At 43.5% G+C, this 57671-nt stretch carries 58 protein-coding genes and 1 pseudogene (2 of these 59 cut by a window edge); 15 read left to right on the plus strand and 44 right to left on the minus strand.

The genetic code is table 11. The features are described from left to right. Nucleotides 1-370: the start of an alkaline phosphatase gene (locus TCA2_RS04025; RefSeq protein ID WP_238546282.1), read on the minus strand. 944 nt of this gene lie to the left of the window's left edge; 370 of the gene's 1314 nt are visible here — the first part of the coding sequence; it begins with the start codon at nucleotides 368-370; its stop codon lies beyond the left edge, outside the window. A gap of 272 nt (nucleotides 371-642) precedes the next feature. On the opposite strand from TCA2_RS04025, the gene TCA2_RS04030 reads away from it, so the two are divergent. Then, nucleotides 643-1158: a hypothetical protein gene (locus tag TCA2_RS04030; RefSeq protein WP_052511726.1), complete on the plus strand. Its 516-nt coding sequence runs from the start codon at nucleotides 643-645 to the stop codon at nucleotides 1156-1158. Between the two features lie 151 nt (nucleotides 1159-1309). On the opposite strand, the gene nhaC is transcribed toward TCA2_RS04030, so the two are convergent. Further along, complete coding sequence (gene nhaC, locus TCA2_RS04035) at nucleotides 1310-2707, minus strand: Na+/H+ antiporter NhaC (RefSeq protein ID WP_047910701.1); 1398 nt, start codon at nucleotides 2705-2707, stop codon at nucleotides 1310-1312. A 385-nt stretch (nucleotides 2708-3092) separates the two neighbouring features. Between nhaC and TCA2_RS04040 the strand changes: the two genes are divergently transcribed. Next, on the plus strand, nucleotides 3093-3974 hold the full coding sequence (locus TCA2_RS04040) for a PhzF family phenazine biosynthesis protein (RefSeq protein ID WP_047910303.1): 882 nt from the start codon (nucleotides 3093-3095) through the stop codon (nucleotides 3972-3974). Here the strand turns inward: TCA2_RS04040 and TCA2_RS04045 are convergent. From TCA2_RS04045 to TCA2_RS04060, 4 genes are all read right to left on the minus strand, one after another. Next, complete coding sequence (locus TCA2_RS04045) at nucleotides 3949-5127, minus strand: aminotransferase class I/II-fold pyridoxal phosphate-dependent enzyme (protein ID WP_081872268.1); 1179 nt, start codon at nucleotides 5125-5127, stop codon at nucleotides 3949-3951. The genes TCA2_RS04040 and TCA2_RS04045 overlap by 26 nt on opposite strands. Then, nucleotides 5127-6062, minus strand: coding sequence for a D-alanine--D-alanine ligase (locus TCA2_RS04050; RefSeq protein ID WP_047910305.1), 936 nt, complete (start codon nucleotides 6060-6062; stop codon nucleotides 5127-5129). The genes TCA2_RS04045 and TCA2_RS04050 overlap by 1 nt, the downstream gene beginning before the upstream one ends. A 32-nt stretch (nucleotides 6063-6094) precedes the next feature. Beyond that, the gene (locus tag TCA2_RS04055; RefSeq protein ID WP_047910306.1) at nucleotides 6095-7558 is read right to left on the minus strand and encodes a PLP-dependent aminotransferase family protein; all 1464 of its coding nucleotides are present in this window, start codon (nucleotides 7556-7558) and stop codon (nucleotides 6095-6097) included. A gap of 178 nt (nucleotides 7559-7736) precedes the next feature. Continuing rightward, nucleotides 7737-8219 (minus strand): hypothetical protein, encoded by a 483-nt coding sequence (locus TCA2_RS04060; RefSeq protein WP_047910307.1) that lies wholly within the window; start codon nucleotides 8217-8219, stop codon nucleotides 7737-7739. Between the two features lie 155 nt (nucleotides 8220-8374). Here TCA2_RS04060 and TCA2_RS04065 point away from each other — a divergent pair, with 155 nt between their 5' ends. Beyond that, entirely contained in the window at nucleotides 8375-10036 is a 1662-nt protein-coding gene (locus TCA2_RS04065; protein WP_047910308.1) for a PucR family transcriptional regulator, read from the plus strand. 114 nt (nucleotides 10037-10150) lie between these two features. On the opposite strand, the gene TCA2_RS04070 is transcribed toward TCA2_RS04065, so the two are convergent. The 5 genes from TCA2_RS04070 to TCA2_RS04090 all read right to left on the minus strand — a co-directional run bounded on the left by TCA2_RS04070 (nucleotide 10151) and on the right by TCA2_RS04090 (nucleotide 16519). Continuing rightward, nucleotides 10151-11446, minus strand: a complete 1296-nt coding sequence (locus TCA2_RS04070) for an amidohydrolase family protein (protein WP_152557638.1) — start codon at nucleotides 11444-11446, stop codon at nucleotides 10151-10153. Next, a complete protein-coding gene (locus tag TCA2_RS04075; RefSeq protein ID WP_047910309.1) occupies nucleotides 11443-12639 on the minus strand; it encodes an amidohydrolase family protein in 1197 nt (398 codons plus the stop codon). The genes TCA2_RS04070 and TCA2_RS04075 overlap by 4 nt, the downstream gene beginning before the upstream one ends. Further along, nucleotides 12636-13871, minus strand: a complete 1236-nt coding sequence (locus TCA2_RS04080) for an amidohydrolase (RefSeq protein WP_047910310.1) — start codon at nucleotides 13869-13871, stop codon at nucleotides 12636-12638. The genes TCA2_RS04075 and TCA2_RS04080 overlap by 4 nt, the downstream gene beginning before the upstream one ends. 32 nt (nucleotides 13872-13903) lie before the next feature. After that, the gene (locus tag TCA2_RS04085; protein WP_047910311.1) at nucleotides 13904-14890 is read right to left on the minus strand and encodes an ABC transporter substrate-binding protein; all 987 of its coding nucleotides are present in this window, start codon (nucleotides 14888-14890) and stop codon (nucleotides 13904-13906) included. Nucleotides 14891-15166: 276 nt separating this feature from the next. Beyond that, a complete protein-coding gene (locus tag TCA2_RS04090; RefSeq protein ID WP_047910312.1) occupies nucleotides 15167-16519 on the minus strand; it encodes an amino acid permease in 1353 nt (450 codons plus the stop codon). Nucleotides 16520-16822: 303 nt separating this feature from the next. Here TCA2_RS04090 and tlp point away from each other — a divergent pair, with 303 nt between their 5' ends. The 5 genes from tlp to TCA2_RS04115 all read left to right on the plus strand — a co-directional run bounded on the left by tlp (nucleotide 16823) and on the right by TCA2_RS04115 (nucleotide 19010). Then, nucleotides 16823-17050 (plus strand): small acid-soluble spore protein Tlp, encoded by a 228-nt coding sequence (gene tlp, locus TCA2_RS04095; protein WP_047910313.1) that lies wholly within the window; start codon nucleotides 16823-16825, stop codon nucleotides 17048-17050. A gap of 39 nt (nucleotides 17051-17089) precedes the next feature. Beyond that, the gene (locus TCA2_RS04100) at nucleotides 17090-17278 is read left to right on the plus strand and encodes a hypothetical protein (RefSeq protein WP_047910314.1); all 189 of its coding nucleotides are present in this window, start codon (nucleotides 17090-17092) and stop codon (nucleotides 17276-17278) included. A gap of 227 nt (nucleotides 17279-17505) precedes the next feature. Next, nucleotides 17506-18144: a nitroreductase family protein gene (locus tag TCA2_RS04105; RefSeq protein ID WP_047910315.1), complete on the plus strand. Its 639-nt coding sequence runs from the start codon at nucleotides 17506-17508 to the stop codon at nucleotides 18142-18144. 110 nt (nucleotides 18145-18254) lie between these two features. Beyond that, nucleotides 18255-18683: a MarR family winged helix-turn-helix transcriptional regulator gene (locus TCA2_RS04110; RefSeq protein WP_047910316.1), complete on the plus strand. Its 429-nt coding sequence runs from the start codon at nucleotides 18255-18257 to the stop codon at nucleotides 18681-18683. Nucleotides 18684-18713: 30 nt separating this feature from the next. Further along, nucleotides 18714-19010, plus strand: coding sequence for a putative quinol monooxygenase (locus TCA2_RS04115; protein ID WP_047910317.1), 297 nt, complete (start codon nucleotides 18714-18716; stop codon nucleotides 19008-19010). An 88-nt stretch (nucleotides 19011-19098) separates the two neighbouring features. Here TCA2_RS04115 and TCA2_RS04120 read toward each other — a convergent pair whose 3' ends face one another. Further along, a complete protein-coding gene (locus TCA2_RS04120) occupies nucleotides 19099-19779 on the minus strand; it encodes a CPBP family intramembrane glutamic endopeptidase (protein ID WP_047910318.1) in 681 nt (226 codons plus the stop codon). A 162-nt stretch (nucleotides 19780-19941) separates the two neighbouring features. Between TCA2_RS04120 and TCA2_RS04125 the strand changes: the two genes are divergently transcribed. After that, on the plus strand, nucleotides 19942-20466 hold the full coding sequence (locus TCA2_RS04125; protein WP_047910319.1) for a hypothetical protein: 525 nt from the start codon (nucleotides 19942-19944) through the stop codon (nucleotides 20464-20466). A 52-nt stretch (nucleotides 20467-20518) separates the two neighbouring features. On the opposite strand, the gene TCA2_RS04130 is transcribed toward TCA2_RS04125, so the two are convergent. Beyond that, complete coding sequence (locus TCA2_RS04130) at nucleotides 20519-21721, minus strand: hypothetical protein (RefSeq protein ID WP_047910320.1); 1203 nt, start codon at nucleotides 21719-21721, stop codon at nucleotides 20519-20521. A gap of 215 nt (nucleotides 21722-21936) precedes the next feature. Here TCA2_RS04130 and TCA2_RS04135 point away from each other — a divergent pair, with 215 nt between their 5' ends. Further along, nucleotides 21937-22695 (plus strand): response regulator transcription factor, encoded by a 759-nt coding sequence (locus TCA2_RS04135; RefSeq protein WP_047910321.1) that lies wholly within the window; start codon nucleotides 21937-21939, stop codon nucleotides 22693-22695. Here the strand turns inward: TCA2_RS04135 and TCA2_RS04140 are convergent. The 8 genes from TCA2_RS04140 to zwf form a co-directional block, all read right to left on the minus strand. Beyond that, a complete protein-coding gene (locus TCA2_RS04140) occupies nucleotides 22668-27824 on the minus strand; it encodes an AAA family ATPase (protein WP_193745983.1) in 5157 nt (1718 codons plus the stop codon). The two genes, TCA2_RS04135 and TCA2_RS04140, sit on opposite strands and share 28 nt — an antisense overlap. Nucleotides 27825-27934: 110 nt before the next feature. Beyond that, a complete protein-coding gene (locus TCA2_RS04145; protein ID WP_047910323.1) occupies nucleotides 27935-29086 on the minus strand; it encodes a hypothetical protein in 1152 nt (383 codons plus the stop codon). A 1-nt stretch (nucleotide 29087) separates the two neighbouring features. After that, nucleotides 29088-29891, minus strand: coding sequence for a lipase family protein (locus TCA2_RS26035; RefSeq protein ID WP_052511730.1), 804 nt, complete (start codon nucleotides 29889-29891; stop codon nucleotides 29088-29090). Next, nucleotides 29884-30216 carry a hypothetical protein gene (locus tag TCA2_RS04155; RefSeq protein ID WP_047910324.1) on the minus strand — a complete coding sequence of 111 codons (333 nt, stop codon included), beginning with the start codon at nucleotides 30214-30216 and terminating at the stop codon, nucleotides 29884-29886. Before TCA2_RS04155 ends, TCA2_RS26035 begins: the two co-directional genes overlap by 8 nt. Before the next feature lie 183 nt (nucleotides 30217-30399). Beyond that, complete coding sequence (locus tag TCA2_RS04160; RefSeq protein ID WP_047910325.1) at nucleotides 30400-32040, minus strand: FAD-dependent oxidoreductase; 1641 nt, start codon at nucleotides 32038-32040, stop codon at nucleotides 30400-30402. 387 nt (nucleotides 32041-32427) lie between these two features. Further along, on the minus strand, nucleotides 32428-33864 hold the full coding sequence (gene gndA, locus TCA2_RS04165; RefSeq protein WP_047910326.1) for an NADP-dependent phosphogluconate dehydrogenase: 1437 nt from the start codon (nucleotides 33862-33864) through the stop codon (nucleotides 32428-32430). 41 nt (nucleotides 33865-33905) lie between these two features. Beyond that, nucleotides 33906-34571, minus strand: coding sequence for a fructose-6-phosphate aldolase (fsa, locus tag TCA2_RS04170; RefSeq protein WP_047910327.1), 666 nt, complete (start codon nucleotides 34569-34571; stop codon nucleotides 33906-33908). Nucleotides 34572-34713: 142 nt separating this feature from the next. After that, entirely contained in the window at nucleotides 34714-36270 is a 1557-nt protein-coding gene (zwf, locus tag TCA2_RS04175; protein WP_047910704.1) for a glucose-6-phosphate dehydrogenase, read from the minus strand. Between the two features lie 152 nt (nucleotides 36271-36422). On the opposite strand from zwf, the gene TCA2_RS04180 reads away from it, so the two are divergent. The 3 genes from TCA2_RS04180 (at nucleotide 36423) to cyoE (ending at nucleotide 38989) form a co-directional block, all read left to right on the plus strand. Further along, entirely contained in the window at nucleotides 36423-37301 is an 879-nt protein-coding gene (locus tag TCA2_RS04180) for a LysR family transcriptional regulator (protein WP_047910328.1), read from the plus strand. Between the two features lie 54 nt (nucleotides 37302-37355). After that, on the plus strand, nucleotides 37356-37814 hold the full coding sequence (locus TCA2_RS04185; RefSeq protein WP_193746001.1) for a DUF4385 domain-containing protein: 459 nt from the start codon (nucleotides 37356-37358) through the stop codon (nucleotides 37812-37814). 245 nt (nucleotides 37815-38059) lie between these two features. After that, complete coding sequence (gene cyoE / locus TCA2_RS04190; RefSeq protein WP_047910330.1) at nucleotides 38060-38989, plus strand: heme o synthase; 930 nt, start codon at nucleotides 38060-38062, stop codon at nucleotides 38987-38989. A gap of 91 nt (nucleotides 38990-39080) precedes the next feature. On the opposite strand, the gene TCA2_RS04195 is transcribed toward cyoE, so the two are convergent. Both TCA2_RS04195 and TCA2_RS04200 read right to left on the minus strand, forming a co-directional pair. Then, nucleotides 39081-39614: an AAA family ATPase gene (locus TCA2_RS04195; RefSeq protein ID WP_193745985.1), complete on the minus strand. Its 534-nt coding sequence runs from the start codon at nucleotides 39612-39614 to the stop codon at nucleotides 39081-39083. 290 nt (nucleotides 39615-39904) lie between these two features. Beyond that, the gene (locus TCA2_RS04200) at nucleotides 39905-41185 is read right to left on the minus strand and encodes a hypothetical protein (protein WP_238546283.1); all 1281 of its coding nucleotides are present in this window, start codon (nucleotides 41183-41185) and stop codon (nucleotides 39905-39907) included. 216 nt (nucleotides 41186-41401) lie between these two features. Here TCA2_RS04200 and TCA2_RS26485 point away from each other — a divergent pair, with 216 nt between their 5' ends. Next, nucleotides 41402-41521, plus strand: a complete 120-nt coding sequence (locus TCA2_RS26485; RefSeq protein ID WP_152557642.1) for a YjcZ family sporulation protein — start codon at nucleotides 41402-41404, stop codon at nucleotides 41519-41521. A gap of 177 nt (nucleotides 41522-41698) precedes the next feature. On the opposite strand, the gene TCA2_RS04205 is transcribed toward TCA2_RS26485, so the two are convergent. Further along, nucleotides 41699-43000: a DUF4179 domain-containing protein gene (locus tag TCA2_RS04205; protein WP_047910331.1), complete on the minus strand. Its 1302-nt coding sequence runs from the start codon at nucleotides 42998-43000 to the stop codon at nucleotides 41699-41701. Then, nucleotides 42912-43529, minus strand: coding sequence for an RNA polymerase sigma factor (locus TCA2_RS04210; protein WP_047910332.1), 618 nt, complete (start codon nucleotides 43527-43529; stop codon nucleotides 42912-42914). Before TCA2_RS04210 ends, TCA2_RS04205 begins: the two co-directional genes overlap by 89 nt. 421 nt (nucleotides 43530-43950) lie before the next feature. On the opposite strand from TCA2_RS04210, the gene TCA2_RS04215 reads away from it, so the two are divergent. Continuing rightward, a complete protein-coding gene (locus TCA2_RS04215; RefSeq protein ID WP_047910333.1) occupies nucleotides 43951-44403 on the plus strand; it encodes a hypothetical protein in 453 nt (150 codons plus the stop codon). A 133-nt stretch (nucleotides 44404-44536) separates the two neighbouring features. Here the strand turns inward: TCA2_RS04215 and TCA2_RS04220 are convergent, their stop codons facing one another. The 19 genes and pseudogenes from TCA2_RS04220 to TCA2_RS04290 all read right to left on the minus strand — a co-directional run. Then, entirely contained in the window at nucleotides 44537-45094 is a 558-nt protein-coding gene (locus TCA2_RS04220; protein ID WP_047910334.1) for a hypothetical protein, read from the minus strand. A gap of 194 nt (nucleotides 45095-45288) precedes the next feature. Further along, the gene (locus TCA2_RS04225; protein ID WP_047910335.1) at nucleotides 45289-45813 is read right to left on the minus strand and encodes a GNAT family N-acetyltransferase; all 525 of its coding nucleotides are present in this window, start codon (nucleotides 45811-45813) and stop codon (nucleotides 45289-45291) included. 129 nt (nucleotides 45814-45942) lie between these two features. Further along, the gene (locus tag TCA2_RS04230; RefSeq protein ID WP_047910336.1) at nucleotides 45943-47145 is read right to left on the minus strand and encodes a GTP-binding protein; all 1203 of its coding nucleotides are present in this window, start codon (nucleotides 47143-47145) and stop codon (nucleotides 45943-45945) included. A gap of 127 nt (nucleotides 47146-47272) precedes the next feature. Then, nucleotides 47273-47542: a 30S ribosomal protein S14 gene (rpsN, locus tag TCA2_RS04235; protein ID WP_047910337.1), complete on the minus strand. Its 270-nt coding sequence runs from the start codon at nucleotides 47540-47542 to the stop codon at nucleotides 47273-47275. A gap of 64 nt (nucleotides 47543-47606) precedes the next feature. Next, entirely contained in the window at nucleotides 47607-47756 is a 150-nt protein-coding gene (rpmG, locus tag TCA2_RS26490) for a 50S ribosomal protein L33 (protein ID WP_076313791.1), read from the minus strand. Between the two features lie 29 nt (nucleotides 47757-47785). Beyond that, nucleotides 47786-48034, minus strand: coding sequence for a type B 50S ribosomal protein L31 (locus tag TCA2_RS04240; RefSeq protein ID WP_047910338.1), 249 nt, complete (start codon nucleotides 48032-48034; stop codon nucleotides 47786-47788). A gap of 134 nt (nucleotides 48035-48168) precedes the next feature. Next, nucleotides 48169-48984, minus strand: coding sequence for an AAA family ATPase (locus TCA2_RS04245; protein WP_047910339.1), 816 nt, complete (start codon nucleotides 48982-48984; stop codon nucleotides 48169-48171). 197 nt (nucleotides 48985-49181) lie between these two features. Further along, nucleotides 49182-49652, minus strand: a complete 471-nt coding sequence (locus TCA2_RS04250) for a DinB family protein (protein WP_047910340.1) — start codon at nucleotides 49650-49652, stop codon at nucleotides 49182-49184. Nucleotides 49653-49763: 111 nt separating this feature from the next. After that, nucleotides 49764-50186, minus strand: a complete 423-nt coding sequence (locus TCA2_RS04255) for an NUDIX hydrolase (protein ID WP_047910341.1) — start codon at nucleotides 50184-50186, stop codon at nucleotides 49764-49766. 114 nt (nucleotides 50187-50300) lie between these two features. Then, nucleotides 50301-50810, minus strand: a complete 510-nt coding sequence (locus TCA2_RS04260) for a DinB family protein (RefSeq protein WP_047910342.1) — start codon at nucleotides 50808-50810, stop codon at nucleotides 50301-50303. Between the two features lie 532 nt (nucleotides 50811-51342). Next, on the minus strand, nucleotides 51343-51438 hold the full coding sequence (locus tag TCA2_RS26860) for a putative holin-like toxin (RefSeq protein WP_152557644.1): 96 nt from the start codon (nucleotides 51436-51438) through the stop codon (nucleotides 51343-51345). 76 nt (nucleotides 51439-51514) lie between these two features. Next, nucleotides 51515-51917 (minus strand): annotated as a pseudogene (locus tag TCA2_RS04265) (VOC family protein). 214 nt (nucleotides 51918-52131) lie between these two features. Further along, on the minus strand, nucleotides 52132-52692 hold the full coding sequence (locus TCA2_RS04270) for a GNAT family N-acetyltransferase (RefSeq protein WP_047910343.1): 561 nt from the start codon (nucleotides 52690-52692) through the stop codon (nucleotides 52132-52134). A gap of 426 nt (nucleotides 52693-53118) precedes the next feature. Next, nucleotides 53119-53214 carry a putative holin-like toxin gene (locus TCA2_RS27435; RefSeq protein ID WP_019419116.1) on the minus strand — a complete coding sequence of 32 codons (96 nt, stop codon included), beginning with the start codon at nucleotides 53212-53214 and terminating at the stop codon, nucleotides 53119-53121. A gap of 299 nt (nucleotides 53215-53513) precedes the next feature. Further along, nucleotides 53514-53927 (minus strand): hypothetical protein, encoded by a 414-nt coding sequence (locus TCA2_RS04275; protein WP_047910344.1) that lies wholly within the window; start codon nucleotides 53925-53927, stop codon nucleotides 53514-53516. A 105-nt stretch (nucleotides 53928-54032) separates the two neighbouring features. Further along, nucleotides 54033-56051, minus strand: a complete 2019-nt coding sequence (locus tag TCA2_RS04280; protein ID WP_047910345.1) for a bifunctional diguanylate cyclase/phosphodiesterase — start codon at nucleotides 56049-56051, stop codon at nucleotides 54033-54035. Nucleotides 56052-56204: 153 nt separating this feature from the next. Continuing rightward, nucleotides 56205-57050, minus strand: a complete 846-nt coding sequence (yidC, locus tag TCA2_RS04285) for a membrane protein insertase YidC (RefSeq protein WP_047910346.1) — start codon at nucleotides 57048-57050, stop codon at nucleotides 56205-56207. Further along, nucleotides 56948-57352: a hypothetical protein gene (locus tag TCA2_RS27090; RefSeq protein WP_193745987.1), complete on the minus strand. Its 405-nt coding sequence runs from the start codon at nucleotides 57350-57352 to the stop codon at nucleotides 56948-56950. The genes yidC and TCA2_RS27090 overlap by 103 nt, the downstream gene beginning before the upstream one ends. Before the next feature lie 170 nt (nucleotides 57353-57522). Next, a protein-coding gene (locus tag TCA2_RS04290) for a hypothetical protein (protein ID WP_047910347.1) crosses the window boundary here: on the minus strand, nucleotides 57523-57671 show its 3' portion. The gene runs 37 nt beyond the window's last position; 149 of the gene's 186 nt are visible here — the last part of the coding sequence; its start codon lies off the right edge, out of view — the gene reads right to left on this strand; the stop codon is at nucleotides 57523-57525.

The following is a 57671-nucleotide window of genomic DNA, read 5'->3' on the forward strand; positions in this document are numbered from 1 at the left end:
CAAGAATGGTCTTGAGTTCTTTGCCGTCTGGGGAGGTGCTGATCATGCCGTTGTTTGTTTTGACACCCGTTGCAAAAGCGGTGCCTGCTGCAGCCGAATCTGTAATCTCTGAGTTTGCAGAGTATGTACGATGCATGCCGACTAGTATCGAATCCAGTGCTGTTTCTTCTCCTTTGTACCAACGATAATTCGTTGCATAAGAAGCAGAGAAGCCATCCGGAACCATAAAGATAACATTATCGACTTTTCTATTATTATTTTGATTCCCCTTTGCATCTAGGATGGGCAAGTTACTTCCAGCAGTTATTGTTCCAAGAGCAATTGCTGATACGGCCGAAATCGTAATTACCTTTTTTCTCAATTTGTTCACTATGATTCCTCCTTTGAATTCAAATCTATTAGAATATAAGGCTCTTATATTAACTCTATATTTTCTTATCGTTTAATCTATGTAATAAATTATAAACTGCCCTCATTTCTGCATGAATCAATTTACATAAGACGATTAGAGTATCAAATAAGACTAAAGTATTAATTTTGTTTTTATGGAATTATTTTGCTATTTTCTACTTACTTCGACACACGATACATGCTACATTAACTCTGGTTTCAAATATAAATTACGATATGGAGGATGATGATGTGAAGTATTGGAACAAATCGAAGGCGAAGTGGATGGTTGCTGCGGTTGCAGCTCTAACATTAACAGTGGCTATTCCCATTTCGTCGGTTATGGCTGAGGATTCTACAGCTGAAGTCAGACAAGTAGATAAATCTGCTGTTGGTGCACCTAACGTGACTATTATTCGGGCCAATGGTGAAGTTATTTCTCCTATGGCAGCAGGTGAATGGGATTATCTCGGTCAGCGATCTACCGTATCCTCTCAAAATCCCACAAACTATGTCCACTCTGGAGGTGGTGATTTCAAATTTCAAGTTGCCAGCGGACCAAGTGGTGGCGCTTGGTATCAGTTACGTGAATATGATCCGGGCAGTAATGCGGATGAGCTCGTAACCGGTTACGAGTACTTATTGTACCCTGGAGACACACTTATCTATAGGGGAATCGGAAGCTATGTGGATGGGGACAACAAAAAGGCAGAATTTTATGTATACGAAAGCTTCAGCGGCTCCGGCTCCGTAAAGTATTGGGATTAAATCAAGCCTTACATCGCTTAAACTTGCTGTAGTTCGCTAATATATATGCAGCCGCTAAGAGACACTAGTTACTAGTTGTTCTAGATTTCCTTCGCAACAGGTACTAGTGCTCTGTATTCGGCTGCTTAATTATTTACTATAACTAGATGATTCATTTCTGCGTGTTCTTTATTGTTTTTGGCAATGAGATGCCAGTGAATCCATAGAACACCGTGATGAGAGGACATAACAAGCAGAACATCGCAAATGGTGCATATTCCACAACGGAAACTCCCAGCACAGAGGCAATAAACACACCACACACACTCCATGGAACAAGGGGATTCACTACCGTTCCCGCATCCTCAAGCACACGTGACAGATGCTTTGGTTCAAGCCCTGCTTTTTTATAATAATCTTTAAACGCATTTCCTGTTAATAAGACCGACAAATACTGCTCTCCAATAATAAAATTGACGGCTACGGCCATTCCTGCGGTAGAGCAAATGAGGATCGAAACACGATTTAAGAATCTCTGTACGATAGACAATAACGCAGGTATAATTCCAAGTCTGAACAGCAAGCCTCCCATACTTAACGCGAGCAGTATAACAGACACACTGAACATCATACTCTCTATTCCGCCTCTAGTCAGCATGGAATCCACATCCTCCACACCACTGGCAGATTGGTAACCAGAATAGAGCAGTTCCAGCATTCCTTTCATTTCCATGCCATTACCCGTCCAGATGGAGATGATTAACGCCGACAACGTACCTCCCAGCAAGGCAGCGGTAACAGGCACCTTCATAAAAGCAAGCAACGCAAGGATGACAAATGGAAGAAGTGCATATCCATTAACAAGATTCAACTGGATCAAGGTCTCTTTTACCAGCTCAATCTGTTCTATACTTGTACTCGTTTGTTCAGGAGACAGCACTAGGAATACGATGAATGATATAATAAATGCCGGAATTGTCGTCCAGGCCATATTTTTAATATGATCAAATAGATCCGCACCCGCTACCGTAGCAGCAAGGTTTGTTGTATCTGATAGAGGTGACATCTTATCCCCAAAAAATGCTCCTGAAACAATGGCTCCTGCCGTGATTACCGGTGACATATCCAGTGCCGTACTCGCACCTATGAACCCAACACCCAAGGTTGCTGCCGTCGTTAGTGAGCTGCCAAGACTAACTCCGATAATAGCGGTAACTAGGAAGACGATCGCATAGAAGAATCTACCCGACACCAGCTCGACCGATAAATAGATGAAGGTTGGAATCGTCCCGCTAGCCATCCAGCTGCTGATCAGCATGCCGATGAAGAAGAAGATCATGACAGCACCAATTCCGGATTTAGCCCCTTCTGCCATAGCTCCTTCCAATTCTTTAAACCCGACCCTCTTTATAGCACCGTAAATTAACAGAAATACAATACCGGATATCACTGCAATATGAGGAACTGCTTTAACTCCAATTATCAGGTACCCAAGCAGTCCCATTAACAGAGCCGTTATCACTACAGCTTCTATGGAATGGATCTTTAATACCTTATTTTCTTGATTCATATTTGCCTCCATATCAAAATCGTAATGCACGTCAACATAAAAAAGCCCCTTCGCTTTAGTGACGAAAGGACTCATTAGCACCGCTCTTATAGCGGAGGAATCATTCAGAACTCCAACTCTCTGTAAGCTTTGTTACCGTCTAGGTGCGAAATATATCCATCTGTTGACAAAATACAATTATCAACTTTTTCACTAAAATGCTAAAATGCTTTTAAGCGTTAAATCGTGTGTGCAGACATCACTTTACACTACTTCGTTCCTTCTGTCAAAAATCCATTGACATGCTGGACAGCGAGCATGTGGAAGTAAAGGTACTCTAAGCTGAATGTCGATGATAGAATCACAAACGATTAAAACGGACGACTTACATAATACTGGAGGTTATATGGGAAATATAAAAGTTTTTCATTACGATGCATTTAGTCATATTCCTGGTATGGGAAACCCAGCCGGGGTTGTACTAGACAGTATGGATCTGACTGAGGAGCAAATGAGACAGGTAGCTGAACAGGTAGGATTTAATGAAACCGCGTTTCCGTTGAAGTCGGACTTCGCTGATCTAAGAATTCGTTATTTTACACCTGGACATGAGATCAATCTATGCGGTCATGCCACCATGGCAACCGTTTATGCCCTGTATTCATCAGGCATGCTTGGGGATAAGATGAATTTTACGATTGAAACAAAAGCCGGCGTCCTGCCGATTAGACTGAACCTGGAACAGCAGCAGTTATTTATTACGATGAAGCAGGCGGCTCCCGAATTTCACACCTTTCAAGGCTCCATTCAAGAACTTTCGAATTCGATCGGAATTGAAGTCAGCGATATCGATACAGATATCCCCATCGTCTATGGCAGCACGGGAACATGGACCTTATTAGTCCCGGTGAGAACCCTTGATGCGTTCAGGCGGATGAAGCCTGAGAACAATCTTTTTCCAAGCCTACTCAAGGAAATGCCTCGTGCTTCAATTCATCCGTTCTGCTTACAAACCTATGATGAAGCTGCACATATCCATGCCAGGCATTTCTCATCCCCCTATTCGGGTACGATTGAGGACCCGGTTACGGGCACAGCTTCAGGTGTGTTAGGAGCATACTATGCAAAATATATAAAGAATGAATCGGCTACAGCGTTTGAACTGCTCGTAGAACAAGGTCAGGAATTAGGGAAGGATGGCCGAGTAAGAGTTAATGTGACCCGCGATGGCACGATTGAGATCACAGGCAGTGCGGTTTATGTCAATGAATTCCATGTGTTAATCTGAGCCAGCGGCTGATTCTCTCCAGCGCTTCCTCCAGCTGAATGAATGAGGATGCATAGGAGCATCGGACAAAACCTTCGCCACCACTGCCAAACACTTGACCAGGCACCACGGCTACCTTGCCCTCTTGGAGCAGCCTCCCTGCAAACTCCTGAGAACTCATGCCTGTTACCGTAATGTCTGGAAATGCATAGAAGGCACCCTTCGGTTGCCGGCATGACAGTCCCATTTCACTTAAGCTTTGGATGAACATTTTTCGCCGCTCATTATATGCACTCTTCATTTCTTCTTTTTCTTCATGTCCGTTTCTCAAACATTCCAATGCGGCAATTTGCCCCATAATAGGTGCACATAAGGTCGTATATTGATGAATCTTGACCATTTCCTGCAACAGCTCCATTGGTCCGCATAAATAACCTACTCGCCACCCCGTCATCGCGAATGCTTTGGAGAAGCCGCTGACCACCAGCGTCCGTTCTCTCATACCAGGCAGTGATGCGATACTGTCATGATGACCATCATATGTGAGTTCAGCATACATTTCGTCTGTAATCACGATGAGATTATGCTGTATGGCCAGACGAACAATCGGCTGCCAGTCTTCTTTCTTCATTACTGCACCTGTCGGATTACTAGGAAAATTGACGATCAAGGCCTTCGTTCTCGAAGTAATGGCCTGCTCTAGTAATTCTTCGTTCAGTTTGAAATCATGCTTATCCAGCAGCTCCAGCTCAATCGGAACTCCGCCGTTTAATCGTACAAGCGGAGAATAAGCCACGTAACCTGGCACGGGTATGACGACCTCATCACCCGGTGTGATGAGTGCCCGCAGCGCAAGATCAATTGCTTCACTACCGCCAACGGTGACGAGGATCTCACCTATAGGATCATAGCTCATCTTAAAAAACTTGTTCAGGTAACCCGCAATCTCTTCCCGAAGCTCCATGAGTCCCTCATTCGGCGTATACATGGTTTTTCCGTTGTTAAGTGCCTTAACACATGCTTCTATCGCTCGCTTAGGTGTAACGAAATCCGGTTCTCCGACACCTAGAGAGATTACCTCAGGATCGGCTTCAGCTGCATTAAAAAATTGGCGAATTCCCGAGGGAGGCATCGTCTGTACGACAGGAGATAGGAAGGTGTTCTTAAGATTCATCATGATCGTTCCCCCACAATACGAAGATTCTCTCTGCTTCTATCCTCCAAGGAGGCTGTAATAATTCGTTCCAGCAGTTCTTCGTACCCTATACCCGCTGCTCTGGCGCTCTGCGGAAACAGACTCGTTGGAGTCATACCAGGAAGCGTATTTACTTCTAACACATAGACCGAACCGTCCTTCAACATAAGGTCCACCCTGGCATATGCACTGCATTTTAAGGTCAAGTAGCACTTTAATGCCACTTCATTCACCTCGTCTTGGAGCTTATCAGTGAGTTGAACGATCTGCTCTTCCGCTTCCCCTGCCTCATATTTGGACACATAATCAAAAAACTCAGCGTTGGGCTTAATCGATATGATCGGCAGAAGCTCACCGTCTAATATAGAGCAAGTTAGCTCTTCTCCATCTATATAATGTTCTATCATGACATGACGGTCCCATCTCAATGCGGCTAATACGGCTTCCTCAAGAAGCTCAGCCGAGCGAACAATTTGAGTTCCGATACTAGACCCGCCGCTATTCGGCTTGACGACGACCGGAAATTCGATAGCTTCGGTATCTACAGTCTTCAGCTCTTCTAAGCTGCTAACAATAATCCAGTCCGGGGTTCGAACACCTTCTTGCCTCAGCAGCTTCTTACTCATGTCTTTATCCATACAAATACTGCTGGACAGCACACTGCTTCCTGTATATGGAATCCCTAATGTATCCAGTGTGGCCTGTACTCTTCCATCCTCACCAAAAGCTCCATGGAGCGCAAGCAGAGCGATGTCAATCCCTTCTGTCTTCGTGATCAGGTCACGTTTATCCTTAATCTCGATCGATATCGGACTATATTTGCTTTTATTAAGATGAACCATCATTTGCTTGCCTGTTTGTAGTGAAACTTCTCTTTCGGAGGATACTCCGCCCATCATGATGCCAACCTTCACAACAATACCTCCCTTGAATTCATACGCTGTGCTTATGACAGCAGCTTTTCCGCACAATAACCGATGATTTGAATTCCCTTCTGAATATCCGCTTCCGATACGCGTGAGAACCCCAGCCGAAGTGTATTTTGACCCCTGCCGTCTGTATAAAAAATGTCACCCGGTGTAAATAAAACCCCTTGTTCTGAGCAGAGCTTCAACAGCTCCCTTGTATCAACGCCGGCTGCAAACTCAATAAATACGTGAAGCCCTCCATCACTTGACAACTGATGTGCAGGCAGCCATTCTTGGCAGCTTCTGACGACCAGCTCATGTTTTCGCTTGTACTCCGTCTTCGCCCGTTTAAGATATTTCTCAAAATTACCGTTATATAGATACTGATACAGCAAGGATTGATCCAGCGTTGATGTGTGAATGGTTCGTGCACGCTTCACGCTCTCCAGATAATCAATCAAAGTTGAATCAGCAAGAATCCACCCGACACGCAGACCGGGAAATAGTATTTTAGAGAAGCTACCTATATAGATGACACTATTATTTCCACTACCCGCACTCACGACAAGCGGTGCAATATGCGATCCCGAATATCGCAGCTCTTCATTAAACCCGTCCTCGATAATGGGAACGTGATATTGTTGAAGAAGCCGCAGCGCTTCTTTTCTTTTTGGATGAGACATGACGATCCCCGTCGGATTATGATAAGAGGGTATAAGATAAGCCAGATCATAGGCTTGTGAGGCAAGCTCGCGTGAAAGCTCCTTGAGATTAATACCATCTCTCTCCATAGGCACTCCTGTAATCTTGTATCCATGCATCTTAAAAGCTTTGATCGCTGTATGATGAGTAGGGTTCTCGCACAGAATCCTCCCGCTTCCTTGCTTGAAGCTAGACAATACCAGACTGAGTCCTTCCGTAAAACCACTCGTCACGAGCAGATCCTTTCCCGCTAGGTCCACGCCTTTGTTCTCCATATAGTTCAGCAGATATTCGATCAGCGGTTTGTATCCTTTGGCATAGCCGTAATTCAGAAGCACGTCTCCCTCTAATGACATTCGGTCCATAAAGGCCCTTTTAACATTTTGCAGATCAAACAACTTCTCATCAGGTGCAATACTGGTAAAAGAAATGGCTTGTTTCTGTCCGCGAATGCCATGCTTCATTAGATCATGCTCTTCAGCCAGCCTGGCATAGTCGTTTAATTTCGTACTCCAGTTCATCTTTACATCGTGAGACTGAAATACAGAATTTGAAGGTGCAGCAGACGAACTAACAAAATGTCCCTGACCTTTGACGGTATAAATATAGCCATCCGCCTCGAGCTCCGAGTAAGCATTTATGACCGTATTACGGCTAACATGGAGAAGTCCGCATAGTTCACGGGTAGAAGGCAGCTTCTGATCACCTTGCAGCGCGCCTGTTGTTATTAGCCGTCTTATATAATCTTTGACTTGTATATAAGCCGGTCGGTCATTCGCTAGTACAAAATCTGAATACATTCTCAGCAGCCCCCTCGCCATCATCATCGCATATAATCTGTCTAACCACTAGATCCACGATGTCACATATTCGCCGTAGAAGTGGTTTGTTATATTATAATAAAAAAGACCTTTCGATTACCCGATCGAAGGGTCCGTTACCTTTACATTTATAGCTGTGTTTAGTAGTAATAAACGTTTATTTTTCAACCTCTATTACAAAATGATAAAATGCATCCCCATGAGATACTTGCTCATTCTCCTCATCCATCCACCAGGCTCCATATGAATAATAATAAGTGCCTTCTTGAGTCGGAGCAGTAAAGGCGTTATTTTCAATACTTACTTTCTTATGAATATTCACCCCACTATATTGCTGCAGCGAAAACTGATTTGGCTTAGGCTCATAGTTCATTACAAACTGTATCGTGGCTTCCGGTGATACTTTAAGCGGCGTTACATCTTCCAAGTGCTCGACAGGACCCGCTGTATCTACACAGACTCCCATATTATTGCTGGACCAGCAATATGTACCTAGCTTCGTATCGTAGAATTGATCTGCAATTTTGATCTGCACTCCAGGAGGCTTGTTCCCTGTAAGCGGTGAATGATTTGATGTTCCCCTTTCACAACCAGTGATGAGTACTAAGCTAAACAATATAAGACATAAAATCTTCTGCATACTTACCTCCTTCATCATGACCTGCGTTATTAAGTATAGACTACATAATTTGCAAATTCGTTCCATTCAAAATTGATACCTAACATATGTATTTACTACTTTAGGACTTAGTGCTAGCTTTGATAACAGAAGCATCGTTGGAATTGAGGTGAGTTATGAATTTAGATGAACTAATTCGCAGTGATATTTATGACGGCTCACAAATTCTTGCCGGAGCGGAAGGCTTGTCTCGTCAGGTTGAAACCGTCAATATTATGGATGCTCCCGATATCATACATTTCTTGAAGCCTAATGAACTGCTGCTCACCAATGGATTCTTTGTGAAGGCGGCTCCGGATACGCTGCCCAGGCTGATGATGGATATGCAGCAGCTGAATTGCTCGGGAATCGCCATCAAAACCAAACGTTTTGGCATCACGATTCCGGATGACGTTATTGCTGAAGCAGATCGACTGCATTTTCCAATCATTGAGATCTCTGAATCCAAATTCTCTCTGGGCGAAATATTACAGAGGTCCACGAGTCTTATACTCGACAACAAAAATGAGGAATTACAATATGCGCTTCATATCCACAAGCGCTTCTGTGATATGTCGATGCAGGGCAAGAGCATCGCTGACATCGTTGCCGCACTCTCCAAGCTGTTATCCTCACCCATTGTGCTGCTGAACGACAAACGTCAGCTGATTACAAGCTCGAAGCTCTCTCCATCCCAACTTGAGGAACTGACCGGAATGATCGCATCAGCGCTAGATTCGACTCATCTTGCTGGCGCCTCAAGTACATTTTGCTTAATCGAAACCAGGTTCCGTCACTATTCACATGTACTTCTCTATCCTGTCCACACTTACCGACTTGAAGGCTATCTTCTATCCTTTCACGGTTCCCCCTCGCCCTCAAGCCGATACGGTTTAACCATGGAGCAGGCAGTGAATGTCATCGGAATGGAGCTGACTAAAGCACAGGCCGTCAAGGAACGCTCTCGAAGATACAAGAACGAGTTCTTCTCTGATCTAATCGAAGGGTACTATAGTACAGAAGCTGAGGTGTTTCATTCCGGAAAGAAATTTGGTTTGATTCCTAATGTGAACTGGGCTGTTGCAGCTGCCAGAATGGACGAGCATGATCGTACCCGCTCCCTGCATAAGCGAAGCTCGAATCTGAATGAGCTGTCCATATCAGAACGAGACGTACAGTACGAATTCATTAAATGGCAGCTTCGCGGTCTTCGATATCCATTTAAGATGTTCACCAAGAACGACAATTTTGCAATCCTGCTCGCTGTTGACGAGATGACATGGGATGAGCCTCTTCTTATAGATGAGCTGAGAGCGAGAGTTGATGCCCTATTTAACGATGCTGGGATCAGCATATCGTTCGGAATAGGGAATCTCGTTACAAGTGTACTGGACATCGGACTTTCTTATAACGAGGCAGTCAAAGCATTGCAGTATGGCTATCAGATGAACATGAATCGATTCGTCGAATCTTTTCAATCCAAGGATACGGCCTACCTGTTCCGGCTGCTTCCTCAGGATGAGCTGCGCCAATTCTATGAGGATACATTGCGTTCATTCCATCAGGTGGACCCGCAGGAGCGCGAAGAATTACTGCGTACGTTAAGGGTATTCTATGATACCCAGTGCCAGCTCGTAGAAACCTCCAAACAGCTGTATGTTCATCGAAACACGGTCGTATACCGATTGGACAAATGTGAGAAGATCACCGGACTCCGGTTAAAGGACACTTCAACCAGCCTCCGCTTTCGAATGGCATTCGCCATAGAATCCATGATATTTCCTCATGGGGGTTCATGAGCAGCATGTTAAGAAGAACTGCGGAAGATCACGCTCGTGCTACAAGAAACAACACGGGACTGCGTAAGAAACCCGCCTGGCAGGCGGGTTTCTTGTCACAATCATTATCATTATTCAACTATAAAAGTTATCCTCAGCCCTTTTTATTGGCCTTAATCTCTTTCCATTTTTCCAGACCGCTAAAGGTTTAGGGCGTTCAATCAGCAGTTCTCTCTCGGAAGTGACTGGAAACAGCGCCAGATCTGCAGCCTGTCCAGCTGTAATGTTGTAATTTGATATTCCGAGTGCCTGTGCTGCCAGTGTGGTCCCCATCTGTACCAGCAGCTTGGCTTCCTTCTCACTCCCCATGTATGCCGTATGAGCCAGAAGCCAGGCAATGTCCATCACGTTACCCGTGCCAAATGGCGTAAATGCGTTACGGATATTGTTAGCGCCATAGAGGACATTTACCCCTTGTTCTAGCAGGAGTCGTACCGGAGTAAGTCCACGGCGGACATTATCTGTATCCTGTCTTCCGTTCATATAGAGATCTGTCGCAGGCAAGGCCATGATATGAACTCCTGACTCAGCGATTTGCTGTGCACAGAGTACAGCTTCTTCTCTAGGCATCGCTCCGAGTGAGGTGACATGACCTGCTGCTACTCGGCCTTCATAGCCGAATTCCTTCGTTCTGCGTACAATTTGCATGATCCCGCGGTCACATGGATTTAGAGAAAAGTCGGCATGAAAATCTAGCGGGAGATCATACTCGGCGGCTAATCTAAAAACAAAGCTTAAATGTTCGTCCAGATCAGGATCCATATACGTAATTCCGCCGACAGCATCAGCCCCGAGCTTGACTGCCTCCTTCATCAACTCAGCAGTTCCTGGTGCAGCATAGATGCCTTCTTGTGGAAAGGCTACGATGTTCAAATCCATCCGGTCGCTCAGTCTGTCTTTTACCTCTAGCAAGCTTTCTATTGCCGATAGACCGAGGACGGGATCTACCTCTACATGACATCTTGCAGTGGTTACTCCATAAGAGCTTAGTCTATACGCTACATCCATGGATCGTGCAATCATGTCTTGCTTGGTAAAGCCTTCCTTCAGCTTGACTGTCATTGCAATTGCTTCCTGCAGCGAAGCAGCTTCCTTCGGCATTCGATCGAGAAGCATTGCCTTTTCCATATGAATATGAGGCTCTATTAATCCAGGAATCAGCAGTCTGCCTGCTGCATCTACCTTCGATTCATTGGACAGAAGATCCTGCTCTAATTCGGACTTAAGTGCTTCATCATCAATAATCCGTGGTCTTACTTGATCAATATGCTCTCCTCGTAGGGTAACGTCATATAAACCTGTACGTTCTGGAAGTCGGCAGTTATAGATGATTTGGACCTCATTAAGCTCCTTACGATCATTCATTATCATCGGCTTAACGCTCTCTTATGCCTTATACCTGCCCTTGTCCCGCCCGCGATCTGGCCATGAGACACAACCCACTCCCGTTCTGGCACTTTACACAGGGCGTGCTCTACATTAATAACGTTATTCACAAGCATGAAATCGGCGCGTTCACCTAATTTGGGCTCTACTGCTCCGACTGCTGCGTATTCAAATGCTCCCAGTAATTGCTCGTCCTCAACCCAATGATATCGTTCAGCCAGTCTGGAGGTGCGCTGGAGCATATCTCCATTTCCATATGGGGACCAAGCATCGAGTACATTATCGGTGCCAATCATTGTTACTACGCCAAGTGAACGAAGCAAGGGTAGATTCGGCATTGGACGGTCGATGGGAACGCTGCTGATAACGGCTACACCCTGCTCTCTTAATTTGTCAGCGAGCCTGCTAAGTTCCACATCCGAGATATGGCCCAGGCCCCAGGCGTGACTTACCGCCACTCTATCCTTGAGTCCGGCTTGGGCTGTAAACTCTGTCATCCGCTCAATGGTATATACACCAAGGTGACCGGGATCATGTAAATGAATATCTACACCCGCCTGATATTCCGCAGCGAGTCCAAAGACCTCTTCTAAGCATGGATCAATCGCTTCATCCAGCCCACCAGGGTCTACTGCTCCGACAAGATCCGCTCCCATCTGCATGGCTTCTCTCATCAGCGGCAGAGCTTGTGAACGAATGAGCCCTTGCTGGGGAAAAGCGACAATTTCAATATCAACAATACCTCGATATTCCTCTCGGACTTTGAGCACAGCTTCTAATGATTCGACTCCAACCTCTTGATCTACATCAACATGGGTTCGAATCTGAGTCGTTCCTAGCTGCAGCATAGTATCCAGCATTACTCTGGCCCGTTCTTCGACGCTCTGGGTCAGCTGACCCAGCAATTTTTTCTCACGTCTCAGCTGATTAGGCAGTGTATCAATGGTTTGGCGCGAATACCATTTCGGTTCATTCAAAAAATGCTTATCCAGATGGCAGTGCATATCCTTCATGGCGGGAATGTATAACAAACCATCTGCATCATGAGTGCTTACACTAGGTGAACCTGTTAAATGTTGTTCATGCTGATAGGGAGTAATCGCGGAAAAATAACCATTCTTGATTTCTAGATTATACAGCCGATTACCGACTCTCACTTTGTTCCAAGTTGATATCAAGCAAATTCCTCCCTCTTCGTCTGCAGAACGCCTTGGTGAATGACCTTCACGGCTCGTGCTCTTCTGGCTATAAATTCAGGAGAGCACTGTGCCTCTGTCAGAATCATACTTGCATCATCACCTGCTTGCGGCCACACTCTATCGCCAGACCCGCTGAGCGGTATGATCCCTCTCGTAATGTAACTGAGCGATTCTGCTAGAGAGCGCTCATCAATCCAGCTGTTATATTCAGCAAGCCGGCTAAGACGATCGGTAATGCTCGCATTTCCAAAAGGACCCCACCAATCGAATATACTGTCACAGCCTAAATCTACCTGCACTCCCCTCTCCTTCATGTCCTGCAGGGGAGGAAGCGACGTTTTTGCTCGCAACGTAGCAGCTGAGATTAGATGAACTCCGGATGTGGCCATCCGGTCTGCCGTTTCTCGGGCTTCCGACAGTGTGACTCCTCCGAGGGCGAAGCCATGACTAATCGCGACCCGATTTTTCCACCCTGCTTCTTCCGTAAGGGATAGCAATTTATTTATTGTGTATAGTCCCAAATAATCGGGATCATGCAGATGAATATCAATGTCTGCATTCGCTTCAACCGCAATATCCATCATATCAGCCAAGGAGCGCTCGATGTTTCGATCTATACCTCCAGGGTCCAGGCCCCCAACATGCGTGGCACCACTCTTCATTGCTTCACGCATGAGCGCTGCTGCATTTGTCCTCAATAGTCCATGCTGTGGAAAAGCAACAATTTCATACGTAAGTCGATCACGATAATCGTCTAGAACCTCCCGCAGAATCTCGAGGTGTCTAAGTCCAACATAAGGGTCGATATTCACATGAGTTCGAATATGAGTCGTACCGGCCTCCATGATTTTGTCAATCAGCAGCCGGGCAGTCGCTTCTACCGTATTTAGCTTACCAGGCAGAATCTGCGCCTCCTCTTCGAGTCGATCAAGTAAATGAGCTGCCGGCTTAACAGCCTTCCATGCTTCTCCATAATAAGATTTGTCCAGATGAAAATGGCTGTCAGCGATAGGCGGAAGGGCGAGCAGACCAGCCCCCTCAATTCTGTCGTAGTCATCTTTGATCTGCTCTTCCGCTGAAGCAATGCTAGCGATCTTTCCATTTTCGATGAATAAATGATATTCCTTCGTTAACGTCCTGACAGGAGTGCCATCCTCAACTTCATATCCATCTTCAAGTCTGACATTGACTAACCAATAGGCTTTATGCATCCGCTCTAGTCTCCAATCTGCTCTGTCCTCGTTTATTCAGCTTCTAAATATTCTGTTGTGAACACTTCGGAAGCCTCAAATTTTTCCTTCAGCAAGCCAGCGGTGTACAGCTGATCTATGAGTGTATTCCACCGTTCCTCAGTCATGTAACCTACTCCATGCTCTGCGGCGTCAAATCCATAAATATACTCTTTTAACGTTTGTTCTTGAAACTTCAGCGAATCGAAGGTCATATCCGGATTGAATTCATTAATGATCTTAAGAATATCGTCAGGAGATTCCTTGTAGTAGGACCAGCCTTCTACCATAGAAGACACGAAATCGCGTACCGTTTCTTCATTCTTATCTAAATATTCTCTCGTCGTGTAGAGCACATAATTATATGGATCATAGCCTGAATCCGAAATAAACTTAACTTCCGTTTCAATCCCCTGCTCCTTCATGAAATACGGTTCACCTGAGATATACACCTGTTCAGCGGACTCCTTGTCATTAATAAAATTCGTAGAATCGCCTAAGTACGGAAGCTCTCTAACGTTGCTTAGATCGTATTGTGATTTCAAATAATCCCAATACGGTATTCCAGTTTGAATAAAGGCGGTTCGTCCATTCAGCTCTTCGAAGCTCTCAATCCCATGTCCCTTATGAAACATAAAAGCTTGCGGACTTCGCTGATTAAGCGCAGCCAGAGCGACTAGATCAATTCCTTGATTACGTGCGATGAGCACCTGATCTCCATGGGCAAGACCGAATTCTGCTTTGCCAGAGGCAACAATCTGAATAGAAGATACTTGAGGACCACCGGGCTCGATCGTCACATCCAGTCCTTCCTCTTCGAAATATCCTTGATCCTTGGCAGCATAGATCCCTCCATGCCCAGGAGCAGCAAACCAATTCAATACGACCTTTACTTCTTGGGCTCCAGAAGCATTTGTCCCCCCGCAGCCGCTTAAAGCAATGACCACAGCCACACTAGCCAGTAAACCCGTTACTTTTTGACCCAGTTTCTTGATTTCCATCGATTCTCCACCCTTTTCTCTGGAATTGATCTGTACCTTGAAGCAATTATATATGTTATATATCTTTACGTCTTTGGATCATGAATACAAAATATGGATGCTGATTTATTCAATCCGTACAAAGATATTGCCTTAAATAACTTAGAAAGTTATTTAATATAACGTCAACTTACTAGGGGGTGCGAATTGTTATATGTGATCCTTATCTAATCAGCTAGAATTGGACCACAAAAAGAGCCAAGGCATACACAGCCTTGACTCTAGTTGAGAATATCTTTAAGCTATTTTCTTCTTAAGAAGGTGATAAATTGCGATAACGATAATAAACCATACCGGAGTTACAAACAAAGCTACTCTCGTATCCTCAGCCAGCCCCAAAATAACAAGCACAAAGGCAAGAAAGGCCAAGACCAAATAGTTAGAGAACGGATACAACGGAAGCTTAAACTTATTGCTGCGTGCCAATTCCGGTTTCATCTTACGGTATCTCAAATGACTGATGACGATCATTGCCCAGACGAAGAGAAAGCACACGGTCGAAATGCTCGTAATTAATGTAAATACTCCTTCCGGCATCACATAGTTCAGAATTACGGCGATTAATATGACCGCACAAGAGAAATACAAAGCATTCGAGGGCACGCTTCTTCTGTTCAGTTTATTTAGACGTTTAGGAGCATTCTCGTCCTTCGCTAAGGAATACAGCATACGACTTGTACTAAAAATCGCGCTGTTACAAGCCGAGGCCGCAGAGGTCAGCACGACAAAATTAACGACTGCTGCTGCTGCAGTAATACCTACAGCCAGAAATACCTGTACGAATGGACTTTCATCCGGAATAATCGCATTCCATGGATAGATACTCATAATGATCAGCAGTGCACCTACATAGAAGATCAAAATTCGGATAGGGATATTGTTGATCGCCTGCGGAATGACTTTCTCCGGATTCTCCGTCTCGCCCGCTGTCAGACCAACAAGCTCAATTCCTACAAAAGCAAATACTACCATTTGAAAGGATAGTAAAAAGCCGTTCATCCCATTCGGAAACAAGCCTCCGTGCTCCCATAAATTCGCGAAGCTGGAAGGACCTTGATCTGTGGAGAATCCTCTCACGATCATCACGATTCCAATGACGATGAGGGCAAGAATCGCGATAACTTTAATTAAAGCAAACCAGAATTCCATTTCCCCAAACAGCTTCACGGTTGCCAAATTCATGATCAGCAGGATCACAAGTGCAATAAGACCCGGCATCCATTGAGGGATTTCTGGAAACCAGAACTGAGTATATAAACCGACAGCCGTTAAGTCTGCCATGGCAATTGAAATCCAGCAGAACCAGTAGGTCCAGCCCGTGACAAAGGCGGCTCCATTCCCCATATAATCTTTAACAAAATCCACGAACGAGTGATAATTCAGATTGCTTAATAACAATTCACCGAGTGCCCGCATAATGAAAAATAATATGATGCCCGTTATTATGTAAGCAAATAATATCGAAGGACCAGCCAAATGAATGGATTTACCTGCACCCAGAAATAAACCGGTGCCAATCGCTCCACCTATGGCGATAAGCTGTACATGTCTGTTTTTTAACCCTCTTGTCAAATTCTCATCCTGTACCATGGGTTAGTTTCACTCTCTTTCTCTGATGTCAATTCGGTTAGACAGCTCCATCTCCCGTTTTTATATCATACTTGCTTCCGCACTCAATTACATAGGTAAATGGAACGAATGTATCATCCATATGGGCTTATTCTCCTGTATCCTGCTTATTATTACACATTACGGTTAAGCTCATCCTTCCACCTGAATGTGATCAAAAATAGTGCTTAAATGCATAAGCGTGTCTGTCTTAAGGAAAACTTCCTAAGTAAGGATTTTGTCCAAATTCCAATCCAACATCATCATTTATGGGAGGTATTTCGTATGGCTAAGCCAGATAATCGCAAGGATAATGTAGAGCATTTGCAAAATGCAGTACAAAACACCATGGAGAACTACCGTGAGGCTGAGGGTTATCTCGAAGAGTTCGGAGATGAAATTCCTGCTCAGGAAAAAGCCCAAATTCAAGAAAAAAATGAACGCCGCAAGCATAGTATTTCCGGTTTTCGTGAGGAAATTAAAGATGAGGCTGATCATCAGTCACATTCTTAAGGTATCTGCACTTTGACTAAAGAAGGAGGTTCGCTTTATATGACAAAACAGGATCCACAAGAGCTGCTGCAGCAAAAGCACAAGCTGGATGAACAGAAAGAACAGTTTACCAAATTTGCGCGCAGTGCATCAGGTCATACGGAATTAGAAGCAGGGCAGGAATTCAGTACGGATCGCAAGCTCGATGATCAGAACCGCATGAAATCGGTCGAGAATAAAAGAGCCTGATCAGATCTATACGCGATGAGCCAAGTCGATCCAGTGTGGATCGGCTTTTTTTATGATCTCTTAAGTCTTAGAACGGCAAGGGTTTCCCCTGGATTGGTGACTTGTCATTAGAAATTAAGTATTGCAAAATCGACAGCGATATCATATATTAATTGACGTATCAACCATTGACTTATCAAATATTGAGTAGTCAACTAAATAGATAACCAAGGAGTGTCGTAATAACTATGCGTAAATATCAACAAACCAATGATTTTAACGAAATCGTGTATGGACGTCGTTCCATCAAAGTATATGACCCTGCCGTCAAGATCAGCAAAGAAGAAATGACAGAGATTTTGGAAGAGGCGGTTACAGCTCCTTCTTCAATCAATATGCAGCCTTGGCGTTTTGTGGTCATCGATAGCGATGAGGCCAAAGCTACACTTGCTCCACTCGCAAGATTCAATAAGGACAAAGTACTCTCCGCTTCTGCTGTAATTGCGGTGTTCGGAGACATGAATAATTTTGATTATGCCGAAGAGATTTATGGAAATGCCGTTGAGCTTGGCTATATGCCTCAGGAAGTCAAAGATATGCAGCTTGGCGCGTTTAAACCGATGTATGAAAATATGTCAGATCAAGCTATGCGTGATATTCTCTTGCTGGATTCCGGTCTTGTCTCAATGCAGCTCATGCTAGTTGCACGTGCCCATGGCTATGATACCAATCCAATCGGTGGTTTTGAGAAGGATCAGATTGCGGAAGCATTCGGTCTGGACAAAGAGCGTTATGTACCCGTCATGCTCATCACCATCGGTAAAGCAGCAAGTGAAGGATTCACCTCTTATCGTTTGCCTGTAGATAAAGTCGCTGTGTGGAAATGATCGGTAATTAGATGGAGAGTATGCTGTATTCCTATTCGTGTTACCTTGCACACCATGGGAATTTGCATTATATTAATTGATAGCTCAAATAATGAGTGGAGGTCAATTATATGGAATGCTCATTCTCAGAACAGGAGCACATTCTGCATCTGCTAAAGAATCTGAATAATCAGATCAGCCCCAAGTTTGAAAGATATACCGGGATCAGCTCTTCTCGATATGACTTATTATATCAGCTGTATCTTGCAGACGAGGTCAACCAGACTCACCTGCAGAAAGCGATCAATATTGACAGTGCCGCCATTACTCGTCATCTGAAACAACTTGAATCTGACGGAATGGTCGCTAGAAGACGTAATCCTTCTGATAACAGAGTAACCTTTGTTCGACTGACCGAAGATGGCCGGAAGCATATTGTGAACTACAAGAAAGAAAAGATGACATTTGTGAATCAAATGCTGAAGGATTTCAGCAAGGAAGAAGTCGAAGCTCTCAATGATATGCTGCAGCGCATGCAGAGCAATATTAGCAAATACTAACTTACTTTTAGGAAAAGGCAGGTCATCACCATGATTATCGTTCATGCTAATTTATTCATTAAACCAGAACAGGAAGCTGTATTTCTCGAAGAAGTCAAATCGCTTCTTGCAGCAACAAGAGCGGAAGAAGGAAATATCAGCTATGAGCTCATGAAATCAACGGAGCAAGAACACAAGTACACCATGGTCGAGCTGTGGAAGGATATGGAGGCTGCAGGAGCACATAATGCAAGTGCTCACTTCACTGCCTTCACTCATAAGGCAAAAGAGCTTCTAGCTGCACCCATGGAACTTCAAATATTCAGCGGCGAACCCCTGAATATATAAACTGACATTTTTATTTATGACGGTAACTTAAAAAGACCTTGGGATCATGTGTATCCCAGGGTCTTTCATATGGAACACCTCGATTTTTTTAAATGATCCCAAACAAGATAAAACCTATGGTATTGATGGCGAGGTTAGCACACATATGTACCATCCACGAGGCATAAATATTCCCGTTTCGTTCATTCAGCCAGTTGAAGATCACACCTGCGACAAAGAGACTGACAATCAGTAATACGAACAAAGCAATCGTAAACCAGCTCGTCATCATCGCAATGTGGTAGACTGCGAATGCTCCTGCGCTGAACAGGTAAGCAAACCTGCGGCCGGCAAGCTTTTTCAAAGTTAAGAACGCAAAGCCTCTGAAGAAAAACTCCTCGAGCAATGAATTGACAATCGATATATAGATGGCTACGAATACAAAATTACCCGCATTGACCCCCATATTATTCTGCAGTGCTCCCGTCACTTGGGTAAAATCAAAGTAAGGTCCAATGAGAAAGTAGCTTCCCAAAATGATGATAAATACGCCGATGCCAAGCAGCATGGCAAACTTTAGACTCTTCTTATCGAATTTGAACAGGGCTTGAAAAGAAACCTCCCTGCTGAAATAGGCGTACAGCGCCGGTAAGGTGAGAAACAGAATGATTTTGATAATGGATTTAACAGCATAATCAGGCTTGAGTACAGCATCGATATACCCCATGACGACACAGCTGAATACCACAATGAGTATTATACTTACCAGATTTTTTCTTGAGTTTAACATTAATTAATCTCCTAACATGATTTCGACAAACTTCTACATCTGCATCACTAATATGAAACAATTAAAATGTAATTTTGATAGCATTGAACTATTAATCTATTAGGATGCATCCTATATAATTAATCACTTCTATTCTACCATCTCATAAAGCGAGGAATTGAAATGAAATTATATCCAGAAATGTTCATCTCCCCCTGGCATCTAATTGTCGTTGTACTCGTCATCATTGCGTTCACTGCTCTTGTAATCGGTAAATATGATAAGAGAACTATTCTAAAAAGCACGGGCATATCCGCCCTTGTCATCTACTTCTTCGTCACGATTCCTATTGGACTGATTGTTCAGGAGAGCTCTTATAAGGAAGAAATGATGCTTGAGGAGCTGGATCAAGAGCACGCTTCTCCTGTTCACAAGTTGAATGCGGAATCGAATGATGAAGTGTACATCACAGTCGGAGCCTTTAAGGATGAAGAGTCAGCCCATGTGCTTGTATATGCCGGGAATTATTCAAACACCACATTTGATGGTGATCTAGAGGTCGTTGTATTTGATCAGGGAATGAACACTGTTTTCTCAGAAACATACGAGGGAATTCATCTGAAGCCCGGAGCGCAAAAAGAAATCGACGAGATCTATACCTCACAGCCGATGCAAACCTTCCGTTATAGTTATACTACACAACCGTAAAAAAGAAAACGCAGTCCAATCGGTCTGCGTTTTTACTATTAAAGGCTGAGCATCACGTCATATGCTGTCCTCTGCTTGGAGGAACCGGCATGCTCTTCTCATCCCGATTTTTTCTAAGAAAACGAATTATAAAATAGGCAGGCACGATAAATATTACGGAAAATACACTTGCCACAAGTAAGCCTTGAGTCGCTAAATATGTAGGATCTGTCTCCATGTCGGAGCTGCTTATAAAGCAAAAGCCAAAGAATGAGATTCCATGGAATAATAGAATTTGCTTCCAACTCATCCATTTGACTATTATAAACATCAGAATTCCGAACATCGTTGATAAGAGAAAAGGAATCAGCATTCCGTCTGGCTCGACGCTTCCATTAACAGCTAAATCTACATACCAGACCCCAACACCATATTGTATCGGAAAAATGATCCATGCCAGCTTGCCCATGCCGCTAAAAGAAGATTTCCTTCGTTCAAGCTCCAAATGATATTCATGCCATTTTTCCTCATCCTCAAGCTCAGCCAGCTCTTCCTCTGTCGGCTCCCTAGTCTCCTCTTCCTCCACAATTCGGTCAATGAAATCCCGGAAGGCCCACTCGATGTTCCCATTAAATTCGGCACGGGTCAAATACGTGTCCGCCTTCATCTCTTCGGGTACAGGGTCCTGCTGAAAATTGACGGTAACGACGGAGGTTAATGATAGTGGAATATGCTTGGCACTGAGTAACTCAAGCCATCGATTCGCTTCCCGTTCGTCATCAAATGGAAGAGCCACAGCCATCTCCTCTGATCCGTTCTGATAAACAAAATAGAGGATCGGCAGCAGGGATATATTCTCATAGCGCTCTCCCTTCTTGTGTTTCTTGTAAATATAATTAGATGAAACAACATGACGGCCATAATACAGGTCCGTTACCTCTGAGAAGTGCAGACTTCCTTCCGATTTTTCCTTCGTATCGCGATCCCACAGTGTAAATTCCAGCCGATCCTCATGCAGTTGAAAATGATCCAAATGATTATTTCTCCATATCCATTGCTTCAATCCATTCCACAACTTAATGAAGAAAAAGATACCTGCCGGGATCGCTATAAGAGAAATTACAGACCAAACCGTGGGCCACCTTAACACAAGGATGACCGGGCCTGCCGTGAGGGAAAGAGATAAGAGCATTCCAATCACATAGAATTCAAAAATATAAATCCAGTAGGAGGGTAATACTTTCCTTTCGCTTAGCTCTTGTAATACAGAAGACATTAAGGCAGCTCCTTTATAAGATAAAGTACAATTGCAGTGAAAACCACACACTATTATACCTTCTTACCATCAAAATTTCCTTAATATCCTAATTATTTTCTTGATGAAACAGAGCTTATCAAAATTTATAGGTCATTTTATCTATAAGTTATTTCGCATCTGACACGGGTCAGGTATAATTTGACTATTAAATAATGCAAGAAGGTGAAATTAGCATGTCCCATGAATCCATTCTCGTACTGGATGACGAGCTCGAAATCAGTGAACTTATTCGATTATACCTGGAGAGAGAACAGTATCATGTAACTACGGTAAGTACAGGTCAGGCAGCGATTCAAGCTGTTTACGAGCTGCAGCCTGATTTGATTATTCTTGATATTCTGCTTCCCGACATGGACGGATTAGAAATTTGCCGTCAGATTCGAGATCATACCCCTGCCCCGATTCTTTTCTTAAGCTGCAAAGGTGAGGACTGGGATAAGATCAGTGGATTGAGTGTAGGAGCGGATGATTACATGACGAAGCCGTTTAGTCCGGGAGAACTGGTTGCCAGAGTTAAGGCACATCTTCGCCGGGTTCATCGGCAGCCTCAGTCTGTAGTCACCAGTAATGAGGTATTCAATGATAGTCATATTCTAAACTTCGGAGATTTGTTAATTAATGAAACAACGCATGAAGTACATATTCGCGGTACAGCTGTGCAGCTGTCTGCTACGGAATTCAATATCCTGCATAAGCTGGCTTGCCAGCCGGGACGTGTTTTCCCGACTGAGCAGCTGTTTGACTTTATATGGGGAGCAGACCACTATGGAGACACCAGAACGGTAATGGTTCACATCAGCAATTTACGCAAAAAAATCGAAGCAAATCCATCAATGCCGCAATACATCCAGACCGTGCGCGGAGTCGGTTATAAATTCTACGCACAGCCGGCTGCTTCAAGTTCTCAAGAAATAAAAGGAAGTTTAACATAGAACGCACTGCCATGACCCAGGGTGCTCTCTACCCAGATTTCACCGTCATGCAATTGAACGATTTCTTTGGCTATAGCAAGACCCAGTCCACTTCCACCATACTTTGAATTTCGGGATTTCGAAGCGCGATAGAACCTTTCGAATACATAAGGTATATCTTCTTCCGAAATCCCTACCCCCGTATCCTTCACCTGTACAATTAAATGATGACCTTCATCGCTAATGACCGCTGACAAAGTGATTGAACCTTCCTTGGACGTATGATTGATGGCGTTGCTGATCAGATTCGTAAATACTTGTCCCATCCGCTCCCGATCCACCAAGATGTGCATGTCTTCCCCAGGCGTTGCATCCATCACAGTAGGGTCAAGACTCACCACGTACTCAATTCCCGCCTGCTCAATATCGAGCTCATATTTCTGTGATAACCATTGTACGAATACTCCCACATGCATTGGAGTCTTGGTCATCGTTAATTGCTTGGCCTCCATTCGGCTCAGCTGCACCAAATCTTTGAACAATCTTTGTATGCTGAGAACTCTGGAATGAATTACCCTTAAATATTTGCGCTGTTGTTCTTCTTCTGTTACGACACGGTCCAGGATGGCTTCAACATAGCCTTGAATCGAGGTCAATGGTGTTCCAAGATCATGCGATATATTAGCGAGAAGCTTCCGCCGATCATTCTCCATCTGCATCAATTCTTCTGTTCGTTCTTTTACTTTATGCTCGAGAGTTGATATCAATTTCGCATGCTCGATGGATATCGCAGCCTGACCTGCCAGCATATGAACAACCATTCTCCGCTCATCGTTAAACACATGAGAGGTAAACCGGTTCTCCAAGTATACAATCGCATTTAACGTGCCTTGATGCAGAATGGGAATACACAAGATAGAGCGCACTTCATTGTTTTGTATATAGGGGTCTTTGACAAACAATCCTTGTCTTGAAGCGTCATCAAGCACTACATCTTCACTAGTTCTCGCTGTATACTGCACAATGGACAATGGAACTTCCTTATAGCTATGGATCTCCTCAGCCGCTGTATGTCGGGCTATGCCGTCTCCAACCTTGCCTCCACCTTCTCCTTCAGCTTCTACATAGAGACCCTCTGCTTGTTTAACAACGAGTACACCTCTGGTTGCTCCTGATATCTGAATCAGGATCGTCATAATTTTTTCAAGCAGAGTTTGAAGCACAATTTCCTGTGACAGCGCTTGTGAGACGCCCATTATGGCTTCCAGATCCAGAAAATCCGTCGATATGGTCGTGGTTGTATTATACGAGCCTGATTTAAATTCCGGATAAGCATCTCCGATTCTTCTCACTTTGTTCACGACACCCCACTGCTCATATAAATTGTAAGCCTCCGCCATGTACAGCCGGCCTGCCGTCATCCGGCCTTCAGCCAAACAGAAGTCTGCCATGCGTTCAGCGGCAATCGCGTTAAAATGATAAAACCCGTTAGCTCTAGCTCCCTCTACCGCCTGCTCATAGCTTCTCTCGGCCTGCTTCAACTTGCTTTCAGCACGATATCTTTCTGCTCTGACCAACAAATAGAGATGCTCATAGTTCTCAGGTGCTTCTCGCGCCCAGCGATACAATTTGCGTTCGCACTGGCGGGCTTCCTGAAGCAGGAGCTTCTTCCGATCCTTCGAAGCCTGCTCAATCAGCGAATATATCGTTAACGCCGTGTATAATTCATGTTCGACCTTATGAAACAAGCCGAATGAAGCAGCCAGCGCTCCCTTTGATCTTCTTGACATGTCATAAGCGTTTTCATAGTCACCTGATAGATAAGACAGCATCATTTTCTTCATGTAAAAGACCTGGATGACGACCTGGTTCTGAATTCCCTCGAGCTCTTTAATCCACATCTCTTCCTCGGTCTCACAATCAGACAACATTACGTTTGGACCATAGCTTTCTGTAAGGCGAATATGTGTCTTGCGTACCAATTCAATCATATGCACCGTCTCTGGATTGCCCGTTTGTCTCAAGAAAGGCAGATGCCTGTCCGCCTCTTCAATCCAACGCTCAGCAGGCAGACCGAGAAAATCGTGAGCAAGAAGGATATAGGTTACTGCATAGCCTGCGTAGACTAGATCCCCCGCTTCCATTCCAGCATGATAGGAAGTCCATAAGTCGTCGACAGTATGACGTAAATGACGTTTCCAGGGAGAAATAAATACGGCAAAGGTAAAATGTGTCTTACAGCGAAGTCCTGGATGCTTAAACTGGTTGCTAAGCTCCACCCCATAACAACCGAGCTCATAACTTCGGCTATACATTCCGTACCCCGAGCCTAACAGTAATCCCATTGCATTATAAGCGTTAGAAGATTCGGTAAAATTACCATAATGAATCGAATATTTGACGATCGTCAGCATCATATATAAATATTGAGTTGGATTAACGAAATAAGCAGAAGTCGCTGTATCCATCAGGAGCTTCATCTGACTTCTAACTTCAGCTTGAATCTCCGGAGCCCGTGAGTTTCGCTTCTCTCTACTTCCTTTTCTAACCCTTTGGTACATAATATCGAGTAGTGACAAATGCAGGGAGCCTTGACTTGGAGCCGCATTTAACTGAAGTCCAAAGATACGGCTGAGTCCTTCCATCCCCATGGATATCGTTCTTTCGTGCTGTCCACTCTGCGTATATTGATTAATCATAACGGTGTAGACCGCTGCACGGTGGGTTGAAGTCTTTGCCAGCTCGAGAATCTCTTCAAATCCTTGTTCCGTTTCTTCAAATCTTCCTTGCAGTGAATTAGACTCCCATCTCCCGAGAAATAAACGGAATGCCAGCTCGTAGGATAGCTCCCAATCCCGCTCCTCAAGAAGCTCAATTCCACTAGAATACCATTCTGCAGCCGAGTCGTATGCACCCGAGGCTTTGGCTTGCTCCGCGGCAAGCTGAAAGATCTGTGCAATGTGCAGTTTCTCGGATTTATCATTCAGCAATGATAAGCCTAGCCGGTAGTGATGTGCCGACAGGAATAATCGTTCCTCGCGATCTCCATTCGTACTGCGTTCAATAAGTCTGGCCGTCTGAAGATGAATTTGCTGCTTCTCGTCCATATTCAATAGATGATAGAAGAAATAACGAATTCGATCATGGAGGAAGATATATTCAGAGGGCCCAGACGGTGCAATTAATCTTAGATCAACCAACGGATTTAATTGAAGCTGAAGCTGCGCCTTCTCGACTTGCAACAGTTCGGCAAGAAGCTCCGAATCAAATCTGTCTGCAATACATGAAGCATACTTCAACGTCTCCTTCTCGCACTCTGCCAATTGATCAATTCGCTGCAAGAGGAATCCTGACATCTGATCGGATACCTTCCTTGTCAGCAGCTGATCCTCATCCCACATCCAAGCTCCTGAATCCTCATCCAGCCACATTAAATTTTGCTCAATGAGACCATATATAAATTGTTTCACATCAAATGGAATACCTCCGGTATATTCCATCACAATCTTCTGGAAGCGATGAGACTGCTGTATACCTAACCCAAATGTATCTTCAAGCAGTGCATTTAATATTTTTTCATCCATAGGAGCCAGTGTAATAAGTTCCGTTCTCTCTAAACGTGAACTAAGCTCTCCCACGAACCATCTGAGCAAATGCTCCTTCTCCCAATCCTCTGCCCGGTATGCTCCGATCAGCATCAGTGAAGGCGCATTGGACGCCGTCATTAAGAAGTGAAGGAGCTGCAGCGAGCCCGGATCTGCCCACTGAAGATCATCCACGAACCATACAATCGGTCTATGCTCTGCCAAGCATTCAAGCAACTGAAATACCGCAAAATGCAGACGATTCTTTGCTTCTGCAGCCGATAGAGCCGTCAGGGATTCCACCGCATCTTGGGGACCAATAATCCACTCTAATTCGGGCAGCATATGAACAAGCACACGCGTGCTCTCCTTGAGCTTCTGGGTAATACGATCCTTCCATACAGCAAGCTCATCTTCAGTTTCAGATGATAGGGAGCGTAAGATTCCACGCAATCCCTGCAGCACACCACTATAAGGAACCTGACGTTTCAAGACATCAAATTTACCGGATACAAATAGTCCTCCGCCAAGTGTAACATCCAGCATGAGCTCCTGAACCAAACTCGACTTCCCAGAACCGGCAAGCCCGCTTACCATCGCACATTCCGTGCTTCCAAACTGAAGGCGCTCATACAGCTGTCTAAGTCTGGCTGCTTCCATATCTCGCCCATAGAGACCGCTTGGTATGTAGAAGACATCCTTCTTATCTTGCTCACCAATTACAAATTCGGTTACATATCCATGCTGCTCCAGTTCATTAAGGCAGTAGGACAGATCATACTCCAAGCCTTGTGCACTTTGATATCGATCCTCCGGGTTCTTGGACAAACATTTCATGATTATGTCAGACAAAACCGAAGGAATTCGAGCATCCAAATGTGAAGGCGCTATCGGTGTACGCGCCAAATGACAATATACCCATTCCATCGGCGATTCCGCCTGGAATAAGGGAACACCAGTGAGCATTTCGTAGAAGGTTGCACCAAGAGAATATAGATCTGTTCTATAATCCACCATTCGGTTCATCCGCCCCGTCTGCTCTGGTGACATGTAGGACAGTGTTCCTTCTAATTGACCATAAGCTGTCGATCCAACATACTCAGACTGAAAGCGGCTCGCTATACCAAAATCTGTAATCCAAACACGACTGCTCTCCGGCTCTACGATAATGTTTCTTGGTTTTAAATCTTTGTGAATAATTCGATGTCGGTGTAATTGCCCTACGATGGAAGCAATAGAGATGGCAATCTCCAGAGCAGCTTCAAGCGATAGAGAATTTTCTTTAATCAATTGCTGAAGGGATACGCCATCATTATCCTCAAGCACAAGCGCATAGCCATTGTAGTACGGAATCAACTCGATCGATTTGACGATTCCTTTTATAGGTAGACTGTTGATCATATCATATTCTTGCTTTAATTTTTGCCATTCTTCAACAATAGGAGGTTCCGTTCTCGGTACTTTAAGTATGTATTTCAGATTATTCTTGCTAGAGCGTGCTCGAAAAACACTTGCATACTTCCCGTCATTCAATCGTTCGTAACCGGAATATTCGCCAATTCTCATCTTCTTCACCTTTTCACTTATACTTATGGCAGTGGTATTGAGTTCATTATACGTAAAAGCGTTGTCAGTGAGAAGAAGTTTTCTTCCATTATTCGACAAAATTCCTCTATCTACATTGCCCCCAGTTCTGACCATGACATCGAAAAATAATGATTGGATTCTCCTCTGAAGATCATCGCTTGATTCGTCGGATTGGCCATGATGTCAACAATATATCTCGCGCCGATCTTGTCCCACCGTTTAATCAAATTCCCCTCAGAGTCATACACGACAATAGCCATCCCCATTCGATGATCTGCGTAGCTGAGCGGCCAATAGGTACAGCTATTGGATCTTAAGACAGGATAGACCTCTTTGGGTTCAAGGCTGTCAGGTGAAGTCAGGCTCAGTGCCTTTAGATCTGCCGGAATTAAGGGTAGGGTTTGTATCGGAACCTGATCAATTTGAAAAAAACGCTGAGGTTTAGGTGAAGCTGTAGGGACCACATCGTCCTTCGTCCATGAGGCACGAGCTTGGTCCATCTGATCCAATTGAAGCACCGCATCTGACAGCTGAAGTGCGTTTGCTTTGGTTACAGCAGGTTCTACAAAATTCATGACCATCTGCTGCAATGTGACCCGAGTAACGGCATCCCCTCTGTCCTGCATTTGGTCTAATTCACACTTTATGTAGTGCATAGAGCGAATGATGATATCTAGTCGATTCAAGGTCAATAGCTTCATTGCTCGAATTTGATTCAGATGATGAATATTTTTGCGCAGTTTATTTCTTACCGCCATCTGCTGTGCAGCACGGATTCCAGCCGCCGCAATCGTTACAACAGCACCAGCTGTCAGCGCGCCTGCAGTCATAACGGCACTCCCCTCCGCGCCGAAGGCTGAGCCAGCGATCCCCGCTGCCCAAGCCGAATCAAATAATCCGGTTCCGATGCGCTGTACTGCAGCTGCAGCTTCAGGAGCAAACAGCTGAATTGAGCTGAACACTGCAGCCGTACACATCATTAGGCTGGATATCCTCAGCAGTGTACTGCTCGCCGCAGCACCTTGTGTCAATTCAGACACCTTCCATATATCATGGAGCTCTGCATGTGGAGCACAGTCATGCTCTGTATACAGCAGGCCCAGTTTATCATGTAGTTCATCGTTTAATTCCTTGAAATGCTTATACTTTTCCTTCATTTGGGGAAGCAGGGATTCTATATCGGTATACAGCTCAATCCACCTAGCTCTACGTTTATGATTATCCGGGAATAAATTGTGCATATCATCCAACTCTTTCTTTATTCTGATCGTGCTCTAACTTGAATTGAGCAATACATGACAGATATGTATCAAGCTTGTGGTAATCGGTAATTCCACGTCCAATCACGGGATTGTTCAAGGAATTCATTTGATATCCTGATTCCGGATGAACGTACCCCAGCTCGTAGCTCGGCAGCTTCGGAACAATATCTGGCACATTATATATACGAAACGTACGAGGAACAGCCTGTTCATATGTCTCTGTGAATACCCGATCCCCCACCATGGGTGAACCGAAAGTGTAAACCTCTGTATCTATATTGTAAAAAGCGGCTGCAAAAGCAGTGAGCTTAGCTAATGCACCCCCGAGACTATGGCCTGCCACGGTCAAATGAGAAGCATTCATTTCCTCAAGGTAGGATGTGAGCATCTGCACTTTATTTGTCGACGTACAGCATACCTTCAAGGAACGGTACATCCTCGCCAATCCTTCCTCCACCTTGCCGATTCCGCCTGGTTCAGTATAGGACAGCAGGAAAAAATCGAAATGCTCTGCCCATTTAAGCAGCGCAGCTGTCCCACGGAATAGGATCGCCCGGATGGACGGATCGGTGACCGACTGAACAATATAACCGATATATTGTTCCGAATGACATTGGAATTGGGAAGGCTCAAGTGTAATATTCGCAATGATGCACCAATTGGAAGGACAAGGGATTTTTGCAGAAGTCCCCTCATCGAAAGCTCCTTCATCTGCTATATATAAAGCCTTGATCATGTTTCCCCACCGCATCGCCTCATCTCGATTAAGCACCGGATTAACCATGATGAACAGCTCCAATATGGACTTCAATCACTCGAATCGTCTCGCCTTGTGCCGGAGAGATCAGCTCAATTCGCTCGATCCACTCTCCAGTCAATTCTTGTTCAAGCCTTAGGGTAAATACATGCAGAACGGAAGGAGATAATGATGCATTATCTTTAACGGGAACAGAGGCATATACCTCACTGGTAACCGTTATGGGAGAACCCGGCTCAACTCTCCAGTCGTATTCGGTAGAACCCGAATCGTTACTGACAGCAACAAACGTTTCCTCCCCCTTCGCCAATCTGACGATAACTTTTGTCACAGGAATTGATTGGGTATGCATCGTAATCTTCCTTTCTATATTTAGGTTCCTCACTTGGTACTTATGATCTTACTAGAATCGGTTAAAGTTACGTTCAAGCCAATCTAAAGATTAGTTAAAGATCGTTCTTTAAACTTGAAGATGCTAAATTTAAGCACAAAAAAACACCGTCTTTTACAAGACGATGCTTTGGGGAATTATCGATTAGATTTTACCGTCCCAAGGAAGTCCCTTGTGATAGCGGTGACGGTCATGTGCATGCCATGGTGCCAAATAATCGACACCAAGAAGATCATATTCATACATCTCCCAAATCTTGCACTGCTTCTGACTAGAGCCTGCTGCATGAAGAATGGCATTCACCGCTCTTCTCCCTGCTTCATTAGCACCTTCCATCGTAGCAAGATCCGTGTTGGTCTTAACATAGTCGGAGGCGAGGAATAAATTCGGAATGGAGGTATACGCATTCGGGCGCAGTTCCCAAGTTCCTACCTCATTGATTAATAGGGGCTCCAGATTCACCGTATGATGCGGATTCTCGAAATGTATATCTGTATCCAGGAACCATGAATGCAGCACTTCATCACGTAAAATGGTGCTGCCTACATTCAATCCCCTCTTTAGCTGCTCCCATACCTCTTCTTTAATCTCCTCCGGTGTACAATCCATAGCCGGTTTGCGAATATGTATTCCTTCGGTTTCCCAATCGGATATATCTACTGACAAGACGCCTTTAACTTGTCCGTCTCCATAATTGCTCCAATCGAAGCCATCCCAGAACTGGGCCTGCGATATGGAGGTTAATGACCATGGTGAATCAAAGTACATCACATGACCAGGGGCCACAGGGACGTCTTCCTTCAAATAAAATTGAATTCCGTTCATCCAGTCGATGGACTTCGACAGCAGACGGATGTTCCCTAATTCATGATGAGCCGTTGCCATTTCGTTCGTAATAAAATCTGACATGATCTCTACCGGAAACGCAGCTACATAGTAATCAGCTGTGATCGTGCGGCTCTCTCCATTCTTCACTACCGATACTCCGGTGATATGACCGTTCTCATAATGGAATTCCTTCACTTGCGCCTCAGTTTCGTAGCTGGCACCTTTGCTCTCGATATAATGAACCCAGGCGTCGATCCAGCGATTGTTCGTAGGTCCATCCAGTATGCGTACAAACGATAAGCCTGGGGTCAAAATATCCAGCGTCATCTGTGCCGCAACTGTACCTACCGTTTTGGTATTCGCTTTAGTGGACTTGCAGGCGACCAGTGTCTTCGTTATATTGCCGAACACTTTGCGGAAGGCTGGAGAATATTTGTCTGCTTCAATGAAATCCCACCAAGGTATGTCTTGATATTCATTCTCTCGTCTCTCATCACAGCTGGTCATGACCTGCCATAGCTTGGATGTATATTGTTCCAGATCAGCTTCTGTTAAGCCTAGTCCATTATCAAATAACAATTTGATTAAATCACGGAGATCATCAAGTGAGAATTTCATCTCGGTCACGAGTGGAACGAGTGGATGTGTCTCTGTAGAAATATCCAGACGGGGCACTTCCACCAAATTATCGTATACCATCTTCCCATTCTCATAAGGGATTTTCTTCATCGAGTCAATGACATGTCTATAGAACTTCGGAAATAACCGAAATCCGTGCTCTCCTGGAAGATCCGAACGATCCCCTACAGCAGAACCGGAATAAGGCATGCTGCGTGCTTTTCCCCCTGGAATCTCCTTGAATTCGTACACCTCAACTTCAAAACCGCGATCGACGAGCTCATGTGCTGCCGTTAGACCAGCCACGCCTCCACCTAATACTGCCACTTTCTTGCCCATACTTCCCCTCCCCATGTTATATGAAGTGTTATTCTCCCTCATCATAGCAAATTTCGACAAAAAAGTATTATATTCATCTAGAAAATTTATTTATCATCATGATCATGCTTGTCAGGATCCGGTTCCTTCGTCATCTTCTCAAATACGACTCTGCCTATCAATATTACTACAATAATACCTATCGCAAAAAATACACCTGCATACACCTGAAATGTTCCTCCTCATTCCCTCACGATCCATGAGGTTGTCTACATTGTATTATAACCTCCTATATGCGGAAGAGGATTGAACACTGTGTGAATTGCTACTATTAAAAAAAGTGCTCATGACTACCTAACGGCAGTCATGAGCACTCTGATCATTCGAATCATCTTTTATATTGCAGTTCTATTTCGTCTCCAGAACCTTGTCAGCGGACTCCATCCATTGGTAATGGAAGGTTCCTTCCTTATCCACACGTTTGAACGTATGCGCGCCGAAGTAATCGCGCTGAGCCTGCAGCAAGTTCGCCGGAAGACGCTCAGTACGATAGCTGTCATAGTAGGCGAGAGCAGAAGCGAACGCAGGAACCGGAATGCCATACTGAACGGCAATAGAAACTACTTTTCTCCAAGCTTCCTGATAGTTGTTCACGACCCAGCCGAAGTAATCATCCAGCAGCAGATTTTTGAGCTCCGGATTCTTGTCATAAGCTTCCTTGATATTCTCGAGGAAACGGGCACGGATAATGCAGCCTCCTCTAAAGATCATGGCAATGCTTCCGAAATTCAGATTCCAGTTGTACTCATCTGATGCGGATCGAAGCTGTGCAAATCCTTGGGCGTAAGAAGCAATCTTACTCGCATACAAAGCTTTACGAACGGCTTCGATAAATTCTTTTGCGTCACCATCATAAGGCTTGGTATCAGGACCGCTTAGAATCTTACTGGCCTGTACGCGTTCTTCCTTCATTGCCGACAGGAAGCGTGCAAATACAGATTCAGTTACGATGGAGAGCGGAACCCCCAGGTCAAGAGAGCTCTGACTTGTCCATTTACCGGTACCCTTCTGACCAGCAGCATCCAGAATGACATCAACCATCGGCTTACCTGTATCCGGATCTTGTTTGGAGAAGATATCCGCTGTAATCTCGATCAAGTAACTGTCCAGCTCACCGCGATTCCACTCTGTGAAGATCTCATGCAGCTCATCTGTATTCAGATGAAGTACATCCTTCAAGAGGTGGTATGCCTCACCGATTAACTGCATATCCCCATATTCGATACCATTGTGCACCATCTTCACATAATGACCGGAGCCGCCTTCTCCAATATAAGTCGAGCAAGGATCTCCATTTACTTTTGCAGAAATGGCCGTAAGAATAGGTTCCACGAGATCATAAGCATCCTTTTGCCCACCAGGCATAATGGCCGGTCCTTTAAGTGCTCCTTCTTCGCCGCCGGAAACACCAGCTCCGATAAAGCGTAGTCCTTTGGCTGCGAGCTCTTGATATCTGCGCTCAGTATCAGGGAAATAGGCGTTTCCACCATCAATAAGAATATCTCCCTCTTCCAAGTGAGGTACAAGCTGTTCAATAAGCGCATCCGTCGGTTCGCCGGCTTTGACCATCATCATGATCTTACGCGGTGTTTCAATGGATGCGACGAATTCCTCAATACTGTATGTGCCTACAAAATTTTTACCTTCTGCTTCTGACAACAGTTCTTTCGTCTTCTCAGACGAACGATTATATAAAGCTACAGTGAAGCCTTTGCTCTCCATATTTAAGGCTAGATTCTTACCCATGACCGCAAGGCCAGCTACTCCGATTTGTTGTTTGCTCACGAATCTCTTCTCCTCCTGTTACTGTTTCCAGTTTACTTGGATTACTTCACGCTTTTTTGCCAATCCGCTGCAAATTTATCAAGACCTTGATCTGTCAGTGGATGTTTAGAGATTTGCTCAATAACAGAGAAAGGTACAGTAGCGATATGTGCACCTGCCATAGCAACACGTGTTACGTGATCCGGATGGCGCACAGAGGCTGCGATAATTTGTGTATCCAGGCTGTGTGTACGGAACAGTTCAGCTACTTTGGATACCAATTGAACTCCATCTTCTGAGATATCGTCCAGACGGCCAAGGAATGGTGATACATAAGTTGCACCCGCACGTGCAGCTAGAAGCGCTTGGTTTACTGAGAATATCAATGTAACGTTGGTTTTGACACCTTTATTAGCAAGATAACGACATGCTTCAAGACCTGCGAGCGTCATTGGCAGCTTGATCGTTATGTTCTTGTCGTTGTTGTTGATCTTAATGAGCTCATTTGCCTGCTCAATCATCTCTTCTGCCGATTTTGCGTCAGGCGTTACTTCCGCAGATACGGATTCAACATCAGGTACAAGCTGCAAAATTTCTTCAATTCGATCTTCAAATTTCACGCCTTCTTTGGCTACCAAAGATGGATTCGTTGTTACTCCAGATAGTACTCCAATTTTATACGCGGTTTTAATATCCTGTACATTCGCTGTGTCAATAAAGAATTTCATTTGTGTAGCCTCCTGTAATGTGTATTAATAATGATGTGGTAACACTATAAAATAATCTGTAGACGAATGAATCTCACCTCTCACTTCTTATATGATATAAAGATTGTGAGATTCATTCAGATGAACAGAACTTACCCAAAATTTATCCTACAATAACTTGTGCAACAGGAGTAGCTTCTGAGGATTCATCTTCAGCAGCTCTCTCCGTTTCATGTACGACAAAGGTCTCATCCGGCTCATCAAACCACCAGCGGTAACCGTCCTGAGCGAGCAGTTCATTCGCTGCTGCCGGACCATGAGAACCCGCAGGGTAGTGATGAAGCGGTACTTCGTTCTCAGCAAAAGCCTCAAGTATCGGTTGTACCCATTTCCATGAGAGCTCCACTTCATCCCAGTGGACAAAGAAGGTGGAGTCGCCAATGAGGGCATCGTTAATCAGGGTCTCATAAGCCTCCGGCGCCTCCGTCCGGTCAGGGTACAGATCAATGTTGACTGGCTTGAATCCACCCTTCAGCTCGCGGTCCTTCGTATTCAGCTGCAGTGTAATTCCTTCATCTGGACCAATATCAAAGATCAGCAGATTGGGCGTAATGGATTGCTGTGCGCTGCCGAGTGATTTAATCGGATCTTTGAATTCGACAACCATACGTGTATGCTTGGATTTCAAACGTTTACCTGTACGGATATAGAACGGAACTCCACGCCAGTAGTAGTTATCAATGTTCAGCTTGGCAGCGATAAACGTATCGTTCATCGAGTCTGCTGCAATACCCGGCTCAGAAGTATAACCTTGGACCGGTGTGCCATGAAGTGTTCCTCCAGCGTATTGACCTCGCACAATGCGTTTAGCAACATCCTGTCTCTGCAATGGTTCAATCGCTTCAAGCACTTTTTTCTTCTTCAATCGTACATTTTCCGCTGTTGTGCTGTTCTGAGGTACTTGGATCGCCAGCATCATGAGCAGCTGGAGCATGTGATTCTGGAACATATCCCGTACAGCGCCCACATGATCATAATAGCCTGCACGCTCTTCCACTCCAACGGTTTCATCAGCTGTTATCTGAACGTTCGCGATGTAGCGATTATTCCACAAGGCTTGAATTACCGGGTTCGCCTGCTGTAATGCTTCAAGACGCTGAACCATCGGCTTGCCAAGATAATGGTCAATTCTGTATATTTCCTCTTCAGCGAATGCCTCGCTTAATTGAGCATTAAGCACTCGAGCCGAAGCCAGATCATGTCCAAAAGGTTTCTCAATGACAAGTCTCTTCCAGCCCGTAACTTCACCAAGTCCGCTGTTCTCGATTTGGGATGCGATCGTTCCGAAGAACTCGGGTCCTACAGAAAGGTAGAAGAAACGATTCACACGGCCTTCATGACCTTGCTCCCACGCCTCCACGCGTTCTTTTAATTGAACAAAATCCTCTTGTTTATCAATATTCAAAATATTAAAGCCGAATAAGCTTAGAAATGCTTGTAACGTATGATCTTCCTTTACTTCGAAACGATAAAAATCAAAAAGAGATTGCTTAACATGGGCCTGGAAGGTTTCATCAGATAAGCTTCTTCTCCCCAGTCCAATCAGAGAAAATGTCTCCGGCAGCTTTCCGTTTAGGAACAAATGATAAAGTGCAGGATATATTTTTCGTTTGGCCAAATCGCCTGTAGCTCCAAACAATACAAAAGTTGTAGGATTCACTTCCATTATCTCCTTCCTGCTGAGAGTGCACAGTTACCGAAAATTTCGTATTGCTGTGATCGTCTCTGGTATCTATTTCTTAGATACACTATAATACAAAGCACAGTTATACATGTAATTAATATATTTCAGAGGAGATATAGACCACATCTATGGCAAATAATTATGAACTATATAAAGTTTTCTATTGGGCCGCCAAAACAGGGAGTTTAACCCAGGCAGCAAAAGCATTGTACCTTACCCAGCCTAGCGTAAGCCATGCCATTAAGCAGCTCGAGGAGAGCTTTGGCGTGACGCTCTTTTACCGTACTTCCAAGGGAGTTAATCTAACACAAGAAGGAACCATTTTATTTTCATATATCGAACAGTCTCAAATTATGATCTCACTCGCCGAGGAAAAAATGGCTGCCTTAAAAAAACTGGACAGCGGAGAGCTCCGAGTAGGGGGCAGCGATTCGTTATTCAAACACTATCTGCTTCCGTTTCTGGAGGACTATCACGCTAAGTATCCGGGTGTCAAGCTGCATCTAAACCATGGAACCACACCAGAGGTCATCTCATACCTCAAAGAAGGCCGTATTGACCTTGGTGTCGTCAGAATGCCAATCGTCGATTCTCATATTGAAGTATCCGAGAGCATTCAGCTTCAGGATTGTTTTGTCGCAGGAGAGCATTATGCCGAGCTCAAGGGAGTACAGCTGTCTATGGAAGAGCTGATGGAATATCCCGTCATCTTATTTTCCCGCAATAGCCGGGCCAGAATGGCCGTCACTGAGCTGTTTGAACGATACGGATATGAGCTGAAGCCTGAGATTGAAGTCGGCAGTGTGGACTTGCTTATTGAATTTGCTCGCAGGGGTTTAGGTATCTCGTATGTCACTCGTGAATTTGTATCCAAAGAACTGAGGGAAGGCTCCTTATTTGAGATTGAACTGGATATCAACCTGCCTCCATCCAAGGTAGGCGTCATGATTATGCGTAATATGCCCATATCCAGTGCAGCAACAAGGTTCCTTGAAATGGTGAGGTGACTCTAGGCCGGGTATATAGAAGTATACTCAGCGAACAGGAGGATCTGATCTGTGATGAAACCATTCGACTATGATTTGAATTATGACGAGCTTGACCTTAGACAGCATCCGGAGCTCTATACGATTGGCCGGGGTGAACAAGGTGTTCTTCTTGTTGAACCCTACAAGAGTGAGATTCTCCCCCACTGGAAATTCAAATCACCAGAAATCGCGAAGGAATCCTCCAAGAAGATATACGACATGTTTGTTCAATATAAGGAGCAGAAGGATTTTGTAGGAATGGACATGGCACGTAAATTTCTGCAGATGGGCTACACACGGGCAAGGAGATATGCAAATCATAAAGGCGGGAGAAAATATGCCAAGGAGGACGGCTCCCTTCTGCCCTTTCAAAATGATCCTGTGAAAGCGGAGGCAGCCGCCATATTTAAAGCCCAATGGGAGATTGCGAAGACTGATCCAGATTATGTAAAAATGAAAGACATTCATCGACAAAAGTATGAAAATGCATAGCATAGGAAGAACACATTTTCTGAATATTAAAATACCTTTATGAAAAAGTTAATAAGAAGTTCACAATTTATTGAATGAATTATTAAATATTTAACAAACAAACATTTTTTCTTTAAAAATTGGTATGCTGTATACAGTTGAACTAAAGATTTAACAGCAACATGTAATATTCAGGCTAGACAGTAGATCAAATTTAGTTCAATCTATATAGATATACTAATTTAATCATAGAAGTGAGTGGAATTATGAGTACAATTAATAACAGTTCAGGATCAAGTGCGCAAGCGGATGTTCAATCCCTGCCACAGGTTTTCTTTGCGACCATTAAGACAGGAATCATAAAATCAAATCTCATCGCGATGTTTGCCGGACTAAGTATGGCGCTCTATGTATTCAATGTTTCGTTTATTGACCATTTGGGCGCTATTATCTTGTCGATTATTGGCTCCTCGCTCGTTATCGGTTCTGCGGGTACATTTAACAATCTGTACGACCGGGATATTGATGCCATTATGCAGCGAACCAAGGATCGCCCGACCGTCACAGGCAAAGTGGATACTAAGTCAGGTCTGATCCTCGGATTCCTGATGAGTGCTCTCGGTATATTGCTGCTCTATTTAAGCTCACCGATGGCTGCATTTTTTGGATTTCTCGGATTATTCCTATATGTTGTGCCTTACACAATGTGGACCAAACGGACAACCATTTACAATACGGAAGTTGGCAGTATCTCCGGAGCCGTTCCGCCGCTTATTGGATGGTCTGTTATCTCGAGCGAGCTCGGACACTTCGAAATCTGGGCGCTTGTTGCGACGATGCTCATATGGCAAATGCCGCATTTCTATGCGATCGCCATCCGCCGATTGGACGAGTACAAAGCAGCCAAAGTCCCTATGCTGCCTGTTGTAAAAGGAATCAAGCGGACTTATCTGCAAACGAATTTTTATCTGATATTGCTTATCGCATCAAGTGCCCTGTTTTGGCCGTTTAATCCTTACATTGCCGGAATTGCCTTTGCCTTAAGTCTCGCCTGGTTTATCTTCAGCTTGGTGAGCTACCGCAAATCAGATATTACCGGCTGGGCGAAGAAGATGTTCATCTTCTCCTTGAATCATATGACCTTATTGTTCTTGATCGTCATTATTTTCTCCCTGATTGCTCAAATGCTAAGATAGTGAACTCATAGCATATTGCTTGATTAAAAATAGAGCCCTAAGATTTTCTAACATTGAAAATCTTAGGGCTCTTTTGAATTTTATGTATGAGTTATGAAACGGGTTCATTTAGACGAAACCTCATATCTTCTACAATTTCCTGAGCAAGCTCATCTGGACGCTTATGACCGGCATCCAACAGGAAGGGTTGATTGCTAGAAGAAGATATTAATTTGTTTCGCAGAAAAAGTGAACGCTCGATATACTGTCCATCCCCTCTCTGATGAAGTCGTGTGTTAAGCGTATCCGGCTCTGCATGCAGCACTGCGTAGTGAATAGTCACACCCAGATCAGATAACTGCTCGCGAAACCACTCGAGCTCATCTTCAACGACAAAATCGATAACGACATGAATTCCGTTCTGAATCAAATTCCTTGCTACTGCCGTAATATTTAGCCATGCGATTCGAAGGCGCTCCTCCCATTCGGGTTCAGTATCTCCACGGTATATATGGAGAAGGAGATCCCCTTCAATTAGAGCGCACTGGTTCATTGTATCAGCCAAAGCCTTGGAGACAGTGGACTTTCCAACACCCAGTGGACCAGAGATGAGATAAACAGATGGTGTCTTTTTCAATTGAATCATGGGATTAGCCTCCTCACTATAATTATTCAACGCCATAAAAGATTAAGAGTAGTCCAACGATACACATAATACATGAAGCAGCCGAACCGTAGCTCTTGAGAACTGTTTTCTGAATATATTGTAACGTTTTTTGCATCACTTGACCTGGTAAATATTGAATATAGCGGAAATCACTCTTACTAAACTAAACCTGAGGTCGCAATCGGTCATTCATATTTAAGAAGTTGATTTCCGCTACATACTACTAAATAAATATCAATCTTCCGCCAATTGACCGAATATGATTCACATCAGCGTACAGGGCGTGGGTATTTGACAATAAGGGCTGCTTGTTTATTCATTTCGGGAGGCTGATCTGCTGATGGAAAAATAAAGCATGCCTCTTGATGCTGAATATATGTTTCGATCACCATTGGGGAAGAGCCATAGGGCATTAATGGATGATAGGCCTCTGAACTGCACACATCAGAAATATGATCACTGCCGGAGATAGCGGATATTTGAAAAAAACCGTCGGGTCCTTCGTATCTCTCCTCACTCACCTGGCTCCAGTTAGCGGGATATGGAAAGGAAACACGGTATGTGAAGCTTGTGAAGGTATAATACGGCGATTTTCGGATCTTAGGGGACCACTGAAGTGCCGTGATTTGGCCTCCGTTAAGCAGGTTTGTCGGCCTCTGCTCACTGATATCCACTATCCAGAGCTGACTCGCACTTTCTGTATTGGTACAACCCGATAAATAAGCGATTTTCTTACCGTCTGGAGACCAGTCAACGGGTGTGGAGAAACAATTAGATATCGCAATCGTCCTTTGATTGTTGCCCATGATACTGTCGATCTGGATGAGCGAATAATAAGTAGGCTCCTTATATTCGGTTGTGCTGTAAGCGATGTTTTGTGAATCCGGAGACCAGGCAGGAAAATAATTTTTAGAAAGTGATCCCCCTGCAAGAGTGTTCGTAGCCCCGGTTTCTAAATTCACAACCGAGATCAATGATATGCTTGCACCCGGGAAAGTGTACAGCGCAAATTTGCCATCTGGAGAAATCCGAAGCTGATGAAGCGGTCCACCCGTATTCCGCGTAATTTGTCTCCGATTCGAACCATCGGTCCGACTACGGTAGATTTGGGTATTTCCGTTAATGTCCGGAGCTGCAAATATGAACTCTTTACCGGAAGGGAACCACTGTACATCACTTGCTCCAATCTCTGGTAAGAAGTAACTCCGGTGTGCGAAGGTATCATAGATCATAATTCGCCCATTCTTGACATAAACAAGTGACCGGCTGTCTGGTGACCAATCGAGCAGCGTATAAGGTTCAATCTGATCGATCCTGGCTATCGCTCGCGTCGCGATATCGAGCACAAAGACCACATTATTCACGCCAATGAAAGCAATTTTGCTGTTATCCGGAGCCCAATAAGGGACAGAGAATTCCATGCCGAGTCCATTCGTTAACCTCGAATTCACACCTCCATCAAGCTGGTATAGCCAAATGTCATAAGCTCCACCAAGGTTGGACGTGTACACAATCCACCCTTTTTCAATGTCTTGAGAACCCGCTTGCATGACCAACATCCTTTCCTAGACCTGACCTAAATCTTCATATGTCTAGGTTATTCAGGTAAGCTCAATTAGGCTACTGTCACGTATTCAATCGTGTTTGTAGTGAAATGCGTTATCGCACGATGACATGTGAGGATATTTTATCGTAAAGGATGTATATCCAGTCAACTCCATTAACATTGCATAGAATATAGCATGAACAGTAAGGAGGTGGATTACATGAGCGGATATGAATCTGTTGGCGGTGCTTACAACGGAGGTTATGGCAACAGCGTTGCTGCCATTCTTGTATTGTTCATTTTGTTAGTTATCATCGCAAAGGCTTTTAAAGGATACTAATAAGAAGTAGAAGCCAAAATATGCCCATCCGATATGTGTTATCGGATGGGCTTTGCCATCATTTTACTGGCTCGGGTAGTTCCGGTTAATTTAAATGCTTACTACTCTTCTCACGGTTTCTTTATCGGGTATAGCGATCAATATCATTCTCATATGTGCAGTTTACAGCTTCCTTCATTATTCAATTGGAATGGTTACACGCTTATTATATGTCTTCATATAATGATATCCATTGAGATGTAACGTCTCCGGTCGGTCTGATGTATTTAAGGAATAGGTTCGTTCCCACAAAACATTGCCATTGCCTAAATCCCAAGGACGCCCAGATGAAATGGATGACACAGGAATCTGACTCCCTCCTGCTTCTGCAAATATATTGTCCTTATCCAGAATAGTAAATTGCTTGGAGGCCACTACAACATCATATCCTGCGTCCGTTTTGCTCACACTTCGAATCCATAGCTTCTCATTACCCACTTTAATGGATTGATCAGAGGGTGAGGCAAGAGAGATGGATTCTGGAATTTTATAATAACCGCTGGATTCTTTAACTAATAGCTCTATACTACTGATCATATCAGTTGGCAGTGCATCGAATCTAAGTTCAAAATCACTCAAGCCGGTAGTCTTGTTAAATTGGATTTGCGTTGTTGTAGGATTCATTTCCATTCCATTTACATAGAGCTGTGTCCTGCCAAAAAACCAGTGTTTCTCCTTTTCATCTATTCTAATATGCCCTTTAATAAGGGTTGAGCTTGGCGTAGCAGTAATGGATTCAAAATACATTACTCCTGAATCTACAGCAACAGATTGAGAAATTTTCTCTTTAACCAGACTCTTCATTGCTTTACCTGTGTCAAATTTAAAAGAAATTGGATAAGATACCCATTCACCATTTTCAAGCCACTCATTAAATGTAACAGTTAATGTTCTGGAGAAGGGACTGATTGGCTCAAAACTATATTCTCCTTCATATTGTCTTTCGTCTCCACTGGAATTTCCTCCACCTCCAATAGTAGACGAATTCGTCATGAAGCCTTGAATATTCCCTACATTGTATCGAAATGAACCACTACTATATACGGATCCTGATGGTCGATCAATAGAGTAATGCATCGTGAATGCATTATCATCGGCTATTACCCTCTCAACCGTAATCACAGTGCCATCTTCTAGAGTTGTACTTTTGTTTACCACCTGCCCGTATCCTTCTTCGGCAGCTTCTGAGAAGCTGGATGCGTTCAGCTCCATATTGAACATTTTGTTCCCGTAATAAGTCAGTGCCGGATATTGATAGGTTCCGATAATAAGCACTAAGGCTGCTGCGGATAGCCCAAACCACAGTACGGCTTCATTTTTCTTCTTTTTATTCGGCACTCGATCTAGTGCATTACGAAGTCTGCTCTCCAGCTCTGGCGGTGCCTGCATTCTCTCCGAGGCCTGCTTGTGTTCTTGTAATCTCTCCTCGATCGTTCTCATAACGATCACCTCCGATCATTGATTTCAACTTCACTAACCCCTGTGAGATTCTGGACTTGATCGTACCCATCGGTGTATTGGTCATGTCTGCGATGGCCTGATAAGGAAGGTCATGTATATAGCGAAGCTCGATCGCTTCACGCTGACGAGGACTAAGCCTCGACAGAAGCTCTCTCAGATCCGTTTCAGATTCAAATTGAAGGTATGGATCTTCTTCAGTCAGATTTGCTATCAATGGCTCCTGTTCTCCATCCATGAGAATCCATTTTTCTTTTTTTCGGAGTAATGATCTGCAATGATTAACAAGTATCGTTTTACTCCAACTGTAAAATGCTTCTCGTTTCTGTAACTGATCAAGCTTCTCATATAAAGTTACAATCATATCTTCCATTGCATCCATAGCATCATGCTGATTTCCCATGTATTTGTAGGCAAGACGGTAATAAGCGTCCTGATCGGCTACGATGAGCTGCAATAAAGCCTCTTTGTTCCCCCTTTGAGCTTGTCTAACAAGACGGCTTATGTTCATAGTCTCCCCCCCTTTTCATAGATAAGAGATTCTATAAAAGTTCATTTTTGAGCAAAAAATCACAAAAAAGCAGCCGATCCTACGATCGGCCTGTTCGACACTCCTATTTATCGATTTTCTTGCTCTCGTAGTCTTCGGAGCTCTTCCACTCTTTTGGCGTACCTCTCACGAATCCTTGGAATAGCTTCGTCCATATCCTGTTTCATTTGTTTGTCTGAGCGCTGAACTTCCTTATCCTCATCGTTAGCTTCTAATTTGTCCCTATATACCTTCGTAGTAATGATCTCGGCTACTTCAATTACGACAGATGATTTATCAAAATTGTTGTCGTTATCTTTACCAAATTTAGGTATGTTACTCCCTCCTTCCTTTTCGAATGTTCTATGTCATTAGGGGTAAACTACGGTCGAGGTGATAATATATGAAAAAATGGATGCTCGTGCTCCTTATCTGTATACTTATGAATGGATTTTCAATCGCTGAGATTAGCGCCACTCCCGATCCACCTGAAGAATCCAACCGAATGGAACAACGCAGTAATATAGAACCGTTTAGACGAGGGGGTTTTCGTTCGCCAAGACGCAGCTATAATCCCGGAATTCGCAACCCGAATCGAACCAATCAGGGAAGACAAGATAATAATGTAAATAACCCCTCCCAACCAAGAACAACACCTGCACGAGGAGGATTCGGCGGTCTTGGCGGCCTGTTCGGTGGGTTGGCTTTAGGTACAATTATAGGATCATTGTTTAATCCGTTTGCCGGCTTCTCTTTAGGGGCTCCTGTACTCTCCCTACTCAGTTTTGCATTATGGATTATCGTAATCGTCGCTGTTGTTCGTATGTTTCGTAATCGTAGGAAGAAAGAATATTAAGTGTAATAGCCGGCCGTTAAGTTTCTAAGTCCACCATTCGGCGTAGAATTCTTACGGCCATCCGCATTATAGCAAAAAAAGGCAAACACTATCTGGTCATAATTCATATCGTTTACAATACATTGCGTGTTCTTTACAGGAGCTTTGCGCTCTTATACATAAATGACATCATCATAATTGCAATAACGATCATCCATATTAACAAGCCAAAGATAAATATAACATTGACAACAGGGATAAACATAATGATAAAAGAGAGCAAGGATACGATATTAAATGCTAAGAAATGATCCCAGCGACTTTGAGCGAGATAGAGCAGTTCTCTCTGATCCTTCACTGCGGCAACTTCCTGAATACCTTCCAGCATACGATAAACCATACGAAGGAGAAGAATCAATTGGACTATACTAATTAGCCCCGTAAAGGAAACAACTGTCAAACTTTCGGGATCCCCTTCCACTTCAATCAAGTTGAAAATAGAAAGACCAAGGAGGTACCCGTTCAAATTTTTCGCCATTCTAAATTGCTCATGTTCATGTCGCAGCTGGTGTAAGCCTATTGCAAATAATCCATAGCCAATAATATCAGGTAGAATATCAAAATTTATAGTTCCATTGGCTAATTGAATTTGAAAATGCATTAATATAAACAGAAATCCAATACACAAATAGATATAGCTCTTATTTTTCATATTCAAGCTCCCTCCGCTTGTCGTTCACCTTCCAAGTGCATGTTTGGAGTCGATGCCCCAAATGGTACCTCTATGTAAGAACGCAATAAATAACGGATAGTTACATAATCCGGTTTAATATGTGTGCAGAAATAAAAAAAGACAACCTCCGATGAATCAGAAGTCATCCTTACTGCATTAGGTTTAATCGTTCGTTATAGTCTCATATCCATATGCAGCGTCTGCCACACAGGATCATCTTCAGCCAATCTGCCCTTGAAGCCTTTTGCTGTCCAAAAAGGAATAGCCCCAGGTAAGAAAGCATGCGTATGCAAATACAATGTTTCATAACCCGATTCCCGGCTAAAAGAGACCGCTGCTTCGAATAACGCCGTACCAATACCAGAACGCCGACAAGTAGAGTCCGTGTAACACTTAACGACCTCAGCGGTTGTAGTTAAGTCATACATTCCTTCGATCTGCTTAAGCCTTCCATCATAGGGACAGATTCCAATCGTACCCAGCACAGTTCCGTCCTCGGATATAGCAGCAAAGAATGCAGCATTCTTTCTATACACATAATACTGTTCGAATTGATCCAAGTCCTGTGGAAGCTGTTCCGATGACAGCATAGGGAATACTTCCTTCCTTATTCTCATGACAAAGGCAATAACCTGATCATAAGGTCCTTCTTCGATCTTGCGTATCGTGTAGGCTTTCGCTAAATTGATGTTGCTCATATATTCTCCTTCTGCTGCATGTATTGTTGTAGAGTTATTGTATCCTAAATTTATATTGTGAAGCTATATGAATTCCATAAAAAAGAAGCCCCTGAGTATGTACACTCTCAAGGACTTCGCTTAGGTTTATTAGAATTTAGGAAATGGATCCTTGAATTCTCTCCAATTAGAAAGAAGCTCAGCTTCAGTTAATAATGCTGAATCAAGACTCTCCTCAATCTCGATGCGATTCATATCCATTCCAATGAACACCAGCTTAGTAATCCGATCTCCCCATACATCATCCCAGTCAGGAATTTCCGGGATCTTTCCATTAAAATGAAAATCTATCTCTTCCTGGCTCAGCGAAGCAATCCATACTCCTGCCGGAGAGAGCTGTTTCGATGTTCCTGTATGACTAAAGGATAAGGCTAGATTATTGCGGGTAGCTAACCACACCAGTCCCTTGGATCGAACAATCGTCGAAGGATATTTAGATATCCAGCGAAGCAGCCTTTCCGGATGAAAGGGGACCTTGCGTTTATACACAAAGGAGTGAATTCCGTATTCTTCTGTCTCAGGTACGTGTTCTTCCTTTAACATTTCTTTAATCCAGCCCGCAGACTGACTTGCTTTATCGAAGTTGAATCGGCGTGTATTTAGAATATCTTGTGGATCTACACGTCCTTGTACTGCATGAATCAGCTTCGCCTCGGGCTGTAAGGCAGTTAATGCCTTCTCAAGACGAATCAATTCTTCTTCTGTAATAAGATCTATCTTATTAAGAATCAGTACGTCACAGAATTCGACCTGATCCGTTAATAAGTGTACAATCCCACGTTGATCTTCTTCACCGACTGCCTGACCGCGGTCTTTTAAAGATTCTTTAGAATTAAAATCGATCCAGAACTGTGCAGCATCCACCACCGTAACCATCGTATCAAGGCGAGTATATTTAGTTAGATCTATGCCGTTCTCTTCATCTACATAGCTGAAAGTTTGAGCTACGGGTACGGGCTCTCCGATCCCGGTTGATTCTATTAATATGTAATCAAACTTTTGTTCTTTAGCAAGACGTTCCACTTCGACAAGAAGATCTTCACGCAGCGTACAGCAGATACAGCCATTAGACATCTCAACCAATTTCTCATCTGTTCGAGATAAGCCGCCTCCATCTCGTATCAAATCAGCATCGATATTGACCTCGCCCAAGTCATTAACGATGACTGCTACTCTAAGACCCTCTCGATTGTTTAGCACGTGATTCATGATTGTTGTCTTTCCAGCACCTAAGTAACCACTTAGTACAGTAACGGGTATTCTGCCATCGTTCGTAACGTTTTGCAGATCCATTGTACAGCTCCCTTTCAAATGTAATTTCTGGATTGAATAACAAATAGATGGAAGTATTAAAATCACCACTTAGTACAATAAGGCTTCCATATAAGTAAGGAAGCCTTATAGAGTATCCATTACAAGGTTACCAGCTGGATTTCTTTACTCCAGGGATCTGACCCTTGTGCGCCAGTTCTCGGAATACAATTCGGGACACACCAAATTTACTAATATATCCTCGTGGTCTTCCGCTGACTGCACAACGATTATGGAGTCTTGTTGGTGAAGAATCTCTCGGCAGCTTCTGCAGTGCTTCATAATCTCCCTTTTCTTTTAACTCCCTGGGTTTATCCGCATATTTTTGAACCATTTGCTGTCTCTTTAGTTCCTTCACTACTTTGGATTTCTTTGCCAACGAAACAACCTTCTTTCGAACTTTTATTCAACACCCTATATCAGACATATTGCAATTCTTAGAATTAACGAGTTTCACGATGCAGCGTATATCTTTTTAATCTCGGGCTGTATTTTTTCATCTCTAATCTTTCGGGGTGATTCCGTTTGTTCTTCGTCGTTGTATAATTCCGATCACCTGTCTCAGTGCAAGCCAAAGTCACAATTACTCTCATTACGTTTCACGTCCCTTTATAATAAATTTTTACTTTTTATGCTTAAGTCTCTGTTTGAATTTATCAACACGCCCGCCAATTTCCGTATTCTTTTGTCTTCCTGTAAAGAACGGATGGGACGCTGAGCTTGAATCGACACGAATGACGGGATAGCTGTTGCCGTCCTCCCATTCCATGAACTCTGATGAAGTCTTAGTAGAGCCACTGAGAAACTTGTAGTCTGCACTTGCATCCAAGAAAATGACCGTTTGGTAGTTTGGGTGGATTCCTTTTTGCATCATGATCCTCTCTTTCTTTGCATGTTATTTATTCGTAATTATTACGATTAACTAAAAACACTTTATTACATTCTTTCTCTCCTGTCAACCTAAGACGAAAAAGAATATTGTTGATCAGTTCTATGACTCTTGCTTTATTGGACCATCGTGTTCGGAAAATAGTCATTAAATGCATTTTTTATCTTCGTGTAATCCATGCTGCTCTCTTCAATGATTACTTTTCGTCTTGCTTTGATCATCACCTGCTCCATATCTGCAAAGCTGCAGCCCTTTAACAACTGAGCAGCGTCATCAATTAAATTGGACTCCACAGCCTCATTCCCCATTAACTTAGATATATAACTCCTGCACTCCGTCTCCTCAGGCAGATCATAGTGCATCCGCGTATCAAATCTGCGCCAAATGGCGTGATCAAGTTCAGCTTGAAGATTGGTGGCAGCTACAAATATACTGGAGCCATCAAATTCGTCCAGGCACTGGAGCAGAGTATTAACAACGCGAGCCATCTCTTTAACTTCATCAATTGAATCTCTGGCTCTAGCTATAGCATCCACCTCATCCAAGAACAGCACACATGAAGTAGATTTGGCATATTCAAATATTTTTCGCAAATTACTGCCTGTTTCCCCCAAATGACTGTGAATGATCGCATCCAAGCGAACCATGATGAGCGGCAGATTCAATCGTTCAGCAATATAAAAAGCAGTCAGCGTTTTACCTGTACCCGGAGGTCCGAACATCACGATCTTATTCGGCATCGGTACATCAGCAGCTTCAAATTTATCCTGCATTTGTTGAATCTGCAAAAACTCCTCAACAATCTTGGCATTCGCTTCGTTCAGTACGATATGCTTTACCTTTCTTCTGCACTCAGCTGGACTATATACAGATGCGGCATCGATTCCCTTTGATTTTGGCAGCATCTTTGATTTGTTTTTCTGTTGACCCATGGAATTCTCCTGTCATATCTGCTTTTATTTATTAGTAATTATTACGATTAACAAAGAATATAGTATTGCATTTCTTTATTTTTGTCAAAGTTTTAAAAGGTCCAGGCAGCAGATCACTGATACTACAGGAAAAAGAAATAGACCGTCCCTGTTTAAGGAAACGGCCTATTCGTCAACCTATCGATCATGGACGACTCTTAATCCCATATTCTTATTCTTGGAACCTCTGCAGTCCGTAAGTAATCAAGCAATTGACCCGTATGTACAGATTCATGATATGCAATTCTTAATAACATATCTCCGAGTGTTCTTATATACCCAACATCTGAGCGATCAATTTTTATATTCTCCAGGTCGGATTGTTCAAATGAACTGACTGTTTCGAGAAATGCATTTCTATATGGCGTAGCAAATTCAATTTCTCTTTCCACCGATGTATACGGATGCGACTCAAATGGTGAAGCAAAGCTCTTTAAACTTCCACGATTTAATATGGCTAAATGGTAATAATGTTCCGATTCTAATACGTGACGAATCATTTCAATGCAGCTCATTGCTTGATCATCTGGCTTCCAATTCAAATACTCAGAAGGTATGGATGTCCATACTTTCATACTTCTTCTTCGTACTTCTTCAAAATTCAGAATAATCAGATCCGTGGATTTCATCAGATAAAACACCTCATTTTTGTTCAATGCTAGATTTGATTTCAGTCAAATTTTACCTCAAATTATTTCTACGCACAAGTGTTCTTATATATGAAATCCCGTTGATCTCATTTATTTGATCCCTTCATTAAAATAGGTAATCTCATTGCCGTAGATTAAGCTCCTAAAGCCATTCTTATGATAAGGCATTAATTCATCTGCCTGTTCGATATCTAACCAAGCAATTTCAGAAATTTCATCTGGTCTCCATATCTCTTCGATCCCTCCAATGATCTCTGCTCTAAAGGTTATAAATAGTGCATGCTCCTGTAGCTTATCAAATTGGCATTCGTTGATTGCTACAATACCGTAGACTTTAACATCTAGCCCTGTTTCTTCCTTGGCTTCTCGAACAGCAGCTTGATCTAATGATTCATTAGGCTCGACAGCACCGCCAGGCAGAGACCAACTCGAGCGTCCTACATTCTTGACTGCGAGTACTTTAGATTTAGATTGATCTGTTATTAAGGAGTATGCTACATTAACTCGTTTCATGGATTCTACTTCCCTTCTGATTTCCTATCTGCATTTGAACGGGAGGGTTGGGCATGGAAAAACAAGACGGAAGCCGCTTTGTCTATGCAGCTTCCGCCCGAATCTTCTTAACGTCTAACTTAGGTACCGTGTGCGGATGACCCCCATATGGTGGAGTTCATGTCCCGTAATACCGTACGCGAGGGCACGCACGGTAATGTTTACGTCGTTAGCCGTGCCCTTACGAGACCAGGCCTCCACCGGCAGCCCGCGTAGCAGCGTTATCGTCGCTTGTCTTACGGCCATGTAGTCTTCGGCCAATTGCGCAATTGTCCAGTTTCCAAAAGGAGGAATGAACACCTCCTGGTCGAACCCGGGCAGAGGTGTCTGGTCTCCTCTTGCAAACCGGAGCAGGCGATACGTCATGACCCGCTCCGAGTCCACAATGTGGCCCACGACTTCTTTAAGCGTCCATTTTCCTTCGGCATACTGATAAGCACCTTGGCTTTCTGTCAAGGATGACAGCAGCTTCGTCATTTGCTTTTCCTGTGCGAGCAAGATGTCAATGATGTTGCCTTCCGGAACTAACCGGATATACGCACCAATATCACCAGCGTATTCTTCTTCTGACGGCTTTTGGTTCATGAGTGGTCCCCTCTCTATGAATATATGGAAGATTATAGCGCTCATTTTCAGATATTACCACCGACGTGAGTATGTTGTTAAAAAATCCTGCCTTCTCTAAGTTATACTCCGATTAGTCCATCTTATTAACTTTAATTTTCTTAGCTAATATCCATCCATTTAATCCAAATGAAGAAGAGATGATGTAGTATACATATCCTTCATTAACTAATATTTTTTGTATACTTTAAACTCACAGATAATTTCACTTTCTTGTTCAAAATAATCGATAAGTACAAGATCCTTATGATCTTCGCCAACACTTTCTACTATGTTTTTTCTAAGTTGTTTAAATCTTAATTTATCAATAAGTGCTGCCCTGGAATTTGATTTCATTTAATTCTTTGATACATCTTTTCAATTATGGTAGTATATATTTAATAAAGACCAAGTGCTCTAACACTTGGTCCATACAATTGGCTTGGATGGGTAGTCCCTTCTTAGTCAATACGGAGATAGACCCACCTTTGGCTGCAACCTTGGGGTGGTTTTTTTACTTTCTCTTGTTGTTATTATTAATGTATGTTAAAAGAGCAAGAATGAATGTTCCAAAAAGGAGCATAATCGTTATTGCGTCTTTTGCTTCCATGGCTTCACCTCCTTTCGAAGGGAAACCATGCCCACCAATCAGCTCTTCTATTTAAATTCTTGATTGATCCATTCTTTCATTCTATTTCTTTAGGTCCAATGATCGTCTTTATACGTTCTTGTTCTTCACTCTTATTCAAATACTCGAAAAATCCAAGACGATTTCCCCAAGGATCTGAAAAGGTTCCCCATTTGACTGAAACCTCGGGTCTTAAGTATATTTCAAAATCGTTTATTTTTAATAATTTTACAAGTATATCTCTTTTAGCCTCAATATTTGTTGTTCCCAAACGTAATGGACCATTACCTTCAGTAGGTGTTCCTTCAGCAACCTGTAACCAGCACCCAGGGATTAGCTCCCACTCAGCAAATTCCCCAATGTGGTATAACGTCAGGTTTTCTATTTAAGAGTATTTCATACCACTTTTGTCCCTCTTCAATATTAGATACCCGAACTTGAGTAGTCACTTCAAAGATCATTTTATGCCCTCCAAAATAATATGATAATCTTTTAACAATCCCATACTGGCTTAAGTGGCGCATGCCCCGGGTCCGACAGACTTAGCCAGTGCAGAGTTGTCCAGCTGCTCCCGCTTCCCCGAAATTCTCTGCCGAACCGAGAGATGGATATCTCAGTGCGTGAATATGTTGTTATAGGAGGTCAACGCCTATTCGATCCACTAACACCAATTATTTATTTAACTAGAGCATATATATGAGTATCTCTTGTTTGACTTTTATCTACTGATAAATCATCACATCTTAATGTACCTTCAAATTGAAAGCCTATCCGTTCTGGAATAGCCTTACTTTTATAATTTAAAGTATCACAACGAATTTCTACTCTTCTAGCCTTCAACTCTGCAAAGGCAAAATTTGTTATCCCTTGCACTGCTTCAGTCATATATCCATTTCCACTCTTACGCGTATCAATCCAGTAACCGATTTCGAATTTGCCAATCTCCCAATCTGGCCTATGCAATCCAGATGAACCAATGAATTGGTTAGTTTCTTTATCAAATATCAGAAATCTCAGATCTTCTCTCTTAATGAACTTTACATGTGCTTCTCGTAGATTTGCTTCGATTGTCTGTTCACTTTGTTCGTATTGTGCAAAAGGTAACCATTGCTTGAGCTCATTGATCGATGAGATTATACTTTCGTACACTATTTTGCCATCACCAGGTTGAGGTATTCTGATCAATAGCCTTTCTGTTGTAAATTGGTTTGGAAAGTCAATTAGTATTGGATTCATTCTTTAATCCCCTCTGTATTTTTTGTTGGTTTTATCCGATCTTGAGTTGATTTCCTATAACGTTCTTGTATTCACGAAACGCCCCAGCCATAGATAGCTCTTATCTTGGGCTGGGGCGTTTGTTGTCTGAACTTCTTCCACGATTATACATCTAAACAACCGAGGGGCGATAGCCCCGATGCGTGAATACTATGTTATATGATGGGGATGTCATCTTCGTTTTACCGTTCAACTTATCACTTTTTTCTTATTATCACTTTCAATATTATTTCACGCTTTGATACATTTTATCTTTGTGATATTATATATGTAATAAAGACCAAGTGCAGCGAACACTTGGTCAGTACAATTGGCTTGGATGGTCTATTCCCTTCTAAGTCGTAAAGGAACAAAACCCACCTCTGGCCTCAACCTTTGGGTGGGTTTTTACTTTTTCTTGTTGTTATTATTGATGTATGTTAAAAGAGCAAGAATGAACGTCCCAAAGAGGAACATAATCGTTAATGCATCTTTCACTTCCATGGCTTCACCTCCTTTCGAAGGGAAACCATGCCCACCCAAGATTCAATTGTAGTTATATTTTACCTTTATTTATAACTGCGTACAAGTGTTCTTGATTTGTATTACAATCTCTATCTTGCATCCCTTTCATATAACTCTCTTATGTCTGAACTTCAGAAATATTCTCAAACAACCCATACTTACAAACTTCAAACAACGAGATTATCTGTACAACAACCATCACGATGCTTCAACAAGAATAATGCATGGTGTCTAACTTCCTAATTATACAATGAGATACTAATCTACTGACCTAACTCTTAAGTTTGTCTCAACCAACCCTTCTCTAGCACAATGCCAAATAAGACTGGTGGAATGAATGAACTAAAGTAGAGCATATACCAATCCGGATTAAATACGAAGTGCAGCAATATCCCTGAAAGTACGCATATAAACAAATAGTAGACGATTTTACTCAGCTGGGTTAAACCTCTCAGCCGGTCATGCAGCAGCAGCATTACAAAAAAGAATAGAAATATGATTATCGTAAGTGGAATGATCAACCCTATAAAGAAAGAAAAGAAGCCGCTAACCGAACGAAAATAGGCATTAAAACCGTCATCGTGTGGATTCATTGAGCTAAGAACATACAAGGTAATTATTTCGGTTATGGTGCTAATGATGACCCATAATACGAATTTGCTAAATTTGTCAGACCCCTCATTCTTGTTCACAACAATCCCTCCCTAGAGTAAGACGTTTCGTCTGTCTTGAAAGTTGTTAGCTCCCTTACATAAAAGAAAGACCACCATATTTGATGGCAGCCTCTCTATTTATACTTAACTACTAACTCTCTCCGGTACTTGAAAGTCCTCAATCCACTGTCCTATCCGCTCATTCTTCATCGGTTTTCCATAGTAATACCCTTGCATGACATAACATCCAAGCTCAGTTAAGAACTCGATATGCTCCTCATTCTCTACTCCCTCCGCAATGACTTCCAGCTGGAGCTTCTCCGCCATCAATATAATGGCATGAACGATCGCACGTTTACTCGGTGTGTCCAGGTCGTATGTAAACAGCCGATCGAGCTTCAATGTGTCGATCGGAAGTCGGTCCAGTAATCCGATTGAGGAATAACCTGTGCCAAAATCATCCATGGAGACACGGACTCCTGTATTTCGAATTCGATGCAGCTGCGAAATGATGTCATTGATATCGTGAAACACCATGGACTCCGTAATTTCGAGCTCAAGCATCTCTGGCTCCAGCCGAGTCTCTTGTAGTACCCATGGGATTAACTCCGTCAGGTTATCCGTCTGAAATAGCCGAACCGATAAGTTGACCGAAATGGGTTGATGAATCCTCTGCGACTGCCATTCTTTACACTGGCGGCAAGCTTCTAACAGCACCCATTTGGTCATCGGTATCACCAGTCCCGTCTCTTCGGCAATCGGAATGAATTCACCTGGAGATATCTGACCTAATCGAGGATGCTCCCATCTGATCAGAGCCTCAAATCCGACCAGGCTGTTCGTCCGCACATTACACTTCGGCTGGTACACCATATAGAACTGCTGCTGCTCGATTGCAAGCTGCAAATCCTTCTCCAGCTCCATCTTCCTTACTTCTTTGACACCCATATCCTCCGTATAGATGCAATATTGATTTTTGCCGAGTCCTTTAGCCTTGTACATGGCGGTATCCGCCGTTTTTAACAGACTAGACCGCTCTGTATGCTGAATGGATCCGATGCTGATTCCAATACTGCCTGTCACATAGAGCTCATTTCCTTCAATGCGATGGACCCTCTTTATTTCTTTGATGATTCTCTCCGCATAAGCTTCTGCTTGTTGTAAGCTGCAATTCTTAATGATGAACAAGAACTCATCCCCACCAATTCGAAAAGCCTGCAGATCAACAGCTATAAACGGTTTTAAGCGGGTGCCTACCTCCTGAATGAGCAGATCACCGATGTCATGGCCCAAGGTATCGTTAATCGCTTTGAACTGATCCAGGTCCAGAAATAACACGGCCAGCTCTTCATCGCCTGCATAAGTATCAAAGAATCGATTCATCTCATTGCGATTAGGCAGCCCTGTAAGACTGTCCTCGTAGGCCATTCTCTCAAGCACATGGCGGTCAAGAAATAAGGCGCACCATGACACAAGTAAAATAATGAATGTAGCCACCGTCACTCCGTACAATAAAAACAAATCCACCGAAGCTGCGTGATCATGTGTCGGCATCTGATCATGACCTGTGAATGTAGCGGCCTTCATACCTGTGTAATGCATTCCGCAGACCGCAAAGCCCATAACGATGGAGGATACCCATTTCAACCAGCTGGCAGAGGCTTGATTCCGGAATTTCAAGAACAAGAACAGCGCTGCATACGATGCGGCATAAGCGATGAGCGCAGACAGGATCCACAGCACGGGATCATAGCTGATGTCCATCGGCATGATCATAGCTTCCATCCCTACATAATGCATCATAATGATCCCACTGCCCATGAAAAACCCGCCGAATGCAATTTTCAACCGGCTGACATTTTGGGGCTTGGTGATGTAAAACGCAATAAAGGAGGAAACGACACTCGCTACCATAGAGAGCACCGTAAGCCACACATCGTATTCCACGGCCGTATGCACATGAAAGGCCAGCATTCCGACAAAATGCATTGACCATATGCCAGCTCCCATCACTAGGGCTCCGGCAAACAGCCAGAATAGCTGCATTTTACCTTTAGAGTTTGATATTTTAGATGTGATACTGAGAGCAGAATAAGAAGCCAGAATGGCAATAATAATGGAGAGCACTACAATATAGTAGTTGTAACCCCCTTGAATAATCATTTTTTCACTCCTATGTATTCAGAAATGTTTCGCTCAGAGGATCATAATACAGCAGACTCTATATAATATCGTCACAATGATCGAATCCATTTATCCTATCCAAGCAAAAAAGCCCTTCTACTTCATAAACGAAGTAAAAGGGCTTTATCCTAATTAAGCTGGGTTCGTGCCTTTGGTCTTGGGTGCTGGGGAAGCAGGACTATCATCTTCGGCAGGCTCCATTGGATACATTTTTTGGAACAGCAGGGTCTGAACTATAAGAAAAGTTCCTCCGGCCATCCAGTATAATGGAATCGCTGCAGGTGCACTGATCGAGAAGAAAGCCATCATAATCGGAGATACATAGCCCATTATGGCAAACTGCTTCCGCTGCTCTGCAGGCATGTTCTTCATCGAAATTCGGGTCTGCAGCAAGTAGATCGCCGCTACAATGATCGCCAGAATCACATCCGGCTCTCCAAGTGTGAACCACAAGAAGGTGTGACTGCTCATTTCCGGCATAAGCCTAATGGCCGTATATACACCAGTCAATATAGGCAGCTGAATTAGAATCGGCAGACAGCCAATATTAAGCGGGTTGAACTTGTGCTTCTTGTAGAGCTCAAGCATCTCCTGCTGCATCTTCTGCGCACTTTCCGGATCTTTCTTATTCTCGTATTTTTTCTTGAGTGCATCCAGCTCTGGCTGCATCCCCTTCATCACACGCTTCATGTTTTGCTGAGATTTCGTCTGTCTGAGCATGAGCGGGAACAGCAGCAAGCGTACAACAATCGTCAATACAATAATCGCAAGTCCGTAGCTTCCCTGAAACCATCCCGCCATATGAGTGATCACATAAGATATAGGAAACACAATGTAATGATTAAAAAAACCAGGCGTACTACTCGTAATCTCTGTTACATTCGAACCGCAGCCTGATAACAATAATGCGATGAGTACACTCGCGATAATGCCGTATAACCGTAACGTCCGTCCAGGGAATCCTTTTGATTTGTCCATTGATATCCTCCTCGTTGATCGATCTTGCGTGTTATCAACGAGGGAAGGCACTCATCTGAATCATCATCAGGAGAAATTTTGATTCTACGAATCATTCTTAATATGGAGCGTACAGCCCGTTTCACACGGGTCAGGCGCTGAGGTGGATTGAATTCCGGCCATTCCGCAGTTCTCCGTATCCCAAACTCCTCGAGTCTTCCCATCAGATGAAGCAGCGATGCACAGGTTACGGCAAATACCAAGCCGGCAGATGCCAAATATGGAATCAAATGATGCAGATCTTGAAGCTCAAACCATAGCAAAAGGATTCACCTCCTTTAGATATCTATCATTATACTCTTTTTAATCCCAGGATATAAGGGGAAGCTTCCGCCAACAAAAAAAAGCATGTCGTCGTAAGCATACGCCTCCATGCTTTGGATCAGCTGCTATTCAGCCTATATTTAATTAAGGCGCTCATTCTCTCCATTCATCACACATGCATCATCCGTAAATAATGCTGTGTATTCTCCCCTGCTTCTTCTTCCCTGTCAATTAAGCCCTGCTCTGTCCAACAATTGAGGCAATCCTCTTCTGTAGCGCATAATGCAGCATCCTCACAGGTATAACAGTTCTGTAAAT

It is taken from the genome of Paenibacillus sp. TCA20, from assembly GCF_000732325.1.
Lineage (GTDB): Bacteria > Bacillota > Bacilli > Paenibacillales > Paenibacillaceae > Paenibacillus > Paenibacillus urinalis.

Coding starts and splice junctions, on each gene's coding strand:
- nhaC (WP_047910701.1), bottom strand. CDS start 2,707: ATGAATCAAGAAAATAAGGTATTAAAGATCCATTCCATAGAAGCTGTA.
- TCA2_RS04040 (WP_047910303.1), top strand. CDS start 3,093: ATGGGAAATATAAAAGTTTTTCATTACGATGCATTTAGTCATATTCCT.
- TCA2_RS04045 (WP_081872268.1), bottom strand. CDS start 5,127: ATGAATCTTAAGAACACCTTCCTATCTCCTGTCGTACAGACGATGCCT.
- TCA2_RS04055 (WP_047910306.1), bottom strand. CDS start 7,558: ATGTATTCAGATTTTGTACTAGCGAATGACCGACCGGCTTATATACAA.
- TCA2_RS04060 (WP_047910307.1), bottom strand. CDS start 8,219: ATGCAGAAGATTTTATGTCTTATATTGTTTAGCTTAGTACTCATCACT.
- TCA2_RS04065 (WP_047910308.1), top strand. CDS start 8,375: ATGAATTTAGATGAACTAATTCGCAGTGATATTTATGACGGCTCACAA.
- TCA2_RS04070 (WP_152557638.1), bottom strand. CDS start 11,446: ATGATAATGAATGATCGTAAGGAGCTTAATGAGGTCCAAATCATCTAT.
- TCA2_RS04080 (WP_047910310.1), bottom strand. CDS start 13,871: ATGCATAAAGCCTATTGGTTAGTCAATGTCAGACTTGAAGATGGATAT.
- TCA2_RS04085 (WP_047910311.1), bottom strand. CDS start 14,890: ATGGAAATCAAGAAACTGGGTCAAAAAGTAACGGGTTTACTGGCTAGT.
- TCA2_RS04090 (WP_047910312.1), bottom strand. CDS start 16,519: ATGGTACAGGATGAGAATTTGACAAGAGGGTTAAAAAACAGACATGTA.
- tlp (WP_047910313.1), top strand. CDS start 16,823: ATGGCTAAGCCAGATAATCGCAAGGATAATGTAGAGCATTTGCAAAAT.
- TCA2_RS04100 (WP_047910314.1), top strand. CDS start 17,090: ATGACAAAACAGGATCCACAAGAGCTGCTGCAGCAAAAGCACAAGCTG.
- TCA2_RS04105 (WP_047910315.1), top strand. CDS start 17,506: ATGCGTAAATATCAACAAACCAATGATTTTAACGAAATCGTGTATGGA.
- TCA2_RS04110 (WP_047910316.1), top strand. CDS start 18,255: ATGGAATGCTCATTCTCAGAACAGGAGCACATTCTGCATCTGCTAAAG.
- TCA2_RS04115 (WP_047910317.1), top strand. CDS start 18,714: ATGATTATCGTTCATGCTAATTTATTCATTAAACCAGAACAGGAAGCT.
- TCA2_RS04120 (WP_047910318.1), bottom strand. CDS start 19,779: ATGTTAAACTCAAGAAAAAATCTGGTAAGTATAATACTCATTGTGGTA.
- TCA2_RS04125 (WP_047910319.1), top strand. CDS start 19,942: ATGAAATTATATCCAGAAATGTTCATCTCCCCCTGGCATCTAATTGTC.
- TCA2_RS04130 (WP_047910320.1), bottom strand. CDS start 21,721: ATGTCTTCTGTATTACAAGAGCTAAGCGAAAGGAAAGTATTACCCTCC.
- TCA2_RS04135 (WP_047910321.1), top strand. CDS start 21,937: ATGTCCCATGAATCCATTCTCGTACTGGATGACGAGCTCGAAATCAGT.
- TCA2_RS04140 (WP_193745983.1), bottom strand. CDS start 27,824: ATGAGAATTGGCGAATATTCCGGTTACGAACGATTGAATGACGGGAAG.
- TCA2_RS04145 (WP_047910323.1), bottom strand. CDS start 29,086: ATGCACAATTTATTCCCGGATAATCATAAACGTAGAGCTAGGTGGATT.
- TCA2_RS26035 (WP_052511730.1), bottom strand. CDS start 29,891: ATGGTTAATCCGGTGCTTAATCGAGATGAGGCGATGCGGTGGGGAAAC.
- TCA2_RS04155 (WP_047910324.1), bottom strand. CDS start 30,216: ATGCATACCCAATCAATTCCTGTGACAAAAGTTATCGTCAGATTGGCG.
- TCA2_RS04160 (WP_047910325.1), bottom strand. CDS start 32,040: ATGGGCAAGAAAGTGGCAGTATTAGGTGGAGGCGTGGCTGGTCTAACG.
- fsa (WP_047910327.1), bottom strand. CDS start 34,571: ATGAAATTCTTTATTGACACAGCGAATGTACAGGATATTAAAACCGCG.
- TCA2_RS04180 (WP_047910328.1), top strand. CDS start 36,423: ATGGCAAATAATTATGAACTATATAAAGTTTTCTATTGGGCCGCCAAA.
- TCA2_RS04185 (WP_193746001.1), top strand. CDS start 37,356: ATGAAACCATTCGACTATGATTTGAATTATGACGAGCTTGACCTTAGA.
- cyoE (WP_047910330.1), top strand. CDS start 38,060: ATGAGTACAATTAATAACAGTTCAGGATCAAGTGCGCAAGCGGATGTT.
- TCA2_RS04195 (WP_193745985.1), bottom strand. CDS start 39,614: ATGATTCAATTGAAAAAGACACCATCTGTTTATCTCATCTCTGGTCCA.
- TCA2_RS04200 (WP_238546283.1), bottom strand. CDS start 41,185: ATGCAAGCGGGTTCTCAAGACATTGAAAAAGGGTGGATTGTGTACACG.
- TCA2_RS26485 (WP_152557642.1), top strand. CDS start 41,402: ATGAGCGGATATGAATCTGTTGGCGGTGCTTACAACGGAGGTTATGGC.
- TCA2_RS04205 (WP_047910331.1), bottom strand. CDS start 43,000: ATGAGAACGATCGAGGAGAGATTACAAGAACACAAGCAGGCCTCGGAG.
- TCA2_RS04210 (WP_047910332.1), bottom strand. CDS start 43,529: ATGAACATAAGCCGTCTTGTTAGACAAGCTCAAAGGGGGAACAAAGAG.
- TCA2_RS04215 (WP_047910333.1), top strand. CDS start 43,951: ATGAAAAAATGGATGCTCGTGCTCCTTATCTGTATACTTATGAATGGA.
- TCA2_RS04220 (WP_047910334.1), bottom strand. CDS start 45,094: ATGAAAAATAAGAGCTATATCTATTTGTGTATTGGATTTCTGTTTATA.
- TCA2_RS04225 (WP_047910335.1), bottom strand. CDS start 45,813: ATGAGCAACATCAATTTAGCGAAAGCCTACACGATACGCAAGATCGAA.
- TCA2_RS04230 (WP_047910336.1), bottom strand. CDS start 47,145: ATGGATCTGCAAAACGTTACGAACGATGGCAGAATACCCGTTACTGTA.
- rpmG (WP_076313791.1), bottom strand. CDS start 47,756: ATGAGAGTAATTGTGACTTTGGCTTGCACTGAGACAGGTGATCGGAAT.
- TCA2_RS04240 (WP_047910338.1), bottom strand. CDS start 48,034: ATGCAAAAAGGAATCCACCCAAACTACCAAACGGTCATTTTCTTGGAT.
- TCA2_RS04245 (WP_047910339.1), bottom strand. CDS start 48,984: ATGGGTCAACAGAAAAACAAATCAAAGATGCTGCCAAAATCAAAGGGA.
- TCA2_RS04250 (WP_047910340.1), bottom strand. CDS start 49,652: ATGAAATCCACGGATCTGATTATTCTGAATTTTGAAGAAGTACGAAGA.
- TCA2_RS04255 (WP_047910341.1), bottom strand. CDS start 50,186: ATGAAACGAGTTAATGTAGCATACTCCTTAATAACAGATCAATCTAAA.
- TCA2_RS04260 (WP_047910342.1), bottom strand. CDS start 50,810: ATGAACCAAAAGCCGTCAGAAGAAGAATACGCTGGTGATATTGGTGCG.
- TCA2_RS26860 (WP_152557644.1), bottom strand. CDS start 51,438: ATGGAAGCAAAAGACGCAATAACGATTATGCTCCTTTTTGGAACATTC.
- TCA2_RS04270 (WP_047910343.1), bottom strand. CDS start 52,692: ATGAATCCAATACTAATTGACTTTCCAAACCAATTTACAACAGAAAGG.
- TCA2_RS27435 (WP_019419116.1), bottom strand. CDS start 53,214: ATGGAAGTGAAAGATGCATTAACGATTATGTTCCTCTTTGGGACGTTC.
- TCA2_RS04280 (WP_047910345.1), bottom strand. CDS start 56,051: ATGATTATTCAAGGGGGTTACAACTACTATATTGTAGTGCTCTCCATT.
- yidC (WP_047910346.1), bottom strand. CDS start 57,050: ATGGACAAATCAAAAGGATTCCCTGGACGGACGTTACGGTTATACGGC.